Below are 44,999 nucleotides of genomic sequence, written 5' to 3'. Positions count from 1 at the left end.
CTGATCGGCGGCGGCTACACCGTCTATCTCGACGGCCGCAAGGGTGGCGGCACCGTCGACGACGGCTCGATCAAGATCGTCAACAACCAGATCGGTACCGGCCAGTGGGGCAAGTTCGCCTTCTATGACGACAATCCCGTCGTTTCCGGCAACACCGATCCGGGCACGCTGCCGGATATGGGTGGGGTAACTCCGCCGACTGAGCCCACGACTCCGCCGACTGAGCCGACGACTCCGCCGACCAATCCGGATCAGCCTGACACGGGCACGGATCAGCCCGACACGGGCGCCGGCACGAGTAAGGTTCACCTCGGCACCTCGGGCAACGACAACATGCCGCTCTCCGGCCAGTCCAATGGTGGCAACGAGACCTTCAAGGGCCTCGGCGGCAATGACGTGCTGAAGGGTGGCGCCGGCGCCGACGTCCTGGACGGCGGCAACGGCACCGACACGGCGACCTACGCCGGTTCGTCCGCGGTCAATGTCAATCTTGCCACCGGTGTTGCGACGGGCGGTCACGCTCAGGGCGACAAGTTTGTCAGCATCGAGAACCTGACGGGCTCCAGCTACAACGATGTACTGACCGGCAACAGCGGCCGCAACGTCATCGACGGTGGTGCCGGCAATGACACCATCAACGGTGGTGCCGGCAACGACACCATCCGGGGTGGAGCCGGTAAGGACATGCTGACGGGCGGCTCTGGCGCCGACGTCTTCACCTTCAAGACGGCGGCGGAAGCCGGGACCAACTCGGACCGTGATGTCATCACCGACTTCCAGAAGGGCCAGGACAAGATCGATCTGTCTGCGATCGACGCAAACGGTTCGGCGCGTGGTGACGGTACGTTCCACTTCCAGGCTCAGGAGAACGCCCTGTTCGATCGCAAGGCTGGTGCACTGGCCTGGCACCTGGAAGACAAGGCCGGCACCGCGAACGATCGCACCGTGATCCAGGGTGACCTTGATGGCGATGGCCGCCACGACTTCGAGATCCAGCTGACGGGTCTCGTCAACCTCTCGGCCAACGACTTCATCCTCTGATCTACACCTTCAGGCGCGGCTCCAGCGCCACGCCTGAAGGAACAATCTGTTGAGGCCCGCCATGTTGTGGGCCTCAACGCATTTCCGGATCCAGCGTGAAAAGCTCCGTTGCCCGACTGACGCCGCGCAGGGCATAGCGGCCGAGCGATACCATTTGCGCAGCTCGATCCACGGGGCAGGCTTCGATGAAGTCGCGTGACATCAGGACATCGCGATCGACGGATGTGCACAGCGATGAGATCCGGCTCACCTGGTTCACGGCCGGGCCAACGACCGTAAAATCCAGTCGCCCCCTGCCGCCGATATTGCCGTAGAAGACTTCTCCGACATGCAGGCCCAAGTAAACTGCCGTAATCGACAGGCCTTCGGCCATTCGCCTGGCATTCAACTGCCCGAGTTCCCTCTGCATCATGCGCTCTGCGTCAAGGGCGGCCAAGCAGTCGGTCTGCTGGTTACCGGACCGGAAAATGGCAAGAATGCCGTCGCCGATGAGCTTCAAAACATTGCCGCCGTGCGCGTGAATTGCGCCAATCACCAGTTCGGCATAGTCGTTGAGGAAGGGAATGATCTGCTCCGGATCCGAACCATCGGAGATCCGCGTGTAGTCGTGCAGGTCGGAAAACCAGATCACGGCGTCGATCTTCTCGACCTCTCCCCGGTTTATCTGGCCGCTGATAACCTTTCGGCCCGCATCGCGCCCCAGATAGATCTCGGCCAGCGTGCCGATGATCCGGATCGAAGAGGCGCATTTGATTGCGAGCGCCAGGGTCGGGACCAGCGTGCGCAGCGCCGCGAGACTTTCGTCGTCGAAGCCGTTCGCGTCGCGCGTCGTCCAGTAGGAGAAGAATGCATCCATCTCTCCGACACTTCCGCGGTCGGTGAAGCGATGGATCATAGCAACAAAATCGGTGTGCCCGTCGTCCTTCAGTTGCTGCAGGTTGTGGAAGTCGGCCGGTGCACCGCTACCAAACCGGCGACGAATTTCGTCCGCCTTACCACACAGGAGTTCGTGAAAAACGGATGCCTCCCAATTATTCCGCGCGCTGCCTTCCTTCGTCGGAGCGTATTCGACCAGGGGTGACACCGGGTTCACCTTGTCCCACTGGAAGGCGCGACCCTCGAACTCAGGGTGCAGCGTGTCGATGAGGCAGAGCACGCGTGCAATGGGTGTGCCGGCCGCGTTGCATCGCTGGCAAAAGCCGGCGATCAGCTCAGTTTCGTCCATTCCTTCATAACCCTGTCTGGCGAGCCACAGGGCAATGTCGCGAAGCGCCTCGTCGTTCATGCGATGCCTCCGGGTCTTGACTGTCGAGGATTACAGGAAACATCACGATTGTATATCGCGGTCTAAGCATCGTCTGGGAGGGTCAGATGGTTTTCAAGGAAGGAACGTTCCATGGCGAGGTGCCTGAACATTTCGACGGTCCACACCCGGCAATGCTCGAAACGGCGGTTGCGGACGCGCTCGCAGCCGCGGGCACGATCGATGCCTCGGATGTTGCCGTGACATGCGAGAACGGAGTGGTGTTCCTGACCGGGAGGGTCGGCTCGCCGGAGGAAATCGAGCGGGCGATCGCCGTTGCCCGCTCTGTCGCCGGCGTCTCAGTCGTGGAGGCGCGACTATCGACCGGACCGTGACCATTCGTGACCGTTGCCGTCGCCATGCCGGAGATGATAGTGCAATGCAGCGAAAGGGGCTGCACTGCAATGCTTGCCGAACGGACGACCTACGAGGAACTCTACCGCGACTTCCGCTGGAACATTCCGGCGCGATTCAATATCGGAAGCGCCGTCTCCGACGCATGGGCGGCGCGGGACCCGACGCGTGTCTGCCTCCAGCACTTCTCCGAGGACGGACATCACCGGAGCCTCACATACGGTGAGCTGGCCGTCCGCTCGTCGCGGTTTGCGTCCGGACTTGCGGCGCGCGGCGTGAAGGCCGGGGATCGGGTGGCGATCCTGCTGCCGCAAGGCTTCGAGACGGTTATCGCCCACGTGGCGATCTACAAGCTCGGGGCGATCGCGCTGCCGTTGGCGCTGCTCTTCGGCGAGGAAGCGCTGGGATATCGGCTCCGGGATGCGGGTGCGAAAGCGGTCGTGACCAACGGCTTCGGCTTCGAGCGGCTGGAGATGATCCGCGAACGTCTCGAGGATCTCGCTCTCGTCGTGCTTTCGGACGACGCCCGCCGGGCCGGAACGGTGCCATTCACAACAATCGAGGAAGGTTCGGAGGAGGCGTTCGTTGCGGCCGACAGCGGTCCCGACGATCCGGCGCTAATGATCTATACCTCCGGCACGACCGGTCCTCCGAAGGGTGCGCTGCACGGTCATCGCGTGCTGCTCGGCCACGTGCCCGGGTTCCAGATGCATCACGAATTTTTGCCCCAGCCTGGCGACCGGATATGGACGCCGGCCGACTGGGCCTGGGCCGGCGGGTTGCTCAATGTCCTCCTGCCAGCGCTACTGCTCGGTGTCCCGGTCGTCTCGTCGCCGGGCCAGAAGTTCGATCCGCACATGGCCTACCGCATCATGGCGGAGATGAATGTGCGCAACGCCTTCATCCCGCCGACCGCCTTGCGCCTGATGAAGAGTGTCGAGACGCCGCAAAAGCACTATCGCCTCAACTTGCGCACGATCGGCACGGCGGGCGAGTCGCTCGGGCGGGAAACATGGGAGTGGGTGCGCCGCACGCTCGGCGTCACCGTCAACGAGTTCTACGGCCAGACCGAGTGCAACATCGTCATCGGTTCGATCGGCAGGCTCGGCGTATCGCGCCCCGGGCCGATCGGCAGGGCGGTGCCCGGCCACGTCGTGGCGATTGTCGACGGGCAGGGTCGCGAGTTGCCGCCGGGCACCACCGGCCAGATCGCCGTGCGTCGGCCCGACCCGGTGATGTTTCTCGGCTACTGGAACAACGATGCCGCGACTAAGGCAAAGTTCATCGGCGACTGGATGACGACCGGAGACCTGGGCCGCATGGACGGCGAGGGCTATATCACCTTCGTCGGCCGCGATGACGACGTCATTACCTCCGCCGGCTACAGGATAGGCCCTAGCGAGATCGAGGACTGCCTGGCCGGCCACCCGGCCGTGCAGTTGGCCGCCGTGGTGGGCAAGCCGGACACGGTGCGCACGGAAATCGTCAAGGCGTATGTCATGCTCCGCCGCGGCCAATCGGCGAGCGCGGATCTGGCCGCCGACATCCGCAACTGGGTCAAGATGCGGCTTTCGATGCACGAATATCCGCGCGAGGTGGAGTTCGTCGACAGTCTGCCTCTGACGACATCGGGCAAGGTCATCCGCCGCATTCTGCGCGAGCGCGCCGAACAGGAGATCGATAGCCTGCCGGACAGCCCGGAAATGCTGCCGGTGGACTGAGCGCGGTCATTCAGTCCGCGCCTGGTCTTTGTCCCCCGAAAGCGGTTGTCGCTTCAGGGAGACAAGCGTCGCCGGCATCGCCATTTTGGGCTCGTCTCATGGGACGAGCCCAAATTTGCTCAGAGCGTCTTCAGCACGTCGCCAATCGCCTCAACCAGCATGTCGGCGTTCTCACGGGAAAAGACCAGGGGAGGGCGGATCTTCAGGACGTTGGCGTTGGGGCCGGAGGCGCTGATCAGCACACGGCGTTCGCGCAGGCCGTTGACGATCCGGGTCGTCAGGGCCGCATCCGGGCGCTTGTCGGCCGGGTCGGCAACGATCTCGACGCCGATGAAAAGGCCGGAGCCGCGCACGTCGCCAATCGCCGGGTAGGTCCCCGAGAGGCTTTTCAGCCCGTCCATCAGGTAACGGCCGACGTCCAGCGCGTTTTGCTGCAGACCTTCGATGCGGATCGTGTCGAGCACGGCCTTGCCGGCGGCGGCGGCCACCGGATTGCCGCCGAATGTGTTGAAATAACGTGCCTGCGGGCCGAACTCGGCGATCACTTCCGGGCGGAGCACGATGCCCGCCATCGGATAGCCGTTGCCCATCGGCTTGCCGATCGTCACCATGTCGGGCGCCACGCCATGGCGTTCAAAGCCCCACATCGCCTCACCGGTACGGCCGAATCCGGGCTGCACCTCGTCGGCGACGAAGAGGCCGCCCGCCTCATGGATCGCGTCCACGGCGGATTTCAGAAAGCCCTTCGGCCCGGCAAAGATACCGTCGCTGGAAAAGATCGTGTCGGTGATCAGCATCGCCGGCTTGATGCCGTGGCGCTTCAGGTCGGCGATCGCCGCGCGCACGTCGCGGCCGAACTTCTCCATCACCACGTCGGGCGAGGCGCGGTAGCTGTCCGGAGCGGGAACGGTTCGCACATGCGGCCCGAGCGTTACGGATTCGCCAAGCGAAGGGGAGAATTCCGCCACCGCGCCCGTGAGCCCGTGATAGGCGAGTTCCGTCGCGATGATGCCGGTTCCGCCAGTCACGTATCGGGCGATGCGCACGGCCAGGTCGTTCGCCTCGCTGCCTGTGCAGGTGAACATGGCCTGGCTGAGGGCGTCTGGGAACGTGGCCGTCAGCGTCTCCGCATAGTCGATGATGCCTTCGTGCAGGTAGCGGGTATGGGTGTTCAGCACCGCCGTCTGCTTTGTGATCGCCTCCACCACGCGCGGGTGGCAATGGCCTAGCGAGGCGACATTGTTATAGGCATCGAGATATTTTTCGCCCGTCGCGTCATAAAGGTAGACGCCCTCGCCGCGCACCAGATGCAGCGGCTTTTCATAAAAGAGACGATAGGCGGGGCCGAGCACTTTTTCCCGACGGGCGATCAGCGCCCTTTCGGTTTCGCCAAGCCGTTCGAAGTCTTCGCGCGAGAAAGCATTCACCATCGACATGATTCAGGCCTCTGAAAGGTTGGGCGCGAGCCGTTTCAGCCCCGCCGTTGTCAAATCCGATATGTTCAGCAACCCCCGCCAGGAGAACGCGTGGTTGCGCATGATGTAATCGCGGTTTTCCGGGAACCGCGCCGAGCGCCATTCCGCGATGATGATGGACATAGCCAGCCGCGACCGCGTGAGGAGCGGCAAAAGTTCGATCTCGGCAGGCTCCAGTGCCCGCACGGACAGGAAGCCTTCGAGGAAGGCGCCTGCGCGTGCCGCCCAGTCGTCCGTGGAAAGATGGTAGGCGAGGGCGACGGCAACGTCATTGATCAGCGGCGCATGCACCATGTCGCCAAAGTCGATGATGCCGACGACTTCAGTCGGCGCCGCTGCGTCGATCAGAATGTTGTGCGGATTGAAGTCATTGTGGATGATCTGGCGCCGCCTGAGCTCGGTGATGGCGGGGAGCGAGCGCTCGAATTCGCTCAGGACCGCCTCCGCCATCCCCCGGCGCTCCGGCGCGACATCGTCGACGACGGCGGCGAGGTCGAGCGTGTGCGAGATGTCCCACATTAGCTTGCCGGCGGGCGGGCGACCCTTGTAGTCCTCAAGGCCCAGTCCGAGCGCCGCCAAGGCCCGGCCGATTTCGCGGCTTTGAGCGTCGGAAGGCGGCGTGCGGTACTGCAATTCTCCCCGGAGGTAGGTGAGCAGGCGCATGATGCGCGGGCCGTCTGCGGAGGAAAGCGTGTGGCTTGGCGCGCCGGTTGCAGTCGGTACCAGCCGGGGCACCGGGACGGTGGGCGCGGTCGCGGCGAGGTGCAGGAGCGCGCCGTCCTGAAACTCGAGCGCGGCCGGGTCTTCGGCCGGGTTCGCGATCTTCAGGACAAACTCCGTCCCGTCCTCGCGCGTGAACAGAAACGTTTCGTCCCGCTCGCTCGAAAGCCGTTTCACGCTGCCGTTCATGCCGTAGACGCTTGCAACCGCAGCCTCGGCATCGGCAAGCGCCGTTGCGCTCCAAGAGGCCGACATGGCATCCGTCTTTTTCGTGGCGGGCGATGGCTCCGTCATGCTTGCTCCGTTGTGCGGCTTCCCGCAAATCAATCGACCTCGCCCGATCTGCCGGACACCTGTGTCCAGTAAAGCAGGGTTTGGCGGCATCTAATCTGTTACGCCGCGCCGGACGGAAAATGCCGCGCGTCGTCAGCCTGCACTTGAAACACGTTAAAAAAGATGCATCAAGTATCTTGTTACTCGATTTGCCGGGTGAGTTCCATGCCTGAGTTTGCGACACTGGATCACGAAAACCTAAACAGTGCGGTTTACGGCGCGTTATGCGACGCGTTGATGCAAGGTCGATTTCAGCCGGGAGACCGCTTGAAGATCCGCGATCTCGCCGAGCAATTCGGCACAAGCGTCACGCCAATCCGCGATGCCATCCTGCGCCTTGCAAACGACGAGGCGATCACCTTCCGTTCTCCGCGCGATATTCGCATTCCGGCTATGAGCGAGAGCCGCTATCGCGAGATCCGCGCCATTCGGATCAAGCTGGAAGGACTGGCCGCCGAGACGGCCGCGCAGGTCGCGACCAGCGCGGATATTGAGGTGCTGGAGCGGATTCTGCGGGAAAACGAACATGCGATCGAAGTCGGGGACCGTCTGAAAGGCACGGAACTCAACCAGGCTTTTCACTTCATGTTGCCGCAGATTGCCGGACTTCCGGTGCTCACCGTCATCCTGCGACGGCTCTGGCTGCAAATGGGGCCGCTTATCTCGGACGCCTATATTCCCGGCGGACGAGCAATGATCGATCACCACTATCCCGTTGTCGAAGCGCTGAAACGGCACGATTCGGCGGCCGCCTCGATGGCAATCATCGATGATATTCTGCTTGGCGGCAAACCGCTCCTCGACAGGATCGAACACGGACTGGAGCGGGAGGCGCGCCAGGCCTAGGTCTGCCTTCATATCGGCACTTGCATTTCACCAGCCCCTCTGATTACGATGTATCAAGCATCAATGGAGAATGACTGCATGACCGAAGAACGCCGCTACATGTTGCTGACGGGGGCAAGCCGCGGCATCGGTCATGCGACGGTCAAACTCTTCCAGTCGAAGGGCTGGCGGATCCTCACCGTCTCACGGCAGCCCTTTTCGGAGGAATGCGCCTGGCCATCGGCCCGCGAAAGCCACATCCAGGCCGACCTTGCAGACCTCACCCAGATCGACCGCCTTGCCGCGACCGTGCGCGAACGCCTGCCGAACGGCAAGCTGCATGCGCTCGTCAACAATGCCGGCATTTCGCCGAAGGGGCCGGGCCGCAGCCGCCTCGGGGTCGCTGAATCGGACGCCGATGTGTGGACGCAGGTGCTGAACGTCAATCTCGTCTCGACGGCGCTAATCGCCCGCGCGCTCTTGCCGGAACTGGAGGCGGCAAAGGGCTCGATCGTCAACGTCACATCCATTGCCGGATCGCGCGTCCACCCGTTCGCGGGTGTTGCCTATGCGGCCTCCAAGGCAGCGCTTGCGGCGCTGACCAGGGAAATGGCCCATGAATTTGGCCGCCGGGGCATCAGGGCGAACGCCATTGCACCGGGGGAGATCGAAACGTCGATCCTGTCGCCGGGAACGGACGCGCTGGTGGCCGCGGAAGTGCCCATGGGCAGGCTTGGCGAACCGCGGGAAGTGGCGGAAACCATCCATTTTCTCTGCACAGAGCAGTCGTCCTATATCAACGGCGCCGAAATCCACATCAACGGAGGACAGCACGCTTGACACTTCTCAAGTGCGGCAAAAATGCCGTTGACCGGCAGTAAGGAATGCATCATTCGGTCGGGAAAATGCTCAGAGGAAAGGGCAAGGCGACCGAAAAGGCTGCAAAAACCACCGAGGTGGGAGGCAAAGGCAAAGATCAGCAGTTTGCATGCGATCGTCACCGGGGCGGGCCCAAGGCCGGTTCCTTAAACATACGAAGAAAAGGGGAATGCAATGAAAACATTCATGAAATCGGGTATCCTGGCGGCCGCGGCTGTCGTGCTTTCCGCCGGGCTCGCCGCGCCGGTTTTCGCTCGCGACCTGACCGTCGTCTCGTGGGGCGGCAATTATCAGGATGCACAGCGCAAGATCTACTTTGAGCCCTTCGCCGCCAAGACCGGCAAGCCGGTGCTCGACGAAGCGTGGGACGGCGGCATCGGCGTGCTGCAGGCGAAGGTCAAGGCCGGCGCACCGAACTGGGATGCGGTGCAGGTCGAGGCGGAAGAACTGGCGCTCGGCTGTGCCGACGGCCTGTACGAAAAAATCGACTGGGACAAGATGGGCGGCAAGGACAAGTTCCTGCCGTCTGCGGTGAACGACTGCGGCGTCGGCGCCATCGTCTGGTCGACGGCGATTGCCTATGACGGCGACAAGCTGAAGGAAGGCCCGGCCTCCTGGGCGGACTTCTGGAACGTCGAGAAGTTCCCCGGCAAGCGTTCGCTGCGCAAGGGACCGAAGTACACGCTCGAATTCGCGCTGCTGGCTGATGGCGTGTCGAAGGACGAACTCTATGACGTCCTTGGCACCGACGAAGGCGTCGAGCGCGCCTTCAAGAAGCTGGACGAACTGAAGTCGAACATCGTCTGGTGGGAATCCGGCGCGCAGCCGCTGCAGTTCCTGGCCTCCGGCGAAGTGGCCATGGCCTCTGCCTATAACGGTCGCATCACCGGCATCAACCGGTCGGAAGGCAAGAACTTCAAGGTCGTCTTCCCGGGCAGCATCTATGCCGTCGACAGCTGGGTCGTGCTGAAGGACGCGGAAAACAAGGACGCCGCACAGGACTTCATCGCCTTTGCGAGCCTGCCGGAGCACCAGGCGAAGCTGCCGGAATTCGTCGCCTACGGTCTGCCGAACAAGGAAGCTGCCGCGATGGTTCCGGCAGATCTCGCCAAGGATCTGCCGACCGATCCGGCGAACATGACGGAGTCGATCTCCCTCAACACGGACTTTTGGATCGACAACGCGGAAACGCTGACGGCGCGTTTCAACGCCTGGCTGGCCCAGTAACACCCGTGGGTGGGGCGCCGCAGAGCGGCGCCCCACCTGTCCGTCTGGACATCCTCGCACCGGCTTTTTGGCCGTGTAGCGCCTCCTCCGCATCTAGCTATGGAGCATTCCGTGGCCGACTTTATCCGGTTTGACAGCATCACGAAATTCTACGGCCAGCTCTGCGTGGTCGAAAACCTCGACCTGAGCATCGGAAAGGGCGAATTCGTCAGCTTGCTGGGGCCGTCCGGTTCCGGAAAGACGACGCTTCTGATGATGCTCGCGGGCTTCGAGCAGGCTACCTCCGGGAGTATCGTTCTCGACGGAACGGCGATCAACGACGTGCCGACCCACAAGCGGGACATGGGCGTCGTCTTTCAGAGCTATGCCTTGTTTCCGCATATGTCGGTCGGCGAGAACATTGCGTTTCCGCTGCAGATGCGCGGCATCGGTAAGGCGGAGATCGCCAAGCGCGTGGCGCGGGCGCTGGACATGGTGCAGCTTTCGGCCCTCAGCGATCGCCGGCCGTCGCAGCTCTCCGGTGGTCAGCAGCAACGCGTCGCGCTCGCCCGCGCACTGGTGTTCGAGCCGCGCGTCGTGCTGATGGATGAGCCGCTCGGAGCGCTCGACAAGCAGTTGCGCGAACAGATGCAACTGGACATCCGCGACCTGCATCGGCGGCTCGGCCTGACGATCGTGTTCGTCACCCACGACCAGTCGGAAGCGCTCACCATGTCGGACCGTGTCGCGGTCTTCAACAAGGGCAAGATCGAGCAGATCGGCACGCCGCGGCAGGTCTATGATGAGCCGTCGACGCGTTTCGTGGCCGAGTTCATCGGCGAAACCAACCTGGTCGAGGGCGTCGTCGAGGCCGTGCAGGGCCAGGAGGCGACCGTGCGGCTGCCGTCCGGCGCCCATATCGTTTCGGCCCTCTCCGGCACGGTCGCTTCCGGCCAGTCGGTCTACCTGTCCATCCGGCCGGAACGGGTCGATCTCACCGAGACGCGCGGTGAAGCGCGCAATTGCCTGGAAACGGAGGTCACCGATTCCGTCTACCAGGGCGATCACCTGCGCGTGCAGTTGCAGAACGCCACCCATCCGCTGATCGCCAAACTCGGCCGCCGCTCGCGCGAATTCCCGCCCGGGACCAAGGTTTACGCAGCCTTTTCGGCCAGCGATTGCCGGGTCATTGCGCCATGAAAAAATCCCGGACCGGCCGGTCGCTTCTGCTGATGGCGCCGCTTCTGCTCTTCCTCGTCGGCTTCTTCGTCTGGCCGCTGTCGACCATGATGTCCGAGTCGGTCTCAGATACCGCCGTGCTGCGCCTTCTGCCGCGCAGTTCCGAGGTGCTTCGGGACTGGGACCGCAAGTCCGGCCCCACCATGGCGATGCAGACGGCGCTGATGGAGGACCTGAAGGCCGTCAACGACGACCAGGCGCTCGGCGACATGGTGCGTCGCCTCAACAGCGCCCGTTCCGGTTTCCGCACGCTGATGTCGAAGACGACGACCGCCCTCGCGGATACCGCGAACCCACCCGCCGATCTTGTCTCCATCGACAAGCGATGGGAGAAGCCGGATTTCTGGCTGGCGATCGCCGACGCGCTCTCGCCGCTGACCGATCGCAACCTGCTTGCCGCCGTTGACCTTGGCCGCAATGCGGACGGCGCGATCCAAGCCTTGCCTGCCGACCAGTCCGTCAATCGCGTCATTCTCGTGCGGACTTTCTGGATCGCCGCGCTCGTGACCTTCGCCTGCGCCTGCATCGGCTTTCCCTATGCGATGATCGCGGCCTCGCTCACCGGCTGGAAACGCGACCTGATGCTGGCGGCGGTGCTGCTGCCGCTCTGGACATCGCTTTTGGTCCGCACGGCCGCCTGGTTCATCCTTTTGCAGGAAAAGGGCTTGATCAACGATTTCCTGCAATGGCTGCGCCTCATTGATGGGCCTTTGCCGCTGATCTTCAACCGCACCGGCGTCATTATCGCAATGACCCATGTGCTGTTGCCCTTCATGGTACTGCCGATTTACTCGGTCCTCATCACCATCCCCAAGAACCTGATGCCGGCGGCGGCCTCGCTTGGGGCGCACCCGCTGCGCGCTTTCTTGCGCGTGCTCCTGCCGCTCAGCCTGCGCGGCGTCGCCTCCGGCGGCTTGCTCGTTTTCATCTCGGCAATCGGTTACTACATCACGCCAGCGCTGATCGGCGGTCCGGGCGACCAGATGATCAGCTCGATCATCGCCTTCTACGCAACTGGTTCGGCGAACTGGGGCATGGCGGGTGCGCTCGGCGTCGTGCTGCTAGCGGCAACACTTGTCCTCTACAGCGTCTATGCACGGCTGTCGGCCGAAGAGCCGGGGAGGCGATAAGCGATGCCGATGAAGCTCACGAAACTTACCTTCGCGTCGCTGACGATCCTGTTCCTCGTCGCGCCGCTCATCGCCATCCTGCCGCTCGCCTTTACCTCGAGCGTCATCCTGACCTATCCGATCCCGTCCTATTCGCTGCGCTGGTTTGAGGAACTGTTCACGGCGGATGCCTGGCGCCGGGCGATCATCAACAGCCTGATCATCGGGACCGGCACGACGCTGCTCGCCACCGTGCTCGGTACGGCCGCGTCGCTGGGCCTGCGCAACAGGCTGGTGTTCTTCCGCGGGTCGATACGGACGCTGTTCCTGTTGCCGATGGTCGTTCCGGCCGTCGTGCTCGGCGTCGGCTTGCAGGTGCTGCTCGCGCGGTTCGGACTGATCAACAGCTATGCCGGCGTGATCATCGCCCATACGGTCGTCGCGGTGCCCTTCGTCGTGGTCAGCGTCACCGGGGCGCTCGCCGGCATCGACGAGCGGGTGGAACTCGCCGCCCAGAGCCTCGGCGCGTCGCCAACCACGGTGTTCCGGCGGGTCACCCTGCCGCTCGCCATGCCGGGCGTGCTCTCCGGCGCGGTGCTGGCCTTCGCCACGTCGCTCGACGAGGTGGTGCTGACGCTGTTCGTCGCCGGTCCCAACCAGCGCACGCTGGCGCGGCAGATGTTCTCCAGCATACGGGAAAACATCAGCCCGGCGATTGCGGCAGCGGCATTCCTCTTCATTGCCGCAACTATCCTGGTCGGGCTGGCCGTCGTGGTGTCCCGGTCCATGCTGGCGAAGCGGCGATAGCACCGGACGGTACGCGTCAAATGTAAGGCGCTGGCGGCAGCCGGCGTCCTTTTCGGCCCGGTCCGGGGGCCGCCCGAGCCGGTGCGCGGGACAAGCGCTCACAGCGCCGCGACCGGAAACTCGTCTTTTGTCCGAGTATTTCGACCGCTCGCCGTCTGCCCACTTACCGTCGGGATCGATCAGAAGCGAGTTTCGCCAATAGCTAATAAGTGCCGCTCATGAGGGCATGACACTTACTTATTTGCGCTGTCACATAGTGCGACATAGCCTCTCCCCCGTAGCCCGCGACCAAGACGGGCGGTGCATCCGGCATACGAATTAATCGCCCAGAGAGGAATTTCAATGTTCAGCAAACGCATGTTTCTGGCAGCGACGACGCTCGCCTATGGTCTGGCTCTCGGCACGGCAATGGCCGCCGAGCCGCTTTCCGTCATGAGCTTCGGCGGCGCCTACCAGGAGGCCCAGCGCAAGGCGGTCTTCAACGCCTATGCCGAAGAGACCGGCCGTCCGGTTTCCGAGCAGGAATACGGTGGCGAGATCGCCAAGATCAAGGCGATGATCGACAGCGGCAACACGACGATCGACGTGGTCGACGTCGACGCGCCGACCCTGCTGCAGGGTTGCGACGAGGGCATTTTCGAGCCGATCGACTGGGAGAAGATCGGGCCGAAGTCCGAATGGCTTGCCGGCACCACGTCGGACTGCGGCGTCGGCACGATCGTCTATGCGACGATCCTCTCCTATGACGAGGAGAAGCTCGCCAACAAGCCGACGAAGCTCGCCGACCTGTTCGATCTCGAAAAATTCCCCGGCAAGCGCGGCCTCTGGAAGAACCCCGCGACCAATCTTGAATTCGCGCTGCTTGCCGATGGCGTCGCGCCGGAGGCCGTCTACGAGACACTTTCGACGCCGGGCGGCCTCGACCGCGCCTTCGCCAAGCTCGACACGATCAAGGACCAGATCGTCTGGTGGGAAGCGGGCGCCCAGGCGCCGCAGTTGCTCGCCTCCGGGGAAGTGACGCTGACGACGGCCTGGAACGGCCGCATCTTCAACGCCAACAAGGAGGGTCGCAAGTTCGGCATCGTCTGGGATAACCAGATCCTCGATTCGAACTTCTGGGCCATTCCCAAGGGCGCCAAGGATATCGAGGGCTCGCTCGCCTTCATCCACTTCGCCGTCGAACCCAAAATTCTCGCCGCGACTGCGAAGTACATTCCCTACGGTCCCGTCCGCACGACGGCGGCGGCCGAAGTGGCCCCGGAAGATGCCAAGAACCTGCCCACCAGTCCCGCCAACCTGACGACCTCGCTGACGCTCGACAACGCCTTCTGGGCGGATCACGGCGACGAGATCAGAAAGCGCTTCACCACCTGGCTTTCCAACTAAGAGGCGGGTCGATGAACACCATATCGCTGGAAAGGAGGCGGCTCGGCAACGAGCCGTCGACCCAGACTGCTGCCGAAACCATGGTGGCCTTCGAACGGGTGCAGAAAACCTACGACGGGCGCACGCTCGTCGTCGAGGACCTCAATCTCGCCGTGCGGCGGGGCGAGTTCCTGACGATGCTGGGGCCGTCCGGCTCCGGCAAGACGACGACGCTGATGATGCTCGGCGGCTTCGAACAGCCGACGAGCGGTCGCATCCTGCTGGAGGGGCAGGCCGTCGAGCGTCTGCCACCGGAGCGCCGTGACATCGGTTTCGTCTTCCAGAACTACGCCCTGTTTCCGCACATGACGGTGCGCGAGAACGTCGGCTTTCCGCTGCGCTATCGCGGCGTGAGGGGCGCAGAAGCGGCGAAGCGCGTCGAGGATGCGCTGGCGATGGTCAAGCTCGGCGGCCTCGGCGAGCGCCGGCCGGCGCAACTTTCGGGCGGCCAGCAACAGCGCGTCGCGCTCGCCCGCGCCATGGTGTTCAATCCGAAGCTGATCCTGATGGACGAGCCGCTCGGCGCCCTCGATAAGCAGTTGCGCGAGCATATGCAGATCGAGATCAAGCAGATCCAGCAGCGCCTCGGCATCACCATGGTCTATGTGACGCACGACCAGTCGGAGGCGTTGACCATGTCCGACCGGATCGCCGTCTTCCATGAGGGTCGCATCCAGCAACTCTCCGATCCGGTGACGCTCTACGACCGGCCGGAAAACCGCTTCGTCGCTGGTTTCATCGGTGACAACAACACGCTGGCCTGCGAACTCGCTGGCACAGAAAACGGCCTCGTCGTCGTGCGGATGCAGGACGGAACGACGCTTCTGACGACGGGGCTCGCCGGTCCGGCGGATTCGGGCATGACCGTCTCGCTGCGACCGGAGCGACTTGGCCTCGATACCGAAAGCAGGGAGGGCGCGCAAAACCGGATCAACGCGCGGGTGCTCGACAAGACCTTCCTCGGCGACCGCGTTCGGCTTTCGCTCGAAGCCTTCGGCAATGCGCATCTTGTCGCGAGCGTACCGGCGGCCGAAGGTGCGGCGATCATGCCGGGCAGCACCGTCACCATGGCCTGCTCCGCCGCCGATTGCAGAACGCTGACGAGGTAGTCATGGCGCAAACAATCTCCCTGACCATCCCGGCTATTCGTCCCGACCTGGGCAAAGCGCTCAAACGAGCCGAGCGGCCGAACCGCCTCAGGGCGCTGGCGCTCGCACTGCCGGCGCTGCTCTTCCTGCTTGTCACCTTCGGCGCGCCGATCGGCGTTTTCCTCACCACCGCGGTCCGCAATCCGGAGGTGCGGGAAATCCTGCCACAGACCGTGAGCGCGCTCGACGGCTGGGATGGGCAGGCGGTCCCCGCCGAGGAAGCGTTCGTGGCCCTTGCCGCCGATCTGGCCCGCGCCAAGGCGAACAGCACCGCCGCCGCGCTCGGCAAGCGGCTGAACTACGAAAGCGCCGGCATGCGCAGCCGCATCATGTCGGTGACGCGCCATCTCGGCAGTTTCGCGGACGGCCCGCTGGCCCCGCAATTCGTTGCCCTCGATCCCGCCTGGGCCGACACCGAACTCTGGGCGATCATCAAGCGCAACGGCGCGCCGGTGACACCCTATTACCTGCTGACGGCCGTCGACCTCGGGCAGGACGCCTCCGGCAGCATCGGCCGGGTCGCGGCGGACCAGGCGGTCTTCCTCGACATCCTCGGTCGAACCCTCTGGATCGCCGGCCTGGTGACGGCCGCGACGCTGCTGCTCGGCTTTCCGACGGCCTATGTCATTTCGCTGGCGCCGGCGCGCGTCGCCGGGTTGATGCTGCTGATGGTATTGCTGCCGCTCTGGACCTCGCTTCTGGTGCGCACCACCGCCTGGGTGGTGCTGCTGCAGACCGACGGCGTCATCAACCAGCTGCTGCTCGCGCTCGGTCTCACCACCGAGAAGCTGCAACTGATGCTGACGCGGTTCGGCACCGTGACCGCCATGACCCATATCCAGCTGCCGTTCACGATCCTGCCGATCCTCAGCGTCATGAAGTCGATCCCGGAAGGGCAGATGCGGGCGGCGCGCTCGCTCGGCGCCCCGCCGCTTGCCGCCTTCTGGCGGATCTATGCGCCGCAGACGTTGCCGGGCGTGGCGGCCGGCTGTTTGATGACCTTCATCCTGTCGCTCGGCTACTACATCACGCCGGCCCTCGTCGGCGGTCCGCGCGACCAGATGGTGTCGAACTTCATCGCCACCTATATCAACCGCGACCTGAACTGGGGCATGGCCGCCGCACTTGCCTGCCTGCTCCTGGTCATGACGCTCTCCATCTATCTCGCGTTCCTGCGCCTCGTCGGCGCGGAGCGCATCAAGCTCGGATAGAACCCATGTGGCTTCCCACTTACGCAACCCGCAGCGAACGGATCTGCCGCCTGTTCGTCGTCCTTTTCGCCGTCGCCGTGCTCGTCTTCCTGATCGGGCCGCTCTTCGTCGTCTTCCCACTCTCGGTGTCGAAGGATCCGTTCTTCACCTTCCCGATCAAGGAATATTCCTGGCGGTGGTATGCGGACTTCTTCGAGAACCCGCGCTGGACGCAGAGCCTCGTAAACAGCCTGATCGCCGCCGTCTTCAGCACGGTCATCGCGACCGTGCTCGGCACGCTTGCCGCGCTCGGCATCAGCCGGCCCGGCTTCCCGTGGCGCAAGGCCGTCATGGCGCTGATGATTTCGCCGATGATCATGCCGGTCGTCATCGTCGCGGTCGGCGCCTACATGTTCTTCGGCGCGCTCGGACTGACCGACACGCGGACCGGCCTGGTGCTGGCTCATGCCGCCCTTGCCATCCCCTTCGTCGTCGTCACCGTCCTTTCGGCGCTCTCGACCTATGACGGTAATCTTACGCGGGCCGGCGCAAGTCTGGGCGCCGGACCGGTCAGCGTGTTCTTCGCCGTGACCCTGCCGCTCATCCTGCCCGGCATCGTTTCGGGGGCCCTGCTCGCCTTCGCCGTCTCCTTCGACGAAGTGATCGTGGCGCTGTTCCTCACCGGCGCCGACCAGCGCACCCTGCCGGTGCAGATGTTCTCCGGCATCCGCGACCAGATCAACCCGACGATCATGGCGGCGGCCAGCCTGCTGACCACCGTCTCCATCGCGCTGTTCGTGGTGCTGTCGCTGATCCGCCGCATGCGGCGCGCCTGATCAATCGGCAAGCGAGTCCGAGGAGGTATCAAGATTCACTTCCGGAAGGTGCCGGTGCCTTCGGTGTCCGGCTAGCGCTTCGCCAACGCGCGGATCTTGTCGCGCAGCAGGCGGGCGACGTTGCGGGTGTTGCGGTACAGATGCAGTTGCGTCGCCACCTGGCGGACGTCGCGGTCGCGGTTCTGCTGCAGGCCGATGATCAGCGTTCCCATCTCCTCGCGCTCTTCCCAGAAGCGGCTCATCACGGGGTGATCCGGAACGGCGCAGGAATCGGAGCGGACGATGTTCGCATCGTCGAGGTGCCACTCCGTGAGCTGGGCCACGAGCAGCTTGCCAGGCGAGAAGCGGGCAAAAGCCTCGTCATAGGCTGTCTTCCAGGTATAGGCCTCGCCACCGGCGAGAAACACGATCATCGAGGCGATCGCCTTGCCATCGAAGTCGAGCGTATGAATGCGAACACTGTCGGTCTCGGCGAGGTTGGTGATGGCTTCGCGCGCAAAGGCGGCGCGGTAGCGGTCGTTGATCATGGCCGTGCGGCCGCGGCCCTTCCAGCCAGCCGCCTCCAGCAGCAGGAATTGCTCCATCCGCAGTCGGATTTCGGCCGGCTGCCGGGCGACATTGTAGACGAGCTTTCCCGTTTCCTCGAGCTTGCGCCACTGACGCTGCAGTTCCCGGAAATGCTGCGTCGAGATGGCACGCTTCAGGTAGGTCGGCCCATCTAGAAGGCTCTCCAGCATCGGTCGCTGGTACGTGCCCGTCACCGTCAGCGGCAGGTTTCGGCCGATCGCGACGGCGCGGGCGAGCGTCGCAAAGGCGCCGTCCAGCCGCAGGTCGGGCAGCACCAGAACGGGCGGCAAGCCATTTCCGGAGGCAGCCAGTGCCTCGTAGAGATTGTCGATGGTTTCGGCGGCGTCTTCCGTGTCGACCAGTGGTGTGCCCAGAGGGCCAAAAGGGTTGGACCAGGCGCGGATGATGCCTGTTCCCATGGAGAAGCCGGGCTTTTCGACGGAAAAGGGCATCAGCAAGCGGATGCGGCTGCGTCGCCCGTCCTCATCGCGGATCAGCGACAGGCGCACCGTGCGGTCTTCCAGGCGCGGCATGGCAGGCGCGAGAAAGCGACCGGTGAAGAAGACGTTCGGCTCCAACGCGCGATTGGCGAGGAAGTCGAGTTCCTGCTGCAGTTCATAACCCGCAACCGCCGGGTACAGCGAGAGCGAGCGGCCGGGACGACCGATCGGGATGCGGTGCTCGGCCGCCGGCGCCTGCGGCGCCCCGCCGGGCGGCGTAACCACTGCATCGTTGCCCGATCCTGAAATGAATGCCATGTCAGTCAATCCTGTCCTGCCGCTGCCTTCGCTGGCGCGGCGAACGCGAAGAGGGAAATATCCAGCGTGCGGCGCACGGCGGCGAACAGGAGCAGAGCCTCGATTGCCATCGCGCCGGCTGTGGCGAAGGCGGCGCCCATGATGCCAAAGGCCGGAATGAGAGAGATGTTGAGGCCGAGATTGGCCGCAAGCGCCACCGCATAGAGGCCCATGCAGAGCTTCTGCTGGCCGGCCATCGTCAGCAGCACCTCGCCTGGCCCGACGGCAGCTTTTGCCAGAACTCCGAAAAACAGGATCACCATGACGCCATAGCCTGCCGGGAAAGCGGGACCAAACAGCGACAGCAGGAAGTCACCTGCGAGCAGGACGCAACCGCCGACGGCGAGCGACGGCCAGAAGCTCCAGCGCACGGTCTCGGCGGCAAAGGCGGCCAGGTTGAGGCGATCGCCCTGGCCATAGAGAGAGGAAAAGCGCGGTGCCGCGGCGGCCTTGACGGAAAACAGCACGAAATGGACGAGCGCCATCGTCTTTGCCGCGGCGAAATAGATTGCCACGCTTTCGGGGTCGAGCACGAGGCCGACAACCACGACGTCGGAATTCGTCAGCAGGAAGCCGAATCCTTCGATCAGGAAGATCGGTAGCGCCATCCGTATCCAGGTTCCGAACTCAATCTGATGCTGTCCGCGGCGGTAGGTACGCCGAAGCCGAAGGGTGACGTTAAAGAATTGCGCGACCGAGGTGAGATAGGTCGCGGCGAGCGCGGCCCCCATCGCTGTTTGCGCGGATTGAGGAGCGCCCAGCCAAACTGCGCCGACCAGAAACAACAGGATCAGCAGCGGCCGCACGAGGTAGGTCGGGCTCAAGGCAACGACGGCCCAGCTGTGGGCACGCGCCGTTCCTTCCAGGACATCGCCGAGCGCGATCATCGGCAGGCAGAAGAGGCCGAGATAGACGGGGATGATGTAGTAGTTCTCGATGTGGTCCGCGAACAACCAGAGACCGAGCAACCCCGAGGCGGCCACCAGGCTTGCTGACACCATGGCAAAGCTGCGGGCCGTGGCGGTCAGTCCGCGGATCTCGTCGAAGGCGTTGCGGGCGCTGTATTCGGGCAGGAACCGCACGACCGTGGAGTGGAAGCCAAGGCATGAAAGATTGCCGAATAGGACCACCAGTACCCAGACGAAGACAAAGATGCCGTACTCGAACTCTCCCATCATCCGCGCCATGACGATCTGGGAGACGAACGCGATGGCCGCACTGACGATGCGGATGACGAAAGCGATCAGTGCCATGCGCTGGGCGCGCATCCGCGGATCACTTCCGGCCAGTATTTCGGCCAGGTGGCGCAAAGCGGGTGCGGCCCTGCGGCGCAGTCCGCTTGGCAGCAGCTTTTCCGCCGACTGAATGACCGCCATGAACACAGGGACCCGCACGCAAACACAGAAACACCCGTGCACTCTTGGCAGATCACGGTTAACAAAGGGTGGGTATCCACCAACAAGGCAGAGACATGACGATCGATCCACAAGAAAGGGCGCGCATGCTGAGGGCGCGTTCGATCGGGCCGACGATGGTCCGCTATCTTGAGGAGATCGGGATCGAACGCCTGTCGGATCTGATCGGCGCGAGCGCCGAGGAACTGGCCTTCCGCATCGATATCTCGCTTGGCCGCAAGCACATGAACAGGCTGGGGGTCACGGCCCTGGCGAACCTGATCGCGCTGGCGGAGGCGGAGTGTGGACAATGGTCAGAAACAGAGATGCCGCCCGAAGGCGGCACCTGATCGCTTGAAATCCAGGAAGATCGTTCGAGCAATTTAGACCTGCTCGAACGCACCGTGGCAGTGCTTGTATTTCTTGCCCGAGCCACAGGGGCACGGCTCGTTGCGCGCGACCTTGCCCCAGGTCGAGGGATTCTGCGGATCGCGGTCTTCGGGGTTGACCGGGACGGCCATGAAGCCGCCGCTGCCTTCGCCGAAGTCGTCCTCGCCGGTCGTCCCGTCGATGTGGTGTCCTTCCATATCCGGAAGGGCCGGAGCGGGGGCCTCGGCCGCCTCGCGGACCAGTTCGACCCGCATCAACTGGGCCGTCACCGTCTGGCGGAGGTTGGCCAGCAGCGCCTGGAACAGCTCGAAGGCCTCGCCCTTGTACTCCTGCAGCGGATCACGCTGGGCATAGCCGCGGAAACCGATGACGGAGCGCAGGTGATCGAGATTGACGATGTGCTCGCGCCACAGATGGTCGATCGTCTGCAGCACGACCGATTTCTCGACATAGGCCATGATCTGCGGCCCGAAGCGCTCGGCGCGGTCGGCGGCAGCCTGGTCCGCGGCGGACTTGACCCGCGCCAGGATGTCGGCTTCGTCGATGCCTTCCTCGGCGGCCCACTGCTCGATCGGCAGATCCAGGTTCAGGTGTTGGGCGACGCCTGCCTTGAGGCCGGCGACGTCCCACTGCTCGGCGTAGGCGTGCTCGGGGATGTGCAGCTTGACGAGGTTCTCGATGACCTCGTGGCGCATGTCCTCGACGATCTCCGTCAGGCTCTCGGCGTCCATCAGTTCGAGCCGCTGCTCGAAGATGACCTTGCGCTGGTCGTTCAGTACGTCGTCGTATTTCAGCAGGTTCTTGCGGATGTCGAAGTTGCGCGCCTCGACCTTCTTCTGGGCGCGTTCGAGCGCCTTGTTGATCCAGGGATGGACGATTGCCTCGCCCTCCTTGAGGCCGAGCTTCTGCAGCATGCCGTCCATGCGGTCGGAGCCGAAGATGCGCATCAGGTCGTCCTGCAGCGACAGGTAGAACTTCGAGCGGCCGGGGTCGCCCTGGCGGCCGGAGCGGCCGCGCAGCTGGTTGTCGATGCGACGGCTTTCGTGCCGTTCGGTCGCAAGGACGTAGAGACCGCCGGCAGCAAGCGCCTGCTCCTTCAGCGCCTTGACTTCCTCGACAATCGCCGCCCGCTTGGCATCGCGCTCCGGACCGGGCTCGATTTCGGCGAGATCGCGCTCCAGGCGCATGTCGAGGTTGCCGCCGAGCTGGATGTCGGTGCCGCGGCCGGCCATGTTGGTCGCGATCGTGACGGCGCCCGGCACGCCGGCCTGGCTGACGATGTAGGCTTCCTGCTCGTGATAGCGTGCGTTCAGGACCTGGAAGTTCTTCACACCCGACATCTTCAAGCGCTCGGCGAGAAGCTCGGACTTCTCGATCGAGGTCGTGCCGACCAGGATCGGCTGGCCGCGCTTCTGCGCGTCCTTGATCTCTTCGATGATCGCCTTGTATTTTTCTTCCGCTGTCCGGTAGACCTCGTCGTCTTCGTCAAGACGCTTGATCGGCAGGTTGGTCGGTACTTCGACGACCTCAAGGCCGTAGATGTTGCCGAACTCTTCCGCTTCCGTCGAAGCCGTGCCGGTCATGCCGCCAAGCTTCTCGTACATGCGGAAGTAGTTCTGGAAGGTCACCGAGGCCAGCGTCTGGTTTTCCGGCTGGATCTGTACCTTTTCCTTGGCTTCCAGCGCCTGGTGCTGGCCTTCCGAATAACGACGGCCCGGCATCATGCGGCCGGTGAACTCGTCGATGATGACGATCTCGTCGTTGCGAACGATGTAGTCCTTATCGCGGGTGAAGAGCTTGTGGGCCTTCAGCGCGTTGTTGATGTGGTGGACGATGGCGACGTTCTCGACGTCGTACAGCGATTCGCCCTTCAGCAGCCCCGCATCGCGCAGCAGGTTCTCCAGCTTCTCGGTGCCGATTTCGGAAAAGTTGGCCGAGCGCTGCTTCTCGTCGATCTCGTAGTCTTCCTCCGACAGCATCGGAATGAAGGCGTCGATGGTGATGTAGAGATCGGAGCGGTCATCGAGCGGGCCGGAGATGATCAGCGGCGTGCGCGCTTCGTCGACCAGGATCGAGTCTACTTCGTCGACGATCGCGTAGTAGTGGCCGCGCTGGACCATCTGGACGCGCTCATACTTCATGTTGTCGCGCAGATAGTCGAAGCCGAGCTCGTTGTTCGTCGCATAGGTGATGTCGCTGGCATAGGCCTCGCGGCGCTGGTCGTCATCGAGGCCGTGGACGATCACGCCGGTCGACATGCCGAGAAAGCCGTAGATCTTGCCCATCATGGCCGCATCGCGGCGGGCGAGATAGTCGTTGACAGTGACGACGTGCACGCCGCGGCTGGCAAGGGCGTTCAGATAGACCGGCAGCGTTGCGACCAGCGTCTTGCCTTCACCGGTCTTCATCTCCGCGATCGACTTCTCATGCAGGATCATGCCGCCGATGAGCTGGACGTCGAAGGGGCGCAGGCCGAGCACACGAACGGCTGCCTCGCGAACAACGGCGAAGGCCGGGATAAGCAGGTCGTCCAGCGACTTGCCGTCCGCAAACTGCTTGCGGAACTCCAGCGTCTTGGCGGCGAGCTGCTCGTCCGAAAGCGCCTTCATCTCGGCTTCGAGGGCATTGATCGCGTCGACCCGGGGCTTGTAAGAACGGACGCGGCGCTCGTTGGACGAGCCGAACAGTTTGCGGGCGAGGCCGCCGAGGCTGACCATCGGGATGGTCCTTTCTTTGGTGTCGGGGGCGTTTCGCGGGGCTTGCAAGATGCGCGCAAACGGCGTGAAACGCCCGGAAACGTTCTGGACGCGAGATTGCGTGACAGATAAGAGGGGGGTCGAATGATGTCAACGGCGCAATCGGTTACACAACCGCCACATTCCGGTGTTTTTGAACCGTTCGAGTGCCCGTTTCGCCCCGAAGTCGGCCGTCTGTGAAAGGTTTATGAGGATGTTTAAATACAGCAAGCTTGCAGCCGTCGCGTTCATCGCGATCGCAGCTGCCCACGGCGCGGCCTTCGCAGAAGACCAGCCCGATCCGGTCGTCGCCAAGGTCGGTGGGGTCGAAATCCGCCAGTCCGAAATCGATCTCGCCACGGCCGGTCTCGACCCGCAGCTCGCGAATCTGCCGCCGGAGCAGAAGAAGGTTGCTGCCCTCTCGGCCCTGATCGACGTGAAGCTGCTCGCTGCCGATGCGACGAAGGAAGGGCTGGAGAACGACGCGGCGTTCAAGCAGCGTGTCGCCTACCTGACCGAGCGCGAGCTGCACAACGCCTATTTCAAGAAGCACGTTGTCGACGCGATAACACCGGAAGAGGTGAAGGCCCGCTACGAAAAGGAAATTGCTGCGGTCGAGCCGCAGGAAGAGGTGCGCGCCCGTCATATCCTGGTCAAGACCGAAGAGGAGGCGAAGGAAATCATCGTCGCCCTCGACGGTGGTAAGAATTTCGCCGATCTCGCCAAGGAAAAGTCGACCGATGCAGCCTCGGAAGGCGGCGACCTCGGCTATTTCACCAAGGGTCGCATGGTGCCTGAATTCGAGGCGGCGGCCTTCGCGCTTGAAAAGGGCGCCTACACGAAGACCCCCGTCAAGACGCAATTCGGCTACCACGTTATCCTGGTGGAGGACAAGCGCAAGCAGGCCCCGCCGACCCTGGAACAGGTCGAGCCGCAGGTTCGCCAGATGGTCATGCGTGACAAGTATATCGCGCTTATCGAGGCCGCAAAGGCATCGGCCGCCGTCGAGATCGAGGATCCGGAGCTGAAGAAGACCTACGACGAGATCAACAAGTCGCAGACCGGTGCGGAGAGCGAACCGGCCGCGGAGCCGAAAAAGAACTGATCCATAGACTGGCCCGCCAACAACGGCGGGCCTTCCACCGCTTACCGGGAATCGCCATGTCTGCCACCGTCTCGCCGCTTGCCCCGAAATCCTACGCTGAAATGCCGCCGGTCCGTGGCGTGCGCATGGCAACCGCCGCCGCCGGCATCAAGTACAAGGGGCGCACCGATGTGCTGATGATGGTGTTCGACGCGCCGGCTGCTGCCGCCGGCGTCTTCACCACGTCCAAGTGTCCATCGGCACCCGTGGACTTCTGCAAGGAGAACCTTTCGGGCGGCAAGGCTCGCGCGGTAGTGGTCAACTCCGGCAACGCAAATGCGTTTACCGGGCGGAAGGGGCGCGAATCCACGGCGATGACAGCGGCGGCCGCCGCCAAGGCGGTCGGCTGCGGCGAGGGCGAGGTGTTTCTCGCCTCTACCGGCGTGATCGGCGAACCGCTCGACGCCACGAAATTTTCCGGCGTGTTGGATGAACTTGCGGTCTCTGCCAAGGAGGATTTCTGGTTCGAGGCTGCAAAGGCGATCATGACCACGGATACCTATCCGAAGGTCGCCACGCGCTCTGCCAAGATCGGTAGTGCGACCGTTCGCATCAACGGCATCGCCAAGGGGGCCGGTATGATCGCGCCGGACATGGCGACGATGCTCTCCTTCGTGGTGACGGATGCGGACATTCCGGCAACCGTGCTGCAGGCACTTCTTTCCGAAGGCGTCGGCCCGACCTTCAACTCGGTGACGGTCGACAGCGACACCTCCACCTCCGACACCCTGATGCTGTTTGCAACCGGGGCGGCTTCGGCCGACGGCCAGCCGTCGATCGAAGGTGCGGCAGATGCGGCGCTTACCGAGTTCCGGGCGGCATTGAACGACCTTTTGAAAGATCTCGCCCTGCAGGTGGTTCGCGACGGCGAAGGCGCGCGCAAGATGGTGGCGGTCACGGTCGAGGGCGCCGAGAATGACGCCGCGGCCAAGCGCATCGCCCTTTCCATCGCCAATTCGCCGCTGGTCAAGACGGCGGTTGCCGGCGAAGACGCCAACTGGGGGCGGGTGGTGATGGCCGTGGGCAAGTCCGGGGAGATGGCCGACCGCGATCGCCTCGCGATCTGGTTTGGCGATGTGCGCGTCGCCGTCGACGGCGAGCGGGATCCGAGCTATTCGGAACAGGCAGCCTCTGCCGTCATGAAGGAACAGGACATCGCCGTCCGTGTCGACATCGGCCTCGGCTCCGGCAGGGCGACCGTGTGGACCTGCGATCTCACGAAGGAATACGTCGAGATCAATGGCGACTATCGCAGTTGATGGTCGGGGTATCCAAAATGACCAATCCTGACCTCGCTCGCATCAGGGAGCAGAACGCCATGGCTGATCTGGCAAGCGTGCGCCGGCTCGAAGCCGTCGGCTTCCGTGCCTGGCCGGCCGCGTCTACCCAGTATGACGGCAGCTGGCTCATTCGCCTGACCGCCGGCCATCCGTCCAAACGGCTGAATTCCGTCAACCCGCTCGATCCATCCGACACGCGCGATATTTCGCTTCGGCTGGAGAAAGCTGGCAAGCGTTTTTCTGATTACGGGCGGCGGCTGCTTGTTCGCCAGACCCCGCTTGCACCGCCGGCGCTGATCGCTTTCATGGACGAGGCCGGATGGACCCGTATCGGCGAGACTGCGGTCATGGTGGTGGACCTCACCGAGACCGTAACGGCGGAAAGTGCCGACGGCGTGGAACACGTGCCAAGCCGCGACGTCGGTCGCTTCGTCGATGCCCGCATCCGCGTTGCCGGTGAGGATCCGGCGCTCAAGCCCGGCCTCACCGAGATTGTCAGTGCGATCAAGCCGGAGGCCGGGCTGTTCATCTTCGAGGAGCCGGGTTTCGGCCCCTCCGCGGTCTCGCTGACGGTGCAGGACAATGACCTGGCCGGGATTCTGCAGCTGGCCGTTGCACCAGAGTTGCGTGGCCGCGGCATCGGCACGACCATTCTGCATTCCTCCCTGCGATGGGCCCGGCTGCGCGGCGCCAAGCGGGCCTGGGTACAGGCAGAGATCGACAACGAGGGCGCGCTCGCGCTCTATCGTCAGGCGGGCTTCCGCGAAGTCTATCGCTACATCTACCGTGGGCCCGAGAAGCCATGACGCCATCAGCCTCCCGCAAAATCGTCCTCGTTGCCGCTTGTGCGCTGATCGATGCGGACGGGCGCATTCTCCTGGCGCAGCGGCCGGAAGGAAAGGCGCTCGCCGGCCTGTGGGAGTTCCCCGGCGGCAAGGTCGAGCCCGGCGAGACGCCGGAGGAGACGCTGATCCGCGAACTGCACGAGGAGCTGGGCATCACCACCAAGGTCGCGTGTCTGGCGCCGCTGACGTTTGCGAGCCATACCTATGACGACTTCCACCTGCTGATGCCGCTCTATGTCTGCCGTCGATACGAGGGCACGGCGCACGGCCGCGAGGGACAGGCGCTGAAATGGGTCAAGCCGAAGATGCTGCGGGACTATCCGATGCCGCCGGCCGACGAGCCGCTGATCCCGTACCTGATGGATTTGTTGTGATAAGGCATCACCGCGGCATCTTTCTCTGCCTTCGTTAATCCATCGTTTATCTCCGTCGTCCAAATAATGGGCTTGCTGTTGCGTTGCCGTGCCGATTGGCGTGGGGCGTCGTGGCACTTTTGAACCGGCGCATGTTGCGTCCGTTGTCCGGGGTTCCCGACGGCGGAGCTTGCGTCAGTATGAAGGTCCATCGAGAGTTACGGGAATGCGGGACGACGAATTCTGGCAAGCAGTTCAGGACAAGGAACTGACGACGGTGTCCGGAAACGGCCGCACCGGCGTGCTCAACCTTGCGCTCTTGTTCGGTACGGCGGCAATCGCGCTTGCGCTGGTCCTGACGCCGGTCCTATCGTCCAAGACGACGACGCGTATCATGGCGCAGACACCGGACGAGTTCGATATGATGTCGACCGGATCGGTGCCGAAGCGCGGTGAAGGGAAGCGCTACACGGTTCGCCGAAGCGTGTTGCAGGAAATGCCCGGCGCGGTTTGCATAGTCGATGGAAACGGCGTCTCAAGCGGCTGCTGAGCGATCGTTCGACCTGAGGCATCGCCGCCAAGCTCACTGGTATTAACGGAGGCAAGGCCGCAATGCGCATAATCACATCTCTCATGCTGGATCGAAGCGGGGCGACCGCTATCGAATACGGCCTCATCGCTGCTCTTGTCTCCATTGGCCTGATCGGCGGGCTGATGGCGCTCAGCGACAGTCTCACCAACGTCTTCATGACGGTGGAAGGCCATGTGAGAGGCGCGGGTTAACAGCGCCCGCGAATATTCTCAGCGATTTTTAATCGAGCGGTTTCGCCTTGAGCGCATCCGCCAGTCTTGCTTTTGCCGATCCCGGCTTGAGCGGCTTTTGCTGGCTTTCGTGGGGCGCCCAGCCGGAGACGTAGATGACCGTGAAGGTCGCGCGGACCCGCCCGTCCGGATCCGAATAGCGCTCGGCATAGAGTTCGGCCGCGCGCATGAAGAAGGCCTGCGACAAGGGCTTGCGGCTGCGGGCGACGAGCGGGTTGGCCATGCCCATGGCGCGCAGGTCGCGCATCAGCGGAAAAATCGAATCGTAGCGGACGGTGTAGGTCTCCTTGTCCGTAACGGGCAACGCAAAGCCTGCGCGCTGGAGTAGAGCGCCGACATCGCGAATATCGGTAAAGGGGATCACGCGCGGGCTGGCGCCGCCGGTGAGTTCGACCTCGACCTGCAGCAGCACGTCACGCAACTCCTGAAGGGTGTCGGCGCCCGGGATGGCGGCAAGGAAGAGCCCATCGGGCCTGAGCGCCCGGCGAATCTGCACGAACACCCCAGGGGTGTCGTTGGTGAGATGCAGCGACAGCGGTGAGACGGCAAGGTTGATCGATGCCGCCTCCAGCGGCAGGTGTTCCAGCGGCGCCGCCACGAAGGCATCGCCGGGTCTTGCAAAAGCGATGTTGGTCTCAATCCGCCTGGTGTTCCCGATCTTTCCGGTTCGTTGCAAAGCGTCGGCAACAATTCCGCTGTAGCCGTGGATCTCCACCGCGTCATCGAAGCGACGTTCGATGACGCCGAGCCGCTCAGCCAACTCGTCGGCTGCCACCTTCAGCAGGAAATCCGCCGGCGGCGTCCGAAGCGTGCGCAGCCGGTTCGTCTCAACCAGGGCTTGATCGAAGATCGCTTCCAATGGACAATTCCTGTCTTCGGGGCCGACGTTCAGCGCCGGCGCTAGTTTTGTCATGCAAAGGCGACATGGAAATAGGAATGTCAATCACGTGACGCAAACCGGGCTCGCCAAAATGCGCTCGATTGTCGCGAGCGGCGGTCGAAGAGCGGCCGTGGCATTGGTAGATTTCGTCTATCCGCCGACCTGCCCGGGCTGTCAGGTGGCCGTCGGAAGGCATGCCGGAATCTGCGGCCCTTGCTGGTCTTCCTTGCGCTTCATCGAGCGGCCGTATTGCGAGGTCCTTGGGATGCCCTTCTCCCAGGATCTGGGGCCGGAAATCCTGAGCGCCGATGCGATCGCCAATCCGCCCCCCTTCGCTCGCCTCCGATCGGCAGTGGTGCATGATGGACTGGCGCGCACGCTGGTGCACGGCTTGAAATATCGAGACCGCACGGAAATGGCGCCGATGATGGCGGCCTGGATGGTGCGGGCCGGCGCCGATTTGGTCGAGGCTTGTGACGTGATCGTGCCGGTGCCGCTCCATCGCTACCGCCTGTTCATGCGCAAGTTCAATCAGTCGGGCGAGCTTGCGCGGGCGATCGCCCGGCAGACCGGCAAGCCGCTCGTCATCGGCGCGCTGCGGCGGACGCGTCGCACCAGGCAGCAGGTAGGACTGAGTGCCGCGGCACGGCAGGACAACGTTCAAGGTGCTTTTGCGGTGACACCGTTCGGCAAGGCAGAGCTGTTCGGCAAGCGCGTCCTTCTGGTCGACGACGTCTACACGACCGGAGCGACCGTATCGGCCGCCGCGCGCGCGCTCAAGCGCGGCGGCGCGGCGGAGATCGGTGTTTTGACCTTTGCAAGGGCGCTCGGCAACCATATATGAAGGAACGGAAACCGTCAGCGCTCACGGAGAATTTGCAGGCATGGCATCGGTCGATATCTACACGCGGCAATTTTGCGGCTACTGCGCCGCGGCCAAGAAACTTCTCGAAGTAAAAGGCGTTGCCTATCGGGAGTACGACGCGACCAATGCTCCGGAAATCCGTCAGGAGATGATCAACCGGGCTGGCCGCAACACCTTCCCGCAGATCTTCATCGACGGCGCGCATGTCGGTGGCTGCGACGATCTGCACGCGCTGGAGCGCGCGGGCAAGCTCGATCCAATGTTGGCAGCGTGAGGGAGATGACGATGTCCGTGAAGATCGCCGCCGTCCAGATGTGTTCCGGCATTGATCCGGAGGCCAACGCCGAGGCGATGGCCCGGCTCGTGCGCCAGGCTGCCGCCCAGGGAGCGGTGTATGTGCAAACCCCGGAGATGACGGGTGCGGTGCAGAAGGATCGCGCGGGACTGGATGCCGTGCTGAAGAACGAGGCTGATGATGTGATCGCCAGGACGGCGTCCGATCTTGCCCGCGAACTCGACATCTATGTGCATGTCGGCTCGACGGCGATCGCGCTTGCGGACGGCAAGATCGCCAACCGGGGACTGCTGTTTGCGCCCGGCGGCGCACGGGTTTGCACCTACGACAAGATCCACATGTTCGATGTCGACCTCGACAACGGGGAGAGCTGGCGCGAGAGCGCTGTCTACAGTCCCGGTGCGGTGTCGAAGCTTGCCAATCTTCCTTTCGGCAAGCTGGGCTTTGCCATTTGCTACGACGTGCGTTTCCCGGAGCTCTTCAAGACGCTCGCCCAGGCAGGAGCGCAGATCATCTCAGTGCCGGCCGCGTTTACCCGGCAGACGGGCGAGGCGCACTGGGAGACCCTTCTGCGGGCGCGCGCCATCGAAAACGGTGTCTTCATCATCGCCGCCGCACAGGCCGGGGTGCACGAAGACGGGCGCGAGACCTTCGGCCACTCGATCATCATTGATCCCTGGGGGCGTGTGCTTTCGGTCGCCGGAGGATCCGGCGAGGCTGTCATCACGGCGGACATCGATATCGGGGCGGTCAAGGCCGCTCATGACCGGATCCCGAATCTCAAGAACGGGCGCGCGTTCACGTTGGAAGAGATCGCTCTTTTCGAAGGGAGGCGTTAGAGCTTGATTCGCTACGATCTTGTTTGTGACAACGCCCATGGTTTCGAGGGCTGGTTTGGCTCGGCCGCGGATTTCGACCGGCAGAAGGAGCGGGCGCTCGTCCGTTGCCCGACCTGTGGCTCGCCGCGCGTGACCAAGCGCCTGATGGCGCCGGCCGTGTCGACGACGCGCAAGAAGGAAGAGCAGCGCCACGCCGTCATGAACGCGCACAATCAGGAGATGCTTGGCAAACTGCGCGACCTCGTCGCCACGATCAAGGCGAACGCGGAGGATGTCGGTGAGCGTTTTCCGGAGGAGGCGCGCAAGATCCATTATGGCGAGGCCGAGCAGCGCGGCCTGATCGGCAAGGCGACGGCCGACGAGGCCCGCGCGCTGATCGAGGAGGGCGTGGAGATCGCGCCGCTTCCGGTTCTGCCCGACGACACCAATTGAAAGCGGCGGAGCGTCCCACCTAAGGGCTACAAAGCTTGAGTGGAAACGGTACGTGGACCGGGGGTGGCGTGGCGCTCACTCCTTCGGGCGACGCGCCACCAGCATGTAATTCACGTCCATGTCCCGCGACAGGTTCCACTGGTTGGATAGCGGGTTGAAGAAGACGCCGGAGCGGTCGGTGATGGAGAGACCCGCGGCCGTGAGCGGTCGTTCAATCTCTTCGGGGCGCACCAGTTTCTCATACTGGTGGGTGCCCTTCGGCAGCCACCGCAAGACATTCTCGGCCGCGAAGATGGCAAGTGCTGCGGCTTTCAGCGTGCGATTGATCGTTGCCACGAACATCATGCCATCGGGACGCACCATCGAGGCGCAGGTGGTGAGAAAGAAATCGACGTCGGCCACGTGCTCGACGACTTCCATGTTGAGGACGATGTCGAAGCTCTCGCCGGCCTCCGCAAGCGCTTCCGCGGTCACGGCGCGGTAATCGACCTCAACACCACTGCCGGCCGCATGCGTCTTGGCGATGCCGATGTTCTTCTCCGATGCATCGGCGCCGAGCACGGTTGCGCCCATGCGGGCCATTGGCTCGGACAAGAGCCCGCCACCGCAGCCGATGTCGAGAATTCTGAGGCCCTCGAGCGGCCGATGCGCCTTCGAATCGCGGCCGAAATGGGCGGAGGCGAGATCGCGGATATAGGTAAGGCGGACGGGATTGAACTTGTGCAGCGGGCGAAACTTGCCGGACGGATCCCACCACTCCGCGGCCATGGCGGAGAAGCGGTCGACTTCGGCCTGGTCGATGGTCGTGCGGGCAGTCTCGCTCATGGGTTTCTCCGTGGTTCTCTTATGATTTGAAGTCGGACGGTTGCGGCCGGAAGTCAAGAGGCAGGCAAGAGGGTACGTTCTCGACTTCCCGAGTCGCGGCAGTCCAAAATGAAGGCACGCCTGCAACCCTTCACGTAAGGGCGCTGACATTCGGAGGTCATCGGCGCTGCCCGGTGCTTTTCCGGTTGACGCCTTGGCCTATGCCTTCTCCGCCATGTCGGCGTGCCGGTGCACGAGTTGCCATTGACCGTTGGTGCGCCGGAAGATTTCGGTGACGCGCAGGCGCATCGGAACGGCATCCACCGCGCCCTTCAGGCGTGCCTTGGCGTTCTGGTAGCCGACCCAATAGCCGATCTTGCCGTCGTGCCCCATGTGAATGATCTCGATGTCGCTCTCGCCGCCGGCATCGAACGCGGTGGCGTCATCGACATAGCGGGCAAGCACTTGCTCGGCTCCTTCTGCGACCGGCCCCATCGGGTGGAAGAAGCTCGCAGGGGAATCGGTTGCGGCGATCTGTTTGAGTGGGCCTGTATCGCCGTTGATATAGGCGCGGGCCACCTCTTTGCGCTTCTGGATAAAGGCATGGAAATCGTCTGCCATGACGCGGTCTCCGTTCGGCTCGTGCACAGCTGCCTGTGCTTCGACGGGGAAGGCCCGATCTTCGGCCGTTCCGGCCGCAGTTGCAACAGTTTGAGCGATGTGCGCTGCTGGGCTGTCGTTACCGCGCATAATGTGGCCCCGCCTTACCATTGCGCCCCGCCCCCTCTTCCGCTAAGAGACCCCGCGACTTTCCGCGCGCGTCCGCGCGACCCATCAGTACCGGTAGATAGATATGGCACGCATCGTGATGAAATTCGGCGGGACCTCCGTCGCTGACCTGGACCGCATCCACAATGTCGCGCGCCACGTCAAACGCGAGGTCGATGCCGGCAACGAGGTCGCTGTCGTCGTCTCGGCCATGTCCGGCAAGACCAACGAACTGGTCGGCTGGGTACAGGGCATGCCGAAGGCCACCGGTGCCAGCTCGCCCTTCTACGACGCGCGCGAATACGACGCGATCGTCGCCTCCGGGGAGCTGGTGACCTCGGGGCTGCTGGCGATCGCCTTGCAGTCGATGGGCGTCAACGCCCGCTCCTGGCAGGGCTGGCAGATCCCGATCAGGACCGACAACGCCCATGGCGCCGCCCGTATCCTCGACATCGACGGCACGGAGATCATCCGCCGCATGAGCGAGGGCCAGGTCGCCGTCGTCGCCGGGTTCCAGGGCCTCGGTCCGGACAATCGCGTCGCGACGCTCGGCCGTGGCGGTTCGGACACCTCGGCTGTGGCGATCGCCGCGGCGGTGAAGGCGGATCGCTGCGATATCTACACCGACGTCGACGGCGTCTACACGACCGACCCGCGCATCGAACCGAAGGCCCGCCGCCTGAAGCAGATCGCATTCGAGGAAATGCTGGAAATGGCGTCGCTGGGCGCCAAGGTGCTGCAGGTGCGCTCGGTCGAGCTTGCCATGGTGCACAAGGTGCGCACCTTCGTGCGCTCGTCCTTCGAGGATCCCGATGCGCCGGGCATGGGCGATCTTCTGAACCCGCCCGGCACGCTGATTTGTGATGAGGATGAGATCGTGGAACAGGAAGTCGTAACCGGCATCGCCTATGCCAAGGATGAAGCGCAGATCTCGCTGCGGCGCGTCGCCGACCGGCCCGGCGTTTCGGCCGGGATTTTCGGCCCGCTTGCCGAGGCCCACATCAACGTCGACATGATCGTCCAGAACACCTCCGAGGACGGCTCGAAGACCGACATGACCTTCACGGTGCCCTCCGGCGACGTGGAGAAGTCGCTCAAGGTGCTCGAAGCTGCGAAGGACAAGATCGGCTTTGACGTGATCCAGCACGAGACCGGCCTGGTCAAGGTTTCGGTCATCGGCATCGGCATGCGCAGCCATGCCGGTGTTGCCGCCTCGGCCTTCCGTGCGCTGGCCGAGAAGGGGATCAACATCAAGGCGATCACCACCTCGGAAATCAAGATTTCCATCCTGATCGACGGTCCCTACGCGGAACTCGCAGTCCGCACTTTGCATTCCGTCTACGGTCTCGATAAGAAGTAAACGACGGGATTCGTCAGGCGCCCGCCTGGCCGCATCCAGGGTGGATACATTTTCGGGAGACGCCACGCGATGAGAGACCTCTCCGCGGGTCCGCGCGTACTTCTCAAGCGGCTGCGCGAACTAATGGCGGAGCCGCTCGAGCCACAGGATCGCCTGGACCAGATCGTGCGCCAGATCGCACAGAACATGGTCGCCGAAGTGTGCTCCGTCTACGTGCTGCGGTCCGATGGCATCCTCGAGCTCTATGCTACCGAGGGCCTTAATCCGGGCGCCGTCCACCTGGCCCAGCTGAAGATGGGCCAGGGCCTCGTCGGTACGATCGCTGCCTCCGCCCAGCCACTCAACCTCTCCGACGCCCAGTCGCACCCCGCCTTCCGCTACCTGCCGGAAACGGGCGAGGAGATCTACCACTCCTTTCTCGGCGTGCCGATTCTCAGGACCGGCCGTGCACTTGGCGTTCTCGTCGTGCAGAACAAGGCCAGCCGCACCTATCGCGAAGACGAGGTCGAGGCGCTGGAAACGACGGCGATGGTGCTCGCCGAGATGGTCGCGACCGGTGAACTGAAAAAGCTTACCAAGTCGGGACTGGAGCTCGATCTGTCGCGGCCGGTGTCGATCGACGGCGCCAGTTTTGGTGAGGGGATCGGGCTCGGCTATGTCGTGCTGCATGAGCCACGCATCGTCGTCACCAATCTTCTGAACGAGGATTCGGAGCACGAGCTCGGCCGGCTTGCGGAGGCGCTGGGGAGCCTGCGCATTTCTATCGACGACATGCTGTCGCGGCGCGACGTGCCTGACGAGGGCGAGCATCGTGAAGTGCTCGAGACTTACCGCATGTTCGCCCACGATCGCGGATGGGTGCGCAAGCTGGAGGAGGCGATCCGAAACGGCCTGACGGCGGAAGCCGCGGTCGAGCGGGTGCAGAGCGAAATGAAGGCGCGGATGATCCGGCTGACGGACCCATACCTGCGTGAACGCATGCACGATTTCGACGACCTCGCCAACCGGCTGCTGCGGCAGTTGACGGGCTATGGCGCGAAGCTGTCCGCCAGCAGTTTCCCAAATGATGCGATCGTCGTGGCGCGCGCCATGGGGGCAGCGGAACTGCTCGACTATCCGCGCGAGAACGTGCGCGGACTGGTTCTCGAAGAGGGGGCGGTCACGAGCCATGTGGTGATCGTTGCCCGCGCCATGGGGATTCCCGTCGTCGGGCAGGCGGTGGGTGCGGTTGCACTTGCCGAGAACAACGACGCGATCATCATCGACGGTGATGAAGCCAAGGTGCACCTGCGCCCCGTGCAGGACCTGCAGCGGTCCTATGAGGACAAGGTCAGGCTTCGGGCCCGCCGCCAGGCGCAGTATCGCGCGCTCGTCGCGGTCGAGCCGGTGACGAAGGACGGCCAGAAGATCAACCTCCAGATGAATGCCGGCCTGCTTGTGGACCTGCCGCATCTGGCCGAATCGGGCGCTCTCGGCATCGGCCTCTTCCGTACCGAACTGCAATTCATGATCGCTTCGACCATGCCGAAGGCCGAGGAGCAGGAAGCCTTCTATCGCAGCGTGCTGAAGCAGGCCGCTGGACGGCCGGTGACGTTCCGCACCCTCGATATCGGCGGCGACAAGGTGGTTCCCTACTTCCGCAGCACCGACGAGGAAAACCCGGCGCTCGGCTGGCGGGCGATCCGGCTGTCGCTGGACCGGCCGGGGCTGCTGCGCACCCAGCTGCGCGCCATGCTGCGGGCAACCGCCGGCGGCGAGCTGCGGCTGATGCTGCCGATGGTGACGGAAGTCGCCGAGCTGAAGGAGGCGCGTTCGCTGCTGCAGAAGGAGATCGAGCGGCAATCGAAGATCGGTGAGCAGTTGCCGAAGAAGCTGCAGTTCGGCGCCATGCTGGAGGTGCCGGCGCTCCTTTGGCAGCTCGACGAGCTCATGGAAGAGGTCGACTTCGTCTCTGTCGGCTCGAACGATCTCTTTCAGTTCACGATGGCGGTCGACCGAGGCAACGCACGCGTCTCCGACCGTTTCGACAACCTCGGGCGCCCGTTCCTGCGGGTGCTGCGTGACATCGTGCGGGCCGGGGAGCGCAATGCCACGCCCGTCACGCTCTGTGGGGAAATGGCGGGCAAACCGGTCACGGCGATGGCGCTGATCGGTATTGGTTTCCGTTCGGTGTCGATGTCTGCGACCGCGCTGGGGCCGGTCAAGGCGATGCTCTTGAGCCTTGATGCCGGAAAGCTTGAGACGGCACTGAACGCGGCACTCGAGGACACGCAGCCGACACAGACGGTTCGACAGATCCTGGCGGATTTCGCCGCCGAGAACAGTATTCCGCTGTAGCGACCCTGGGCTTTCGCGGATGCGGTGACAATCTTTAACATCCGCGCACAGGCTTTGGCGTCCCACAGGGTATGTGCAGCGGTGCGCGACAGAAAAATTTGGAGTTCCACGGTGGCCAAGCTTCCGGTTGAAAAGATGCGCGAACTGGAACGCCGCTTCGGCGAAATCGAGGCGCGCATGTCTGCCGGTCCCGATTCGGAGACCTATGTACGGCTTGCTTCCGAGTATTCCGAGTTGCAGCCGGTGGTGACGAAGATTCGCGAATTCCAGAAGGCCGAGAGTGAGATCGCCGATCTCGAGGCGATGCTTGCCGACAAGGGAACGGATCGCGAGATGCGCGACCTCGCCGAAATGGAGCTACCGGATCTGAAGGCGCGCATGGAAACGCTAGAGCAGGACATGCAGATCCTGCTCCTGCCCAAGGACGCCGCCGACGAGAAGAGCGCCATCCTGGAAATCCGCGCCGGCACCGGCGGTTCGGAAGCCGCGCTCTTCGCCGGCGACCTGTTTCGCATGTACGAGCGCTTCGCCGCGGCGAACGGCTGGAAGGTCGAGGTGCTTTCCGCGAACGAAGGCGAGGCTGGCGGCTACAAGGAAATCATCGCGACGATCTCCGGGCGCGGCGTGTTCGCCAAGCTGAAGTTCGAATCGGGGGTGCACCGGGTGCAGCGCGTGCCGGAGACCGAGGCGAGCGGGCGGATTCACACCTCGGCCGCCACGGTCGCCGTTCTGCCGGAGGCCGAGGATATCGACATCGAGATCCGCCCGGAGGACATCCGCATCGACACGATGCGCTCGTCGGGCGCCGGCGGCCAGCACGTCAACACGACCGACTCTGCGGTGCGCATCACCCACCTGCCGACGGGGCTGATCGTGACAAGTTCTGAGAAGTCGCAACACCAGAACCGTGCCAAAGCAATGCAGGTGCTTCGCTCGCGTCTTTACGACATGGAGCGGCAGAGGGCCGAAAGCGAGCGCTCGGCCGACCGCAAGAGCCAGGTGGGCTCGGGCGACCGCTCCGAGCGCATCCGCACCTACAATTTCCCACAGGGGCGGGTGACTGACCATCGCATCAACCTGACACTATACAAGCTCGACCGGATGATGGAGGGCGAGATCGACGAGGTGGTGGACGCGCTGGTCGCCGATTACCAGGCCGGTCAGCTTGCCCAACTCGCCGAACAGCGGGGCTGATCCATGGCGACTGCCACCGTTGCCGATGCGCTTGCCGATGTGCGCCGGCGCCTGGCTGAAGGCGGGGTCGCGGATGCCGCTCGCGAGGCGCGGCTTCTGGTCGGCGGACTGTTGAAGCTGGAGCCGGCGGCGCTGATCTCCGGGGGGGCGCGCGCTCTGGACACGTCGGAGCAGGAACTGCTTGCCAGTGCTGTATTTCGCCGACTGAACAGGGAGCCGGTGTACCGCATCCTCGGCAGCCGCCCGTTTTTCGATCTGGTGCTGACGCTTTCGCCCGACACGCTCGAACCCCGGCCGGACACGGAAATTCTTGTCGAACGACTGATCCCTCGGGCGCAAAAGATCGTCGCTGACAGGGGGGCTTGCCGGGTTCTCGACCTTGGGACGGGAACTGGCGCGATCTGTCTTGCGTTGGTTCAAGCGGTGCCCGGTGTCGTCGGTACCGGAACCGATATTTCGCCGGGCGCTCTTGAGACGGCCCGGGCTAATGCCCGGCTGAACGGTCTTGCGGACCGGTTCGAGGCGGTGGAGAGCGACTGGTTTGCCGGCATTGACGGCACCTATGACATCATAGTGTCAAATCCACCGTATATTCCGTCGGTCGTGGTTGAGGGCCTCGACGACGAGGTGCGGCGTTTCGATCCGCGGCGGGCGCTGGACGGCGGCAACGATGGGCTGGATGCCTATCGCGCGATTGCCGGCGGTGCGGCAGGCCATCTGGCCACGGCAGGCTTCGTCGGCTTCGAGATCGGCTTCGACCAGAAGGAACCGGTCACGGTGCTGATGGGCGAGCAGGGGTTCCGCCTGATTGAGGCGGCGCAGGATCTCGGCGGCAACGATCGCGCGCTCATTTTTGTCAGGGCCTGAGGCGATCGTATTGTTGCAGATGCACAACTTGCGGTGCCGGCGCCAAGATGTCGCAAAGAAAAGGCTTGGAATCATCGGTGAAGCGGGATAGGTTGCCCATACGCACCGGGCAAGGGTCACAGGAAACAGATTTAGTCTGATGTGACCGACGCGAAGCTTTCTCTCATTGAAGAGTTGCTGGGGTTTAAGACTGCTCTGTGCAGGTACCTGTTAATTTGACGTTCAGCGGCAACAGGACCACCGAAGAGCGTGGTGTGTTCGCTGATGAAATTTCGCCCGGGCTGGCGTTTGCAGCCGGGTGGTGCAGATACACGATCATCAAGATTAGAGACTTCAGGTGAGTGAGACATGAGGCCAGGACAGCAAAACAAGCGCGGCCGCGGGCGTAACAACAACAACAATAACAACAATAACAACAATTTTCGCAAGGGCGGCGGCAATCCGTTGACCCGAACCTACGACAGCTCTGGACCCGACGTAAAGATCAGGGGCACGGCGCAGACGATCGCAGAGAAATATGCGGCGCTTGCGCGCGATGCGCAGAGTTCGGGCGATCGCGTGATTGCGGAGAACTATCTGCAGCACGCCGAGCACTACAATCGCATCATTCTTTCGGCACAGCAGCAGATGCAGGAGCGCCACCAGCGCGACGATCGCAGCGACTTCAACGACCGTGACGGGTTCGATCGCGACCAGGACGATGGCGATTTCGCCGCCGGGGACGATGTGCCGGCGAGCGCCCCACCGGCACCTGTCGAGGCCCCGGTAACGGAGGCCGTCATCGATGGGACCGGCCCGCAGCCGATCATCGAGGGTACACCGGCAGAGGTTTCGCTGGAGGAAGAGGACACAGCGAGCGCGCGCCAACCGTCGCGACGTCGCAACGCCCCCCGCCAGCGCCGCCCGCGTCGCGGCGAGGCTCAGCAGGGCGGAGAAGAGGCGCAGGCAGCATCTGCGGATAGCGGTGATGCGCCCGTCCTTGAGGCTGCTGCTTCCGAGTAAGGAGAATTCCACCGGCCTAACGGTGCGATCTCTGCAACATGACAATATGCCGCCCGCGATTCCGCGGGCGGTTTGCTTTCTGATCCGATATCCTCGAGACGATGATCCCGGGTCCTGTGCCGCAGCCGCGCCCTGCCTGAAAACATGTGAATCACCGTTGCGTCGGTCGCCACAAACTTGATGGTTGCCTCCTTTAATTTCGCCACCGCATCCCCATATTCGACCTCGTAAAGCACAGGCTTGCCTTTAAGGGAGCCTGATCCTGAATCGCCGATCGGCGCCGCAAAAGGGCCGGTCGAGTCATGGAGGTAGTCTATGAATATCGAGAAGTACTCCGAGCGCGTCCGCGGCTTTCTACAATCCGCACAGACCAAGGCGCTCGCCGACGGCAATCCCCAGTTTACCCCCGAACATGTCCTGAAGGTTCTGCTCGATGACGACCAGGGCATGGCGTCGTCGCTGATCGAGCGCGCCGGCGGCAATGCCAGGGAGGCGCGCCGCGCCAACGAGGCCGCCCTCGACAAGCTGCCGAAAGTGTCAGGTGGCAACGGCTCGCTGTCACTTTCCCAACCACTCGCGCGCGTGTTCGCCACTGCCGAAGATGCAGCGAAGAAGGCTGGCGACAGTTTTGTAACCGTCGAGCGCCTGCTTCTGGCATTGGCACTCGAAAAATCGGCGGCGACCGCGGAAATTTTGACCAAGGCCGGCGTGACCCCGCAGAAGCTCAATCAGGTCATCAATGATCTGCGCAAGGGCCGTACCGCCGACACGGCCAATGCCGAGCAGGGCTTCGACGCGCTGAAGAAATATGCGCGCGACCTGACCGCCGAGGCGCGTGACGGCAAGCTCGATCCGGTGATCGGCCGCGACGACGAGATCCGCCGCACCATCCAGGTGCTCTCCCGCCGCACCAAGAACAACCCGGTGCTGATCGGCGAGCCCGGCGTCGGCAAGACGGCGATCGCCGAAGGCCTCGCGCTGCGAATCGTCAACGGCGACGTGCCCGAGAGCCTGAAGGACAAGCGGCTGATGGCGCTCGACATGGGCGCGCTGATCGCCGGCGCCAAGTATCGCGGCGAGTTCGAGGAGCGGCTGAAGGCCGTGCTGAACGAGGTGCAGGCGGAAGCCGGCGAAATCATCCTCTTCATCGACGAGATGCACACGCTGGTCGGCGCCGGCAAGGCGGAGGGCGCGATGGATGCGTCGAACCTGCTGAAGCCCGCACTCGCTCGCGGCGAACTGCACTGCGTCGGCGCCACCACGCTCGACGAATACCGCAAGCATGTCGAGAAGGATGCCGCACTGGCCCGGCGATTCCAGCCGGTCTTCGTCGAGGAGCCGACGGTCGAGGACACGATCTCGATCCTGCGCGGCCTTAAGGAGAAATACGAGCAGCATCACAAGGTGCGGATCTCCGATTCGGCGCTCGTTGCGGCTGCGACGCTTTCCAACCGCTACATCACCGACCGCTTCCTGCCCGACAAGGCGATCGACCTGATGGACGAGGCCGCCTCGCGGCTGCGCATGCAGGTCGATTCCAAGCCCGAGGAGCTCGACGAGCTCGACCGGCGCATCATCCAGATGAAGATCGAGCGGGAGGCGCTGAAGAAGGAGACCGATCGTGCCTCGCAGGATCGGCTGGAGAAGCTCGAGCTCGACCTGACAGCCCTGGAAGAGGAGGCGGCGGCACTGACCGCCCGCTGGCAGGCGGAGAAGAGCAAGCTCGGCCATGCAGCCGAGTTGAAGAAGAGGCTCGACGAAGCTCGCAACGAACTGGCGATCGTCCAGCGCAAGGGCGAGTTCCAGCGCGCCGGCGAACTCACCTACGGCGTCATCCCGCAACTCGAAAGGGAGTTGCAGGAAGCCGAAAGCCGCGACCAAGCCGATGTGAACCCGATGGTGCAGGAGGTCGTCACCGCCGACAACATCGCCCAGATCGTTTCCCGCTGGACCGGAATTCCGGTCGACAAGATGCTGGAGGGCGAGCGCGACAAACTGCTTCGCATGGAGGACGAACTCGGTAAGTGGGTCGTCGGCCAGGGCGATGCCGTACAGGCGGTTTCGCGTGCGGTGCGCCGCGCCCGTGCCGGACTTCAGGATCCTAACCGGCCGATCGGCTCGTTCATCTTCCTCGGGCCCACCGGCGTTGGCAAGACGGAGCTGACCAAGGCGCTCGCTCGCTTCCTCTTCGACGACGAGACGGCAATCGTGCGCATGGACATGTCGGAATACATGGAGAAGCACTCCGTGGCCCGGCTGATCGGCGCGCCTCCCGGCTATGTCGGCTACGAGGAGGGCGGTGCGCTCACCGAGGCCGTGCGCCGGCGCCCCTACCAAGTGGTGCTGTTCGACGAAATCGAGAAGGCACACCCGGATGTGTTCAACGTCCTTTTGCAGGTGCTTGACGACGGGCGGCTGACCGACGGCCAGGGCCGTACCGTCGATTTCCGGAATACGCTGATCATCATGACGTCGAACCTCGGCGCCGAATACCTGACCCAGCTCGGCGAAGGTGACGACAGCGAGAAGGTTCGCGACGAGGTGATGGAGGTCGTGAAGGCGCACTTCCGGCCCGAGTTCCTCAACCGCGTCGACGAGATCATCCTGTTCCACCGCCTGCGGCGGACGGAGATGGGCGCGATCGTCGAAATCCAGTTGAAGCGCGTGCGGCAGTTGCTTGCCGACCGCAAGATCACGCTGGAACTGGACGAGGATGCGACGCACTGGTTGGCGGAGAAGGGGTACGATCCGGTCTACGGCGCTCGGCCGCTGAAGCGCGCCATCCAGAAGTATTTGCAGGACCCGCTCGCCGAGCAAATCCTTTCGGGCGACGTACCCGACGGCTCGACGGTGAAGGTCACCTCCGGCTCCGACCGGCTGCTGTTCCACACGAAGGGCAGCAAGAGCGAGGCGGCCTAACGAACCTGATGTGACCAGAAACAGCGCGCGGATCGGAATGGTCCGCGCGCTGTCTTGGTTTGGATGCGGACTGACGACAGCCTGCGATACGGACGGATCCTGCCGCCGTTCTTGGGATAGAAGCGTCGTTATGATGCGCTTGGCCCGCCGGCGCGTGGCGCTGTGAACATTCCCCGTGGAGGCAGGTCGGCGTGTACGGAGCCGCTACTCCTTGGCGGCGACTTCGTGGCCGTCTTCCTTGCGGCCGAGAAGGTCGTCGATGCGCTTGCGCTCAACCTGGAACTGTGCGAGGGCCTTGCCCTCGAGCGACGAGCCGCCCGGCAGGCGGATCTTCAACGGATCCACCTTGGTGCCGTTGACGATCAATTCGTAGTGAAGATGCGCTCCGGTCGACAGACCAGTCGACCCGACATAGCCGATCACCTGACCCTGCTTCACGTCGGCACCCGCCTTCACCCCCTTGGCGATCGCGCTCTGGTGGTTGTAGGACGATACGTATCCGTTCGCATGGCGGATCAGCGTCTGATTGCCATAGCCCGACGCCCAGCCGGCCTTTTCGACGGTGCCGTTGCCGGCGGCGATAATCGGTGTACCGCGCGGTGCGGACCAGTCCGCCCCGGTATGCATGCGCGAGAAACCGAGAATGGGGTGGCGGCGCATGCCATAGCCGGACGAGAAGCGCCCGTTCGGCACCGGGTTGCGCAGCAGGAACTGGCGAATGCTCTTGCCGTCCTGGTCGTAGTAGTCGACGGCGCCATCATCGGGATCCTGAAAGCGGTAGACGCGCGTTTCGTTGTCGCCGAACCGGGCGTTGATATAGAGCAGTTCGGAGTCGGTGGCGGCGATACCGGTCTGATCGGCGACGGAAAAGAATGCTTCGAGAGTGTCGTTCGGGCGAAGCTGCGCCTGGAAATCGACATTGCTGGCGAGGACACGGATCAACTGCGCCGTCATGTCCTTGCTCATGCCGTAGGACAAGGCGGCACGAAAAATGCCGTCATAGACCCGCGGCAGGTCGCGCCCCGAGACCATCGACGGGCGGCTGTCGCCGTCAAAGGCGCTGGCCACGGCGGCCAGCGGCGGTGGCTCGGCGCCGGGAATAAACCTGCCTCTATCGTCGACCGCCACGGTGGTGACGTGTCGGCCGCTGGAGTAGATGGAGGCGCGGACGATATCTGCCTGCTTGCCTTTCTGCATGACGCAAATGCGAAGGACATCACCCGCATTGAGTTGGCTGCCGCCAAGAGCGCCTTCGAGATAGCCGGACAGATCTTCGGCCTGGGCCTTCGTATATCCTGCACCGGTCATGACTTCGGCAATGCTCGCGGCGCGCCGGACCGGAACGACGTCATCCGCATATTCGGGATCGTCGGGTGTCAGCGTATCGAAGTCCGACACGCTCATGTTTTCCTCGACAATACGCGCCGTCAGGCCTTGCAAGAGATCCAGGTCGCCCGCATCGGAGGCAAATCGCTGCGGGTCGACATAATAGAGCGAGGCGACCTGGGTGCTGCCGTCGGTGAGCGCGGACCCGTTCGTGCGCACGTTCTCCTCGACTTCGTCCGCGGACATCTGGTCGGCATAGGCGAGCGCGGGCCCTCCGGTCGGAAAGTCGCCATTCTTCAGCGCGACCTCGGATTCGACATCGGATCCATAGATCGTGCCTGTGCGCGCCGCCGGCTGCTGTTCGTTCTTGTCGCCATCGGAAAAGATCGCCAGCGGATCGAAGCGGGGATAATCCTCGCCGGTGGAGTGATTGGCCGCCAGTGCCATCGTGACATGTGCGAACGGTTTGCGGCGGACCACTTCCTTCTCGCCGTCGTGGATCATGGTGGAGACCTCCATGATCTTCTTGTCGGTCGGCTTGGCGACGATGTTGGGCTCGAGGATGCGCTGGCCGCGCTTGACGGCGTTCCCCGCCTGGGGTGGGTGGTCGTGCGGCTCCAGCGCGGCATAGGCTTCCGCCGGAATCGCCAGCTGCTGACGGCCGTCAAGCGCCGCAAACAGCGCAACCCCCATCAGGATGGAAGAGGTAATACCGGTGAGGAACGTGCCGGAGAGCCAGCGCAACGAAATCTCACGACGGTCCGGGGCGCGTCGGCCATCCGCCAGGATTGGCGGCTCGTTGCCGAGCGTGCGGATCATGTTCCTGTCCGTCGTCGTCATGCCGATCGCGTTGGTCCCGTGTCGTTGTGCGCGCGCCGTTCCAGCGGCGAGAAGGTGTACATGTTAAGTGGCGCGAGTCAAATCAGGCGCAAGCGCATCTTGCTCCTTATGTAGCTGATGACGATGGCATTGTGAAAATATGAGGGCGGATCGGGAAAAGCGGCCCACAAGCCTGTGGACGAAGAAACTTCGTGACGGAACACGCTGGAAATCCGGGACTTGGCCGCTCTGCCATGTGAATTTTCGCAAAACCGTCATTTTTGCTGTTGACTTGGTTTGGGGTTGGGCCTAGAAACCGCCTCACCAACGAGGGCGGCGGCGCTGCTAGCGACT

40 protein-coding genes are annotated in these 44,999 nt (G+C 63.6%); 30 read left to right on the top strand and 10 right to left on the bottom strand.

Annotation, left to right across the window (positions count from 1 at the left end; genetic code table 11):
* The coding region (locus J2Y48_RS24635) for a M10 family metallopeptidase C-terminal domain-containing protein (protein WP_310424066.1) at window positions 1–1,041 on the top strand (1,041 nt) is incomplete at its 5' end.
* Window positions 1,042–1,114: 73 nt separating this feature from the next.
* Here J2Y48_RS24635 and J2Y48_RS24630 read toward each other — a convergent pair.
* Window positions 1,115–2,326 (bottom strand): adenylate/guanylate cyclase domain-containing protein, encoded by a 1,212-nt coding sequence (locus J2Y48_RS24630; protein WP_310424063.1) that lies wholly within the window; start codon window positions 2,324–2,326, stop codon window positions 1,115–1,117.
* 86 nt (window positions 2,327–2,412) lie between these two features.
* Here J2Y48_RS24630 and J2Y48_RS24625 point away from each other — a divergent pair, with 86 nt between their 5' ends.
* Complete coding sequence (locus J2Y48_RS24625; protein WP_310424060.1) at window positions 2,413–2,679, top strand: BON domain-containing protein; 267 nt, start codon at window positions 2,413–2,415, stop codon at window positions 2,677–2,679.
* A gap of 69 nt (window positions 2,680–2,748) precedes the next feature.
* The gene (locus tag J2Y48_RS24620) at window positions 2,749–4,419 is read left to right on the top strand and encodes an AMP-binding protein (protein ID WP_310424057.1); all 1,671 of its coding nucleotides are present in this window, start codon (window positions 2,749–2,751) and stop codon (window positions 4,417–4,419) included.
* Between the two features lie 119 nt (window positions 4,420–4,538).
* Here J2Y48_RS24620 and J2Y48_RS24615 read toward each other — a convergent pair whose 3' ends face one another.
* Together J2Y48_RS24615 and J2Y48_RS24610 are read right to left on the bottom strand one after the other, a co-directional pair.
* Entirely contained in the window at window positions 4,539–5,855 is a 1,317-nt protein-coding gene (locus tag J2Y48_RS24615; protein ID WP_310424055.1) for an aspartate aminotransferase family protein, read from the bottom strand.
* A gap of 3 nt (window positions 5,856–5,858) precedes the next feature.
* Window positions 5,859–6,908, bottom strand: a complete 1,050-nt coding sequence (locus J2Y48_RS24610) for a phosphotransferase enzyme family protein (protein WP_310424052.1) — start codon at window positions 6,906–6,908, stop codon at window positions 5,859–5,861.
* A 204-nt stretch (window positions 6,909–7,112) separates the two neighbouring features.
* Here J2Y48_RS24610 and J2Y48_RS24605 point away from each other — a divergent pair, with 204 nt between their 5' ends.
* The 10 genes from J2Y48_RS24605 to J2Y48_RS24560 all read left to right on the top strand — a co-directional run bounded on the left by J2Y48_RS24605 (window position 7,113) and on the right by J2Y48_RS24560 (window position 17,611).
* Window positions 7,113–7,793 (top strand): GntR family transcriptional regulator, encoded by a 681-nt coding sequence (locus J2Y48_RS24605; protein WP_310424050.1) that lies wholly within the window; start codon window positions 7,113–7,115, stop codon window positions 7,791–7,793.
* A gap of 78 nt (window positions 7,794–7,871) precedes the next feature.
* On the top strand, window positions 7,872–8,612 hold the full coding sequence (locus tag J2Y48_RS24600; protein WP_310424047.1) for an SDR family oxidoreductase: 741 nt from the start codon (window positions 7,872–7,874) through the stop codon (window positions 8,610–8,612).
* Between the two features lie 213 nt (window positions 8,613–8,825).
* Window positions 8,826–9,878 carry an ABC transporter substrate-binding protein gene (locus J2Y48_RS24595; RefSeq protein ID WP_405030314.1) on the top strand — a complete coding sequence of 351 codons (1,053 nt, stop codon included), beginning with the start codon at window positions 8,826–8,828 and terminating at the stop codon, window positions 9,876–9,878.
* A 99-nt stretch (window positions 9,879–9,977) separates the two neighbouring features.
* Window positions 9,978–11,057, top strand: a complete 1,080-nt coding sequence (locus J2Y48_RS24590) for an ABC transporter ATP-binding protein (RefSeq protein WP_405030313.1) — start codon at window positions 9,978–9,980, stop codon at window positions 11,055–11,057.
* Window positions 11,054–12,226 (top strand): ABC transporter permease, encoded by a 1,173-nt coding sequence (locus J2Y48_RS24585; RefSeq protein WP_310424041.1) that lies wholly within the window; start codon window positions 11,054–11,056, stop codon window positions 12,224–12,226. The genes J2Y48_RS24590 and J2Y48_RS24585 overlap by 4 nt, the downstream gene beginning before the upstream one ends.
* A gap of 3 nt (window positions 12,227–12,229) precedes the next feature.
* The gene (locus tag J2Y48_RS24580) at window positions 12,230–13,012 is read left to right on the top strand and encodes an ABC transporter permease (RefSeq protein WP_310424038.1); all 783 of its coding nucleotides are present in this window, start codon (window positions 12,230–12,232) and stop codon (window positions 13,010–13,012) included.
* A 342-nt stretch (window positions 13,013–13,354) separates the two neighbouring features.
* Complete coding sequence (locus J2Y48_RS24575; RefSeq protein WP_310424035.1) at window positions 13,355–14,398, top strand: ABC transporter substrate-binding protein; 1,044 nt, start codon at window positions 13,355–13,357, stop codon at window positions 14,396–14,398.
* Between the two features lie 11 nt (window positions 14,399–14,409).
* Window positions 14,410–15,546, top strand: a complete 1,137-nt coding sequence (locus tag J2Y48_RS24570; protein ID WP_310424032.1) for an ABC transporter ATP-binding protein — start codon at window positions 14,410–14,412, stop codon at window positions 15,544–15,546.
* 2 nt (window positions 15,547–15,548) lie between these two features.
* On the top strand, window positions 15,549–16,796 hold the full coding sequence (locus tag J2Y48_RS24565; RefSeq protein ID WP_310424029.1) for an ABC transporter permease: 1,248 nt from the start codon (window positions 15,549–15,551) through the stop codon (window positions 16,794–16,796).
* Between the two features lie 5 nt (window positions 16,797–16,801).
* The gene (locus tag J2Y48_RS24560) at window positions 16,802–17,611 is read left to right on the top strand and encodes an ABC transporter permease (RefSeq protein WP_310424025.1); all 810 of its coding nucleotides are present in this window, start codon (window positions 16,802–16,804) and stop codon (window positions 17,609–17,611) included.
* 71 nt (window positions 17,612–17,682) lie between these two features.
* On the opposite strand, the gene J2Y48_RS24555 is transcribed toward J2Y48_RS24560, so the two are convergent.
* Together J2Y48_RS24555 and J2Y48_RS24550 are read right to left on the bottom strand one after the other, a co-directional pair.
* A complete protein-coding gene (locus J2Y48_RS24555) occupies window positions 17,683–18,936 on the bottom strand; it encodes a GNAT family N-acetyltransferase (protein WP_310424022.1) in 1,254 nt (417 codons plus the stop codon).
* Between the two features lie 5 nt (window positions 18,937–18,941).
* Window positions 18,942–20,351, bottom strand: a complete 1,410-nt coding sequence (locus J2Y48_RS24550; RefSeq protein WP_310424019.1) for a lipopolysaccharide biosynthesis protein — start codon at window positions 20,349–20,351, stop codon at window positions 18,942–18,944.
* Between the two features lie 95 nt (window positions 20,352–20,446).
* On the opposite strand from J2Y48_RS24550, the gene J2Y48_RS24545 reads away from it, so the two are divergent.
* Window positions 20,447–20,719: a hypothetical protein gene (locus J2Y48_RS24545; protein WP_310424016.1), complete on the top strand. Its 273-nt coding sequence runs from the start codon at window positions 20,447–20,449 to the stop codon at window positions 20,717–20,719.
* A 33-nt stretch (window positions 20,720–20,752) separates the two neighbouring features.
* Here the strand turns inward: J2Y48_RS24545 and secA are convergent, their stop codons facing one another.
* Complete coding sequence (secA, locus tag J2Y48_RS24540) at window positions 20,753–23,476, bottom strand: preprotein translocase subunit SecA (RefSeq protein ID WP_310424013.1); 2,724 nt, start codon at window positions 23,474–23,476, stop codon at window positions 20,753–20,755.
* Window positions 23,477–23,708: 232 nt separating this feature from the next.
* Between secA and J2Y48_RS24535 the strand changes: the two genes are divergently transcribed.
* The 6 genes from J2Y48_RS24535 to J2Y48_RS24510 all read left to right on the top strand — a co-directional run bounded on the left by J2Y48_RS24535 (window position 23,709) and on the right by J2Y48_RS24510 (window position 27,899).
* Window positions 23,709–24,599 (top strand): peptidylprolyl isomerase, encoded by an 891-nt coding sequence (locus J2Y48_RS24535; RefSeq protein ID WP_310424078.1) that lies wholly within the window; start codon window positions 23,709–23,711, stop codon window positions 24,597–24,599.
* 56 nt (window positions 24,600–24,655) lie between these two features.
* A complete protein-coding gene (gene argJ / locus J2Y48_RS24530) occupies window positions 24,656–25,897 on the top strand; it encodes a bifunctional glutamate N-acetyltransferase/amino-acid acetyltransferase ArgJ (RefSeq protein WP_310424009.1) in 1,242 nt (413 codons plus the stop codon).
* A gap of 17 nt (window positions 25,898–25,914) precedes the next feature.
* Window positions 25,915–26,724 carry a GNAT family N-acetyltransferase gene (locus tag J2Y48_RS24525; protein WP_310424006.1) on the top strand — a complete coding sequence of 270 codons (810 nt, stop codon included), beginning with the start codon at window positions 25,915–25,917 and terminating at the stop codon, window positions 26,722–26,724.
* Window positions 26,721–27,137, top strand: a complete 417-nt coding sequence (gene mutT, locus J2Y48_RS24520) for an 8-oxo-dGTP diphosphatase MutT (RefSeq protein ID WP_310424004.1) — start codon at window positions 26,721–26,723, stop codon at window positions 27,135–27,137. The genes J2Y48_RS24525 and mutT overlap by 4 nt, the downstream gene beginning before the upstream one ends.
* Before the next feature lie 205 nt (window positions 27,138–27,342).
* Entirely contained in the window at window positions 27,343–27,666 is a 324-nt protein-coding gene (locus tag J2Y48_RS24515) for a hypothetical protein (protein ID WP_310424001.1), read from the top strand.
* Window positions 27,667–27,728: 62 nt separating this feature from the next.
* Complete coding sequence (locus tag J2Y48_RS24510) at window positions 27,729–27,899, top strand: Flp family type IVb pilin (protein ID WP_310423998.1); 171 nt, start codon at window positions 27,729–27,731, stop codon at window positions 27,897–27,899.
* A gap of 28 nt (window positions 27,900–27,927) precedes the next feature.
* Here J2Y48_RS24510 and J2Y48_RS24505 read toward each other — a convergent pair whose 3' ends face one another.
* Window positions 27,928–28,797: a methyltransferase domain-containing protein gene (locus tag J2Y48_RS24505; RefSeq protein WP_310424075.1), complete on the bottom strand. Its 870-nt coding sequence runs from the start codon at window positions 28,795–28,797 to the stop codon at window positions 27,928–27,930.
* A 112-nt stretch (window positions 28,798–28,909) separates the two neighbouring features.
* Here J2Y48_RS24505 and J2Y48_RS24500 point away from each other — a divergent pair, with 112 nt between their 5' ends.
* From J2Y48_RS24500 to J2Y48_RS24485, 4 genes are read left to right on the top strand one after another with little or no spacing between them, the layout of a single operon-like run.
* Entirely contained in the window at window positions 28,910–29,662 is a 753-nt protein-coding gene (locus J2Y48_RS24500; protein ID WP_310424072.1) for a ComF family protein, read from the top strand.
* Between the two features lie 40 nt (window positions 29,663–29,702).
* The gene (grxC, locus tag J2Y48_RS24495; RefSeq protein WP_310423996.1) at window positions 29,703–29,957 is read left to right on the top strand and encodes a glutaredoxin 3; all 255 of its coding nucleotides are present in this window, start codon (window positions 29,703–29,705) and stop codon (window positions 29,955–29,957) included.
* An 11-nt stretch (window positions 29,958–29,968) separates the two neighbouring features.
* The gene (locus J2Y48_RS24490; protein WP_310423993.1) at window positions 29,969–30,817 is read left to right on the top strand and encodes a carbon-nitrogen hydrolase family protein; all 849 of its coding nucleotides are present in this window, start codon (window positions 29,969–29,971) and stop codon (window positions 30,815–30,817) included.
* 3 nt (window positions 30,818–30,820) lie between these two features.
* A complete protein-coding gene (locus tag J2Y48_RS24485) occupies window positions 30,821–31,249 on the top strand; it encodes a DUF1178 family protein (RefSeq protein WP_310423990.1) in 429 nt (142 codons plus the stop codon).
* A gap of 75 nt (window positions 31,250–31,324) precedes the next feature.
* Here J2Y48_RS24485 and ubiG read toward each other — a convergent pair whose 3' ends face one another.
* Both ubiG and J2Y48_RS24475 read right to left on the bottom strand, forming a co-directional pair.
* Complete coding sequence (ubiG, locus tag J2Y48_RS24480) at window positions 31,325–32,074, bottom strand: bifunctional 2-polyprenyl-6-hydroxyphenol methylase/3-demethylubiquinol 3-O-methyltransferase UbiG (RefSeq protein ID WP_310423985.1); 750 nt, start codon at window positions 32,072–32,074, stop codon at window positions 31,325–31,327.
* A gap of 198 nt (window positions 32,075–32,272) precedes the next feature.
* Window positions 32,273–32,674 (bottom strand): nuclear transport factor 2 family protein, encoded by a 402-nt coding sequence (locus J2Y48_RS24475; RefSeq protein ID WP_310423982.1) that lies wholly within the window; start codon window positions 32,672–32,674, stop codon window positions 32,273–32,275.
* A 232-nt stretch (window positions 32,675–32,906) separates the two neighbouring features.
* On the opposite strand from J2Y48_RS24475, the gene J2Y48_RS24470 reads away from it, so the two are divergent.
* From J2Y48_RS24470 to clpB, 6 genes are all read left to right on the top strand, one after another.
* Entirely contained in the window at window positions 32,907–34,181 is a 1,275-nt protein-coding gene (locus J2Y48_RS24470; RefSeq protein WP_310423980.1) for an aspartate kinase, read from the top strand.
* Between the two features lie 69 nt (window positions 34,182–34,250).
* Complete coding sequence (ptsP, locus tag J2Y48_RS24465; protein ID WP_310423976.1) at window positions 34,251–36,518, top strand: phosphoenolpyruvate--protein phosphotransferase; 2,268 nt, start codon at window positions 34,251–34,253, stop codon at window positions 36,516–36,518.
* Between the two features lie 111 nt (window positions 36,519–36,629).
* Complete coding sequence (prfA, locus tag J2Y48_RS24460) at window positions 36,630–37,712, top strand: peptide chain release factor 1 (RefSeq protein WP_310423973.1); 1,083 nt, start codon at window positions 36,630–36,632, stop codon at window positions 37,710–37,712.
* Between the two features lie 3 nt (window positions 37,713–37,715).
* Window positions 37,716–38,579: a peptide chain release factor N(5)-glutamine methyltransferase gene (gene prmC, locus J2Y48_RS24455; protein ID WP_310423970.1), complete on the top strand. Its 864-nt coding sequence runs from the start codon at window positions 37,716–37,718 to the stop codon at window positions 38,577–38,579.
* Window positions 38,580–38,927: 348 nt separating this feature from the next.
* Window positions 38,928–39,581, top strand: a complete 654-nt coding sequence (locus tag J2Y48_RS24450; RefSeq protein ID WP_310423967.1) for a DUF4167 domain-containing protein — start codon at window positions 38,928–38,930, stop codon at window positions 39,579–39,581.
* 315 nt (window positions 39,582–39,896) lie between these two features.
* A complete protein-coding gene (gene clpB, locus J2Y48_RS24445; protein ID WP_310423964.1) occupies window positions 39,897–42,500 on the top strand; it encodes an ATP-dependent chaperone ClpB in 2,604 nt (867 codons plus the stop codon).
* Between the two features lie 204 nt (window positions 42,501–42,704).
* Here clpB and J2Y48_RS24440 read toward each other — a convergent pair whose 3' ends face one another.
* Window positions 42,705–44,645: a M23 family metallopeptidase gene (locus J2Y48_RS24440; protein WP_310424069.1), complete on the bottom strand. Its 1,941-nt coding sequence runs from the start codon at window positions 44,643–44,645 to the stop codon at window positions 42,705–42,707.
* Window positions 44,646–44,999: the final 354 nt, after the last annotated feature.

The organism is Mycoplana sp. BE70 (assembly GCF_031455855.1).
In the GTDB taxonomy this organism is placed as follows: Bacteria; Pseudomonadota; Alphaproteobacteria; order Rhizobiales; family Rhizobiaceae; genus Mycoplana.
The sequence above is the reverse complement of the archived record's forward strand: the minus strand, read 5'-3'. Positions and strand labels throughout refer to the sequence as shown.

Bases quoted from the DNA above. Each gene is read 5' to 3' on its own strand.
- J2Y48_RS24620 (WP_310424057.1), top strand. From the start codon at position 2,749: ATGCTTGCCGAACGGACGACCTACGAGGAACTCTACCGCGACTTCCGC.
- J2Y48_RS24595 (WP_405030314.1), top strand. From the start codon at position 8,826: ATGAAAACATTCATGAAATCGGGTATCCTGGCGGCCGCGGCTGTCGTG.
- J2Y48_RS24605 (WP_310424050.1), top strand. From the start codon at position 7,113: ATGCCTGAGTTTGCGACACTGGATCACGAAAACCTAAACAGTGCGGTT.
- J2Y48_RS24545 (WP_310424016.1), top strand. From the start codon at position 20,447: ATGACGATCGATCCACAAGAAAGGGCGCGCATGCTGAGGGCGCGTTCG.
- ptsP (WP_310423976.1), top strand. From the start codon at position 34,251: ATGAGAGACCTCTCCGCGGGTCCGCGCGTACTTCTCAAGCGGCTGCGC.
- grxC (WP_310423996.1), top strand. From the start codon at position 29,703: ATGGCATCGGTCGATATCTACACGCGGCAATTTTGCGGCTACTGCGCC.
- J2Y48_RS24470 (WP_310423980.1), top strand. From the start codon at position 32,907: ATGGCACGCATCGTGATGAAATTCGGCGGGACCTCCGTCGCTGACCTG.
- J2Y48_RS24610 (WP_310424052.1), bottom strand. From the start codon at position 6,908: ATGACGGAGCCATCGCCCGCCACGAAAAAGACGGATGCCATGTCGGCC.
- J2Y48_RS24615 (WP_310424055.1), bottom strand. From the start codon at position 5,855: ATGTCGATGGTGAATGCTTTCTCGCGCGAAGACTTCGAACGGCTTGGC.
- J2Y48_RS24560 (WP_310424025.1), top strand. From the start codon at position 16,802: ATGTGGCTTCCCACTTACGCAACCCGCAGCGAACGGATCTGCCGCCTG.
- J2Y48_RS24510 (WP_310423998.1), top strand. From the start codon at position 27,729: ATGCGCATAATCACATCTCTCATGCTGGATCGAAGCGGGGCGACCGCT.
- J2Y48_RS24490 (WP_310423993.1), top strand. From the start codon at position 29,969: ATGTCCGTGAAGATCGCCGCCGTCCAGATGTGTTCCGGCATTGATCCG.
- clpB (WP_310423964.1), top strand. From the start codon at position 39,897: ATGAATATCGAGAAGTACTCCGAGCGCGTCCGCGGCTTTCTACAATCC.
- J2Y48_RS24450 (WP_310423967.1), top strand. From the start codon at position 38,928: ATGAGGCCAGGACAGCAAAACAAGCGCGGCCGCGGGCGTAACAACAAC.
- J2Y48_RS24535 (WP_310424078.1), top strand. From the start codon at position 23,709: ATGTTTAAATACAGCAAGCTTGCAGCCGTCGCGTTCATCGCGATCGCA.
- J2Y48_RS24600 (WP_310424047.1), top strand. From the start codon at position 7,872: ATGACCGAAGAACGCCGCTACATGTTGCTGACGGGGGCAAGCCGCGGC.
- J2Y48_RS24475 (WP_310423982.1), bottom strand. From the start codon at position 32,674: ATGGCAGACGATTTCCATGCCTTTATCCAGAAGCGCAAAGAGGTGGCC.
- J2Y48_RS24515 (WP_310424001.1), top strand. From the start codon at position 27,343: ATGCGGGACGACGAATTCTGGCAAGCAGTTCAGGACAAGGAACTGACG.
- prmC (WP_310423970.1), top strand. From the start codon at position 37,716: ATGGCGACTGCCACCGTTGCCGATGCGCTTGCCGATGTGCGCCGGCGC.
- J2Y48_RS24555 (WP_310424022.1), bottom strand. From the start codon at position 18,936: ATGGCATTCATTTCAGGATCGGGCAACGATGCAGTGGTTACGCCGCCC.
- J2Y48_RS24565 (WP_310424029.1), top strand. From the start codon at position 15,549: ATGGCGCAAACAATCTCCCTGACCATCCCGGCTATTCGTCCCGACCTG.
- J2Y48_RS24570 (WP_310424032.1), top strand. From the start codon at position 14,410: ATGAACACCATATCGCTGGAAAGGAGGCGGCTCGGCAACGAGCCGTCG.
- J2Y48_RS24625 (WP_310424060.1), top strand. From the start codon at position 2,413: ATGGTTTTCAAGGAAGGAACGTTCCATGGCGAGGTGCCTGAACATTTC.
- secA (WP_310424013.1), bottom strand. From the start codon at position 23,476: ATGGTCAGCCTCGGCGGCCTCGCCCGCAAACTGTTCGGCTCGTCCAAC.
- ubiG (WP_310423985.1), bottom strand. From the start codon at position 32,074: ATGAGCGAGACTGCCCGCACGACCATCGACCAGGCCGAAGTCGACCGC.
- mutT (WP_310424004.1), top strand. From the start codon at position 26,721: ATGACGCCATCAGCCTCCCGCAAAATCGTCCTCGTTGCCGCTTGTGCG.
- J2Y48_RS24585 (WP_310424041.1), top strand. From the start codon at position 11,054: ATGAAAAAATCCCGGACCGGCCGGTCGCTTCTGCTGATGGCGCCGCTT.
- J2Y48_RS24440 (WP_310424069.1), bottom strand. From the start codon at position 44,645: ATGATCCGCACGCTCGGCAACGAGCCGCCAATCCTGGCGGATGGCCGA.
- J2Y48_RS24580 (WP_310424038.1), top strand. From the start codon at position 12,230: ATGCCGATGAAGCTCACGAAACTTACCTTCGCGTCGCTGACGATCCTG.
- J2Y48_RS24630 (WP_310424063.1), bottom strand. From the start codon at position 2,326: ATGAACGACGAGGCGCTTCGCGACATTGCCCTGTGGCTCGCCAGACAG.
- argJ (WP_310424009.1), top strand. From the start codon at position 24,656: ATGTCTGCCACCGTCTCGCCGCTTGCCCCGAAATCCTACGCTGAAATG.
- J2Y48_RS24575 (WP_310424035.1), top strand. From the start codon at position 13,355: ATGTTCAGCAAACGCATGTTTCTGGCAGCGACGACGCTCGCCTATGGT.
- J2Y48_RS24500 (WP_310424072.1), top strand. From the start codon at position 28,910: ATGCGCTCGATTGTCGCGAGCGGCGGTCGAAGAGCGGCCGTGGCATTG.
- J2Y48_RS24525 (WP_310424006.1), top strand. From the start codon at position 25,915: ATGACCAATCCTGACCTCGCTCGCATCAGGGAGCAGAACGCCATGGCT.
- J2Y48_RS24550 (WP_310424019.1), bottom strand. From the start codon at position 20,351: ATGGCGGTCATTCAGTCGGCGGAAAAGCTGCTGCCAAGCGGACTGCGC.
- J2Y48_RS24590 (WP_405030313.1), top strand. From the start codon at position 9,978: ATGGAGCATTCCGTGGCCGACTTTATCCGGTTTGACAGCATCACGAAA.